Below are 56,235 nucleotides of genomic sequence, written 5' to 3'. Positions count from 1 at the left end.
GCCAGGCCGATGATCGACACCAGCGCCGTGGCCTTGAGCATCACCATCCAGTTGTTGCCGATGCCCGGCAGGGCAAAGCGCATCATCTGCGGGAAGGTCACGAAGCGAAACCGCTGCCCGCGCGTGAGCCCGTAGGCGGTCGCCGCTTCCAGCTGGCCCCGCGGCACGGCGAGGATCGCACCGCGAAAGGTCTCGGTGAAGTAGGCACCGTAGATGAAGCCCAGGGTGATAACCCCAGCGCTGAATGGGTCGATCTCGATGTAGTCCCATTCCATGAAGTCGGTAAAACCGGTCAGCCAGATTTGCAGGCTGTAGAAAATCAGCAGCATCAGCACCAGGTCGGGCACGCCGCGAATCAAGGTGGTGTAGAGCTGGGCGGGGACGCGGATCAGGCTGACGCTGGACAGTTTCGCGCTGGCGCCGAGCAAGCCGAGCAGGACGCTGACGGCCAGGGAGGCGACCGACAGTTTCACGGTCATCCACGTACCTTGCAGCAACAGCGGGCCGAACCCCTTCAAACTGAAGGCGCTCAGCCCCAGGGTTTGCAAAAGATCTTCAAACATGAATTCAGGACCTATGGCGATAAAAAAGCGCCCACCTCAAACAGGTGGGCGCCAGGGTGTTATTTACCGCTGTACAGGTTCAGATCGCCGAAGTGTTTCTTCTGGATGGTGGCGTAGGTGCCATCATCGTGTAACGCTTTGATACCTTTATCGAGCAAGGCCTTGAGGTCTTTGTTACCTTTTTTGATACCGACCGCCGTTTTGGATGGCAGCAATGGGTCGTCGATGGCCTTGCTGACTTCGTAGTCAGCGCCTGCCGGCGACTTCAAAAAGCCCAGTTCGGCTTGCAGCATGTCTTGCACCGAAGCGTCGAGACGACCGGACGTCAGGTCGGCATACACCTGGTCCTGGTTGGCATAGGCCTTGGTGGTCACACCGGCTTTGTCCAGCACCGCCTTGGCGTAGGCTTCCTGGATGGTGCCTTGCTCGTAGCCCACGGTTTTGCCCTTGAGGGACTCAGGCGTGGAGAAGTTCGCGCCTTTTTTGAACACCAGGGACGTCGGGCCGGAGAACAGCTCGTTGGAGAAGTCGATCGCCTTTTCACGGGCTTCGGTCACGGTCATCGAGGAAATCACGCCGTCGAACTTGTTGGCGTTCAGGCCTGGAATCATGCCGTCGAAGTCACTTTCAACCCACTTGCACTTGACCTTCAGCTCGGCGCAGATCGCATTGCCCAGGTCGATATCGAAGCCTACCAGGCTGCCGTCAGCGGCCTTGGATTCGAACGGCGCGTAGGAAGGATCGACACCAAAACGCAATTCCTTGTATTCCTTGGCTGTGGCAACACCAGCAGCCATGCACAGAGCCAGTGCAGAAAGGGTCAGCAATGCTTTTTTCATTATGTAATCCCTGGAAACCAAGATAAGCGCTTGTGGCGCGTTTAGGACTGTTACTGAACGGTGTCAGACGGATCACAAGTAGCAATTTCTGCACCATAGTTCCGAATGACTGTTTTAAAAGGTGGGATAAGGGAGTTGAGAGTGTAGGAGATGCCCGAAAATGGGCATTGATTTTTCAGTGCACCATTTTGGATCTTGACGCGAATCAGACGTGGGAGCGGGCTTGCTCGCGAATGCGGCGGGTCAGTCAATTCATCTGTCACTGGCCCACCGTATTCGCGAGCAAGCCCGCTCCCACATGAGGATTTATTTCAGGTCAGGAGGTCCTGCAGCGTGGCCAAATTGTCCGCCTCGTCCACCGCCTTATCCTGGCGCCACCGCAGCATTCTGGGAAACCGCACCGCAATCCCGCTCTTGTGGCGCTTGGACAGGGCAATGCCCTCAAAGCCCAGCTCAAACACCATGCTCGGCGTCACACTGCTCACCGGCCCGAATTTCTCCACGGTGGTTTTGCGCACAATCGCGTCGACCTTGCGCATTTCCTCGTCGGTCAGGCCTGAATAGGCCTTCGCGAACGGCACCAGCGTGCGTTCGGTGCCGGGCGGGCCATCCCACACCGCAAAGGTGTAGTCGCTATACAGGCTGGCGCGGCGCCCATGGCCACGTTGGGCGTAAATCAACACCGCGTCGACGCTGAACGGGTCGACTTTCCATTTCCACCACACGCCCATGTCCTTGGTGCGGCCCACGCCGTACAGGCCGTCCTTGGCTTTGAGCATCATGCCTTCCACGCCCAACTGGCGAGAGGCCTCGCGTTGCTGCGCGAGGTCTGCCCAAGAGGTCCCCGTCAGCGAAGGAGATGGCAGCAGCACAGGCTGGTTGCACTGGGCAATCACCTGCTCGAGCTGGGTGCGGCGTTCGGCCTGGGTGTGGTTGCGCCAATCGTCGCCCTCGAACTCCAGCAGGTCGTAGGCGAGGACGGCGACCGGTGCATCTTCAAGCACCTTTTTGCTCAAGGTCTTGCGGCCGATACGCTGTTGCAGCAGCGCGAAGGGTTGCACCGCGTCCTTCCACACCACGATTTCGCCGTCGATCACCGTGCCATCCGGCAGGCCGCTGACCAGGCTGTGCAGTTCGGGAAAACGCTCGGTGACCAGCTCTTCGCCCCGCGACCAGACCCACAGCCGGCCTTCACGCTTGACCAGCTGCGCGCGAATGCCGTCCCACTTCCATTCCACCTGCCAGTCTGCGGGAGAGCCGAGCAGGGCGTCGAATTGTTCCACCGGCTGCGACAACCCATGGGCCAGAAAAAACGGATACGGCTGCCCGCCGCGTTGCGCGTGTTCGTCGGACGATTCGGCAGCGATCAGCTTGAGGTAGCCTTCAGGCGTAGGGCGATTGGACAGGTCGGTGTAGCCCACCAGGCGTTGCGCCACGCGCTTGCTGTCGAGGTCGGCCATCGCGGCGAGGGCGCGGGTGACCAGCAGTTTGGACACGCCGACGCGAAAGCTGCCGGTGATCAATTTGATACAGACCATCAGGCTCGGCTGATCCAGCTGGGCCCACAGTGCGGGCAGGCGTTCGGCGAGTTCCAGATGCGGCAAACCCCGCAGGGGCAGCAGCTTTTCTTCGAGCCACACCGCCAGGCCATCCTCCGAGGTGTAGGTGGATTCGGGTAACAGCAGGGAAATGGTTTCGGCCAAATCGCCGACCGACTGGTAGCTCTCTTCAAATAACCACGGTTCGATACCTGAGGCTTCGGTGGCCATGTCGCGCAGCAGGCGCGTGGGCACCAGTTGCCGAGGCCGCCCGCCGGACAGGAAATACACCGCCCACGCTGCATCGTCGGGCGGGGCTTGGCGAAAGTACGCCTGCAACGCGGCGAGCTTGGCATTGCTGGACGTGGTGGCGTCGAGGTTGGCGTACAACTCGGCGAAGGCTTTCATGCGCTGACCTCCTCTTCGTCATCGCCGTATTCGGTGGTGAAGCCCTGGGCATCCAGGCCTTTTTCCCGCAGGTGACGCACCAGAACGCCGACAGAACCGTGGGTGACCATCACCCGTTCGGCGCCGGTTTGCTCGATGGCCCACAACAGCCCCGGCCAATCGGCGTGGTCCGAGAGCACAAAGCCACGGTCCACACCGCGGCGCCGCCGCGTGCCGCGCAGGCGCATCCAGCCGCTGGCGAACGCGTCGCTGTAGTCGCCGAAACGCTTGATCCAACTGCTTCCGCCTGCGGACGGCGGGGCGATGATCAGCGCCTGGCGCAGCAACGGGTCGGTCTTTTTGAAGTCGCCGGCATAAAGGGTTTCGGGGATGTAGATGCCGGCTTCGCGGTACACGCGGTTCAAGGGTTCGACCGCGCCATGGCTGAGGATCGGGCCAATGCTGGCGTCGATGCCATGCAGGATGCGCTGGGCCTTACCGAACGAATAACAGAACAACACGCTGGCCTTGCCGGCGGCGATGTTGGCCTGCCACCAGTCATTGATCCCGGCGAAAATCTGCGCCTGGGGCTGCCAGCGGTAGATCGGCAGGCCGAACGTGGATTCGGTAATAAAGGTGTGGCAGCGCACCGGTTCGAAGGGCGCGCAGGTGCCGTCGGGCTCGACTTTGTAGTCGCCGGAGGCGACCCAGACTTCGCCCTGGTATTCCAGCCGCACCTGGGCTGAACCCAGCACGTGCCCGGCAGGGTGAAAACTCAGGGTCACGCCGTGGTGCACGAGTTTTTCGCCATAGGCCAGGGTTTGCAGATTGATGTCCTGGCCCAGGCGCGAGCGCAAAATGCCTTCACCGGGCGCAGCGGCCAGGTAGTGCTCGTTGCCGGTGCGGGCGTGGTCGCCGTGGGCGTGGGTGATGACCGAGCGTTCCACCGGCCGCCATGGGTCGATGTAAAAATCTCCGGCGGGGCAGTAGAGGCCTTCGGGCCGGGCGATGACAAGGTCCATGGGCGTGCCGGGGGCGATGGGCTTATCAGGTATGAGGGGACGGTGGGGCGAGAAGTTCTATCGGAATGCATAAGGTCAATGTGGGAGCGGGCTTGCTCGCGAAGGCGGTGGTTCAGCCAACTATTCAGTGACTGATCGACCGCCTTCGCGAGCAAGCCCGCTCCCACATTTTTGATCCGGTTTCTTCAGTGAAAAAACGGGTTACTTGCCGGGTGTGAGGGTCAAGCGGGTTTTCCCATACACCTTGTCAAAGTTCTGCGGCTGCATCGGGAAGCTCAGGTATTGCGCCTTGAGCGACGGGTCGATGCCGTTCGCATAATTCGGGCTGGCCGGGTTGCCGGACTGACCAATGCCGCCCTGGCCCATCATCGGTTCAATCTGGCCGAAGTCGACAATCATGCGCAGCGCCGGCACCTGGGTGGTGGTGAAGTCCTGGCCCCAGCGGTAGGGCGCCGGGTTCAGGGTGTTGTGGTCGCCGCCGCTGGCGAACGGGCCGCGAATCACCTGGCCGTTGGTGTTTTTCCAGGTGATGGTGTGCAGCTTGCCCCACTGCCAGGCCTTGTGGTCGGCGCCCAATTGGCTGTCGCCGGCCGTGATCGCGGCGGCCAGGCTGCGGGCCAGGATCGCCGGTTTGTCTTCTTTTTGCGCCGTGCGCACGTCGTCCCAGAACGGGCTGTCTTCGCGGCCCAGCAGGTGGTCGGCGTTGGCGGAGTAGGACAGGTTGGCGTTGCTGATAAAGGCTTTCCAGCTGGCGCTGTTTTCCGGGCCGAGTTCGTCGAGGAAGATCTGCTTGGTGCTTTCCTGCAGGAACAGCTCGTAGATCGCCGCGTCGGCGGACGTTGGCGCCAGTCGGCCATCAAACGCCATCAGGCGATTCAGCGCCTCGCGGGCCTTGGTCGCATCAGCCGCCGGCAGCGCATCAATCGCCTGTTTCAACGGCTGGGCCATGCCCGGTGCCTGGAACATGGTCTTGAGCTTGGCGGCGAAGGGGGTGGTCTGGTCGTACTGCATGGCGATCATGCTGCGGCTGTCATGCTTGCCGGCATTGGCCAATTGCGCCAGGCGTTCGCTGCGCTCCGGTGCATCCCAGGAATTGGACAGCTGCATGCCATAACCGCGTGGCGCGGTGCGCTGGTTGGCGGTGCCGATCCAGCCTTGGGCCGGGTCCTGATCGTACGGGTGCAGCATCGCGTCGGCGTAGCCGTCCCAGTCAAAGCGCGCGTCCCAGCCCGGCGACGGCAGCAGGCCTTCGCCTTCGCGGCGGTTGGGGAAGCGGCCGGTGACTTGCCAGCCGATGTTGCTGGCGTCGGCGAAGATCATGTTCAGGGCGATGGCGCGGATTTCCCGGGTCGCGTCCGACGCCTTGCCGGCGTTTTGCGCACGGGACAGGTCGAAAAACGCGTCCAGGCTCTTGTCGTCCTTGAAGTCGGCGGTTTGCAGGGCCAGGCCGAAACCGCTGGTCAGCGCCTGGCTGCTGTTGAGCAGGGCGCCGTGGCGAGTTTCGTAGACCACTTCACGCAGTGGCCGCTGGCCTTTGGCGAAGTAGGTTTCGTTGCGCACGGTGGCCGGCAGCCATTTGCCGTTGTTCTCGTAGTACAACGCGTTGCCTTGGCGTTTGACCTTTTCCAGGAACAGGTCCTGGGTGTCGCCCTTGACCGCGCTCATGCTCCACGCGACTTTGCCGTTGAAGCCGGACAACAGGGTCGGCAGACCGGCAATCGAGGCGCCGACTGCCTGGTATTTGGGCGCACGGATCTGCACGTAATTCCACGGCGACGGCGCTTGCGGCTGGGCGGCAAGGTCGCTGGCCAGCAGGCTTTTGCCGCTGCGGCTGCGTTGCGGGCCGATGGCCCAGTTGTTGGAGGTGGTGACCGCCAGGGCGTTGAGGCTGTTCAACTGCTGGCCGACGCTTTCCAGGCCCGCAAGGCCGGTGATCTGGCCCAGGTTCACGCCCTTGAGCTTGTCGGCCTCGTCCGCCGGGATTGGCTCATCCGGCGCGCTTGGCGTGAGCCAGGCGAGCTTGTCGACGCCGACTTTCTGCGCCAGCACCAACGAGGAGAGTTCTTCTTGCAGGTTGCTCGATTCGCTGAAATTCAACAGGCAGAACAACAGCGCCGAATCTTCCGGTTTCCAGTACTCGGGCTTGTAGCCGGTCTGGGCCAGGTCCGGCGGCAGCTTGTCGCGGTAGCGGAACAGGTAGGCGTTGACGCCGCGGGCATACACTTCAAAGAAGCGCTTGAGGCGCGGCGACGACGCGTTGTACAGCTCGCCGGCGCTTTTTTTCAGGTTGACCGCGCGCATGAAGCGGTCGACATCCAGCACCTCCGGCCCGGACATTTCCGCCAGACGGCCTTGGGCCAGCAGGCGCAAAGTGACCATCTGGGTGATGCGGTCGCTGGCGTGCACATAACCGAGGCTGAACAGCGCGTCATGGAAGGTGTTGCTTTCGATCAGCGGCATGCCCTGGGCATTGCGGCGTACCGACACATTCTGTGCCAGACCTTTGATCGGCTGCACGCCGGCAACGGGCGGCAGGGTGTCCTGGGTGCTCTGGAGCTGGCAACCGGCCAGGCTTAATGCACTGGCCACTGCCGCGGCAACGCCGAACCGGGGAAGAAAATGTGAGAGGGCTGGCGAGGCCATGGCAAAGCTCCTGCGGGGGGTAGCGTCATTAAAGGCGCTACGTTAGTGAGCGCGGCGAAACGACGCAAGCAGGAGTTTGAGTCTTGCGCAAATCAACTGTGGGAGCGGGCTTGCTCGCGAATGCGGTGTGTCAGTCAACGAAGGTCTGACTGAACCACCACATTCGCGAGCAAGCCCGCTCCCACATTTTGACCGAGTAAGACTTCAGATCAGGCTTTGGGCGGATTCACTTTCTGCACCAGCTCATACGCCCGAACGGTCGCCGGGCGTTCCTTGATGCTGTTGAACCAACGCTGCACGTGGGGGAAATCTTCCAGGCGCTGGCTTTGCCACTTGTGGGAAACAATCCACGGGTAGATCGCCATGTCGGCAATGCTGTAGTCCTCGCCCGCCACGAAGGCGCGGTCCGCCAGGCGCCGGTCCAGCACGCCATACAGGCGCGCGGTTTCATCGACGTAACGCTTGATCGCGTAGGGGATTTTTTCCGGTGCGAACTGGCTGAAGTGATGATTCTGCCCGGCCATTGGCCCCAGCCCGCCCATTTGCCAGAACAGCCACTGCAATGCCTCCTGGCGACCGCGCAGGTCTTTGGGGATGAACTGGCCGGTTTTTTCCGCGAGGTACAGCAAGATGGCGCCGGATTCAAACAGTGAAATCGGCGCGCCGCCGTCGCTCGGGCTTTGGTCGACGATGGCCGGGATACGGTTGTTGGGAGCAATCTTCAGGAAGTCTGGTTTGAACTGGTCGCCCTGGCCGATGTTGATCGGGTGCACCTTGTAGGGCAGACCGGCTTCTTCCAGGAACAGTGAAACTTTGTGACCGTTGGGGGTAGTCCAGTAATACAGGTCGATCATGAAGCTCTCCAAATGAGCGAATGCCTGCAGGTATAGGTGATGATCCAAGGGCAATAATTCAATCAAACATTTTCGTCTAACCTTAGAAGCGTTTCACACAGCCCCATCGACCAGCACCTGTAACGACTGCTGCGAGCACCGTTCAATGCGCACCCGCACGCCGTAAACGTCGGCAAACAGCGTCGGGTCAAGCACCTCATCCGCCATGCCACTGGCGTACAAGCGGCCCTGGCGCAACACGGCAATGTGGTCGGCAAACCGCGCGGCGAGGTTGATGTCGTGCAGCACCACCACGGCGATCAGGTTGTGTTCGCGCACCAGCCCACGCACGCAGTCCATGACCTTCAACTGGTAATTGAGGTCGAGGGCGCTGGTGGGTTCGTCGAGCAACATCACCTGTGGGCGGCGCGCGATGAGTTGGGCGAGGCTGACCAGCTGGCGTTGGCCACCGGACAAGGTGCTTAACAGTTGATCGGCCAGGTGTGCGATGCCGATGCGTTGTAACGCCTCAAACGCTTCACGCAGACAGGCCTCGTTGGACAAGGGAATGCCTTCGACATGGGCCACGCGCAATGCGGCGATCACGCTTTCCATCACGCTGAGGCTCAGGCCCGGCGGCAGGTTTTGCGGCATGTACGTGACGCGGCGCGCCCGCTCGGCCACGGACATGGCCGAAAGGTCCAGCTCACCCAGCCTTACCACGCCTTGCATCTTTTCCAGCCCGGCCACGGCGCGCAGCAAGGTCGACTTACCGGCGCCATTGGGGCCGATCAGCGCGGTCAGGCTGCCGTGGGGCAGGGTAGGCAAGCTCAGGTCATGCACGATTTGCCGCCGGCCATAACTGACGTTGGCGTTGTGCACCGATAAGCCCTGGTTCATAGCTGCCTCCCGCGCTTGAACACCAGCACCACGAAAATCGGCACGCCCACCAACGCGGTGACGATGCCGACCGGCACGATCACGCCCGGCATGATCAGCTTGCTGGCAATCGACGACAGCGCCAGCAGCAACGCGCCGGTCAAGGCGCTGGCGGGCAGCAGGAAGCGTTGGTCTTCACCCACCAGAATCCGCGCGATATGCGGACCGACCAGACCGATAAAACCGATCGTGCCTACAAACGCCACGGCGGTGGCCGACAACAAGCTGATGCGCAGCAACGAGAAAAAACGCAGGCGCTTCACGTCCACGCCAAAGCTTTGTGCGCGGTCTTCGCCCATGCGCAGCAGGGTCAGGCGCGGTGCGGCGGCGATAGAAAACGGCATCACCACCGCCACGACCAACGCGAGGATGCCGAGTTTGTCCCAGTTGGCGCGGGTCACGCTGCCCAAGGTCCAGAACACCAGTTGCTGCAAGACATCTTCAGTGGCAACCAGTTGCAGCAGGGCCACGACGGCATTGCAACTGAACACCAGCGCGATGCCGAACAACACCAGGCTTTCCACGCCCGCGCCGCGCAGGCGCGACATGGCTTGCAGCAAAAATACCGAGGCCGCCGCGAAGATAAAGGCCGAGATGGAAATCGCCGTGTTGGCCGACACCCACAACGTGGTCACCGGAAACACGATGACCAGCGACGCGCCCAATGCGGCGGCCGACGACACGCCGAGGGTAAACGGGCTGGCCAGTGGGTTATTCAGGATCGCCTGCATCTCAGCCCCGGCCAGCGACAACGCGCAGCCCACCAGCACGGCCATCAGCGCGTAGGGCAAGCGCACATTCCAGATGATGACGTGGTCGGTGGCGCTGAGGTGCGAGGGGTGCAGGATGCCGTCGAGCAAAGCCGGCAGGCCCATGCCCGACGGGCCACTGGCCAGGTCCACCAGCATCGCGCAGACCAGCGCCGTGCCCAGCAGTGCCAGCAGCCAGGCGCGGCGTGCCAGCAAGCGGCGGTAGCCGTGAGTGGCACTGGCGAGGTCGAGGGTTTGAGTGGTCATTTGGCTCACACACATTTAACAAACGATGAACATCCAGATGTGGGAGCTGGCTTGCCGGCGATAGCGGTGTATCAGTCGACTGATTCAGTGGCTGACACTCTGCTAACGCAGGCAAGCCAGCTCCCGCACTGACTGCATTCCAACAGGGCGATAAGCGTTACTGGGCTTTTGCGTCAATCCAGTAAGCACCCTGCAACGGCATGCCCAGGAACTGCTGGTTGATTTGCGCCATGGTCGCCTGCGGGTCAAGCGTGGCGAACAGCCGCGGGTGCACCCATTTGGCCAGCGCTTCGATCGCCAGCAGGTTGTACGGCGAGTTGTAGAAGTCATGCCACAGGCCGTGGGCATTGCCCTCGCGGATGGCCCGAAGATTGGCGAATTCCGGCCGCGCCAACACCCGATCAAACGCCTCACGTGCTTCATCAGGGCTTACGCCAGCGCCCAGGATCAGCCCAGGCTTGTGATTGCCGGTGGCCACGTACACGTCCGGATCGGCTTTCAGCGCGTACTCGACGCTGATATCGCCCAGCGCACCCGGCACCACATCGGCGGCGATATTGCGCCCGCCGACCAGCTTGATCACTTCACCCATGCCGCTTTTGCCGGTGGTGTGCCCAGGTGCCTGCCAGGCACCGGCCAGCAGTTCCAGAAACACGCTCGGGCGCGGCCCCGCCGGCAGCGTGGCGACGGCGTCGGTGATGACTTTGATGTGCTGGTCATAGAAGGCCAGGAAGGCGTTGGCCTGGGCTTCACGCCCCAGCGCCTGGCCCAGCGCGATCATGCTGGTGTGGGTGCCTTGCACCGGGTTGATACGGAAATCGACGAACAACACCGGGATGCCGGCCTTGGCCAGCACGTCAGCCACCGCACTGTGTTCGGTCGGCCCGTGGCCGGAAATGCTGAACACCGCCAGGTCAGGTTTGAGCGAGAGAATTTCCTCGGCGCTGACGCTTTGCTCGGAGGCTTGCCCTATCAACGGGATGTCTTTGACCGTCGCAAACTTCGCCACATAGGCGTTGTAGGTGTGCGGGTCCAGCAGCTTCAAGTCGTTCTGCCAGCCAACGATGCGCTGGAACGGCGCGTCCTTGTCGAGCAAGGCAAATGCCGAAATCAAGCGACCTTCGCCGAGCACCACGCGTTTGACGTCATCCTTTACCTCGACCTTGCGGCCCAGCACGTCGGTGACTTCATGGGCGGCGGCGGTTTCGGCATGGCCGAGCACCAGCGCGGCGAACAGCACGCCGAGCTTGAGCACGTTACGGGGTTTGAACATGGCGGAGGCTCCTGATGCGGGAAAGTTAGAACTCATAATCGACACTGGCGGTGAGGGTGCGGCCGGCGCCCGGGATGCCGTAGAGCTGGAAGCCGTCGAGGGATGCGCCGACCTGGCTGTACGGTCAGGCTTTGCTCGGACGAAAAGCCGCGAATCGAAAACAGGTCGCCCCAGCCCAGGTTGCCTTCACCGGACATGAAGGTGATGCCCGGCACGTTGCGCAACACTTCCTGCAGGGTTTGCGCGTTCCGCTCTTTAAGCACTTGCTGCGGCACGATGGTCCCGCTTTGCGGCGCGTCTAGCAGCGGCTGGCTGATTTTCGCCGAGGTCACCCGGTCGACTTTGAAGGCGGAGGTGGTTTCTTCGCCGTCGACCTTGATTTGCGGCAGGCTCACCACCGAATCGTCAGGCGTGGCGGTGCGCGCATCGGCCCAGGCAGTCGGTGCGACAATGCCGGCAGCGAGAAAGCCGAACATCGGTGCCAGGGTGGTGTGCAGCGTGTGACGGTGCGGGGTGGGCAGTGACATGGGCAGTGATCCGAGTCTAAATTACAATTACTCTCATTTAGCTTCGGTAGTCTAAAGAGCGATTCGGCCCGCCATACTCCGGGTTTGTATCGCTGATGCGTGATTATGGTTTCCCACAACATTCCATTACATTTGCGCTTACCACTGGCTGAGCTTTCGGCTATCTCCTGCGTTTTGAGTTTTCGGATTGACTGCCCATGGCAAAGCTTGACCACCTGTTGATCGTTGATGACGACCCGCAAATCCGCCAACTGCTCTGCGACTATTTGAGTGACGCGGGCTTTCAGGTGTCCACCGCCGCTGACGGCAAGGAAATGCGCCGCCGCCTGGCGCTGAATGTGATCGACCTGATCGTGCTCGACCTGATGCTGCCCGGCGAAGACGGCCTGAGCCTGTGCCGCGAGCTGCGGGTCAGCTCCAACACGCCGGTGGTGATGCTCACGGCCAAGGGCTCGTTGATCGACCGCATCGTCGGCCTGGAAATCGGCGCCGACGACTACCTGCCCAAACCCTTCGACCCGCGTGAATTGCTGGTGCGCATCAAGGTGGTGTTGCGCCGGGTACAGAGTTTTCCGGACCGTGCGCGCCTGGATGAGGCGCCGAGCATTCGGTTCGCGGGCTGGCAACTCGACACCCGGGCGCGGCAACTGCTCAGCCCCGAAGGCGTGGTGGTCAGCCTGGGCAATTCGGATTACCGCGTGTTGCGCCTGTTGTTGCAGCATCCGAATCGCCCATTGAGCCGCGACTTTCTGCTCAACCATGTGTTCGACAAGGACAGCACGCCGTTCGACCGCTCCATCGACGTGTGCGTCAGCCGCCTGCGCTCGCAGCTGCCGGCGTGGCTGATCAAGACCGTGCGCAACGAGGGTTACATGCTCACCGCCGATGACGTGGTGCTGGGCGCGTGAGGCTGCTGCCGCGTTCGCTGTTCGGGCGCCTGGTGCTGATTCTGGTCAGCGGCATGCTCGCGGCCCAGGCGTTGACCAGCAGCATCTGGTACGACCGGCGTCATGGCCAGGTGCTGGAAATCCCCGCACGGCTGATCGCCACGCGTTTGGCGGACGTGGTGCGCCTGATGCACAGCGATCCGCAGCAGGCCGACCAGTTGATCCAGCTGCTTGATGCGCCGCACTTTCGGCTGACCTTGAGCGACCAGGCCAGCAACACGCCCAGCACGCTCAACGACAGCGACCGGCCCACCGAACGCCTGATCAACCATGTGTTGGCGCAGAAAACCGGCTACGCGCAAACCTTGAGCCTTTTACGCCTGTCGTTGGTCGACGGCCAAGGGCGGACCGCCGGGCTCTCAACCTTACTCAGCTCCAAACCGGTGGTCGGGCAGTTTCTGATCGACCTGCGCCTGCCCGATGGGCGCTGGTTGCACGTGGACGCCAGTGAAGAGCAGGGCTGGACCAGTACCTCACCGCTGGACCTGTGGTTCGATTACGTGATGCGCATCTATTTGCTGCGGGTGCTGGTGCTGGTGGTCATCGCCCTGGTGGCGGTGCGCCTGGCCATCCGCCCGCTGAATGCCCTGGCCAAGGCCGCCGAGGCGCTGGGTCGGGACATCCAGCGCCCACCGTTACCGGTGGATGGCCCGACTGAAGTGCGCCGCGCCGCCCAGGCGTTTAATGCGATGCAGCAACGGCTGATCGCCAATATCGCCGAGCGCACGCGCTTTCTTGCGGCCATTTCCCACGACCTGCGCTCGCCGATCACACGCCTGCGTTTGCGCACGGAAATGCTCGAAGACACGCGCACCCAGGAGCGTTTTCGCAGCGACCTGGAAGAAATGGAACACATGGTGGCCAGCACCCTGGACTTTGTCAGCAGCGGTGAGATCAACGAGACGCGACAGAACATCGACATCAATGCCTTGCTGCAAAGCCTGCAGGCGGACCTGGAGGACGTGGGCGAAAGCGTGACCATCATTGGCCGCGCGAAGCAGCCGCTGCCGGGGTATGCGCGCAGTCTCAAGCGCTGTGTGCAGAACTTGCTGGAAAACGCGGTGCGCTATGGTAGCGAGGTGGTGGTGCAGGTTGAGGATCAGGCGGACAGTTTGAGGATCGTTATCAGTGACCGTGGCCCGGGGATTCCCCAGGAGCAGTTGGAGCAGGTGATGGAACCGTTTTACCGGGTGGAAGGCTCACGCAATGCCGAGACGGGCGGGTATGGGTTGGGGTTGAGCATTGCGCATACGATTGCGCGGGCGCATGAGGGGCGGTTGAGTTTGAGTAATCGGGAAGGCGGCGGCTTGGAGGTGGTGCTGCTGTTGTGGCGAGCGGGCTCGCCCCGCGTTGGGGTGCGAAGCAGCCCCAAAACCTGAGATTGCGTTCTGTTTGAGGAAACGCGTTGATCTTATTGGGGCTGCTGCGCAGCCCAACGCGGGGCAAGCCCGCTCGCCACAATAAGCCGGCTTGCCATAGCAAGCCGGCTTCTGCGGGCGCAGGGCATCAGGCCCCGTGGCACTTCTTGAATTTTTTCTCGCTGCCGCATGGGCAAGGATCGTTGCGGCCGACGTCTTTCAGGGCGTTGCGCACCGGCTCCTGGTGAGCGTGGCCGCAGTTCGGGCCGTGGACATGGCCGTGGTCATGATCATGGTGGTCGTGATCGTGGTTGCAGTCAGGACCATGGACATGGGGTTGCTGAGTCATCGATGTCGCTCCGGAATAAAATCGCCGGGGATTATCTCGCCATTGTGGTTCACCTGCACGTCATTACCGATGAATAATCCGGTTTTCAGCTCGCCTTCCAGGCGATAGGGCACGGGTTTGCTCGGGTTTTTAAGCATCTGTACCACATCGCGTATCTGCGGCCAGAGGTTGGTCCGCACCTTCACCCGGAAAAAAGCGTGGCCGCGCGGTGGTACGGTCAGCCATTCGTTGGACTCGCCCTCGGTCAGCACAAAATCGCCCAGGCTGACTTTATAGATCAGGCCGCGCACCGTGAGGTCGGCGTCGTCGCGGTTATCCACGCGAAAGTACAGCTTGAAGCGCTGCTCGAGCAATTTGGCGCGCACCACTTCAACCTTCACCAGCGAGACATGAGGCGGGGGCGCGCTGTCCTCGAACCAGGACGCGCACCCGGTGAGGCCCAAGGTCAACGCCAGCATCAAGCTGTACATCCGGAGCATGGCGTTTTCCCTGTCAGTTGATTAGAGGTAGCTGGAGCAACACTTCTTGAATTTCTGCCCACTGCCGCACAAACATACATCATTGCGCCCGGCCTTCACCTCCACTGTCGGGTCGATGAAGTACCAGCGCCCCTCATTCTGTACGAAAGAGGACTGCTCGCGGTGGCTGTGTTCCCCGGTGCTGTCATGCCAGCGAGCGGTGAACGTCACGAACGCATGCTCCGGCTGGCCGCCAAACACTTCGGAGCTTTCCACTTCAAGGCCGAGCCAGGTGCTCTGCGCACTCCAGGCGCCGATGGCGGCGCGGTCCAGTCCGGCTTGTTGCGCGGGCAAAGTAGTGGCTACCAGGTAGTCCACCAAACCCAGCACGTAGGCGCTATAGCGCGAGCGCATCAACGCGGTGGCGCAGGGCGCCGGGTGGCCGGCGTGATAATGGCCGCAGCACGCATCCAGCAGATTGCCGCTGCCACACGGGCAAATGGATGTACTCATGGTTACCACCAATACTTTCCGAAGTTTTCCGGGTTGGCCCAGAAGCGGGCGTTGAGCCAGTCCGGCACTTGTTTATAGTCAAGCAGATCATAGGTAAACAGCGTCAGAACCTGATCATCACGCTGGAAACGCTCACCGGCTTGCAGCGCCAGAGAGAAAAAATCGGTTTCCTTCCAGCCGCAGGCGTTCAGGTCTGCCAGCACCGCAATGCGACTGGCATTGAGGTTGCGAATGCCGCCGAGCAGCGTCAGGCCTTGCGGTTTTGACAGGTGCTCCAGGCAATCGACCACCAGCGCCAGGTCAAAACGCTGCGCCGCAAGTTCTGCCGGTAACGGCCCGGGCGCGGCAATCGCTACCTGGGTGTCCGGGTGCTCGGCCTCAAAGGCCTCCAGCGCCGGGAACTGGCTGGCACCCAACAACAACAGGCGTTTGGGCTGGTGCAAATCCAGCAAGGCGGCCAGCGCTTGCTGTGGCGTACGGGAAGAAATACCAGCGGTCATCAGAGATCCTCACATCAGGACCCTAGAGACTAGCGCGGCTGAGCGTGCGGGCCTAGAGCGGGCGGCGTGCAAAAGTCCTGCACACAGGGCGATCTCCAATAAATACGGGGGTGCGGCGCAGTGGCGCAGATGAAAAGAGCGGTCTTTACTCCACCCGTCGGCCCCCGCCGATCCCCTCAGGAGAAATCAGATGAGCATCATGCGGACAGCTCTACCCTTGGTTCTGCTAACCGGAGTATTGACAGGTTGCGCAGGTTTGCAAAAAACCGATTGGCCCACCTGTGCAGCCGTCGGTGGTGTGACCGGCGCAGCGATTGGCGCCACTCAAAGTTCGGCATACGCGGGTTATGGCGCGCTGCTGGTCGGCGGCATGGCGGGCGCCTATTGCTGGGTGCACGGTGATGGCGACGAAGATGGCGATGGCGTGCCGGACAGCCGCGACAAGTGCCCGGGCACGCCTAAGGGCGTGCAGGTTGATGTCAACGGCTGCCCACCTGTGCCAGTGGCGGCCGTGGTGGAAGAGGTGGTCGTGGTCAAGGAAGAAACCATCGTGATCCGCGATGTGCACTTTGAGTTCGACTCGGCCAGGCTGACGGCGGCGGACAAAACCAAGCTCGACACCATCGCCACGCGCCTCAAACGTGAAGCTCCGAGCGCGCAGCTGCGGGTCAGCGGGCATACCGACAGCGTCGGCAAAGACGCCTACAACCAGAAACTCTCGGAAAAACGCGCGCACTCGGTCACCGATTACCTGGTGAGCGCGGGCGTGCCGCGCAGCAACTTTGTATCGGTGGTGGGCGCGGGTGAAAGTCAGCCGGTGGCCGATAACAAAACCGCTGACGGTCGAGCCTTGAACCGTCGTGTGGAAATCAAAATCAACCGCTGACGGCCTTTGCCCCTGTGGGAGCCACAGGGGCATTGCTGGCGATCCTCGCCGAAACCGCAAGCAAACCGTGCCTTTATCAAGTTTTTTCATCCTTCACTGGCAAATCGCCTGCAGAAGTCGGTACTGTGCGCCCAAAGAATAATAGGCAGGGGCATGCAGGATGAAGGTGTTTTGGGGGCTGGGAAAGTTTTTGACGTTGCTGTTCTGGGTTGTGGTGGTGGTCAATTTATTGCGGCCGCTCGCCAATCCGTTTCACCTGTTGGTCAGTCTGGCCGGCAGTCTGCTGTTGCTTACTCATCTGTTGGAATTGCTGTTGTTCAACAGCAGCCTGAAACACCGTGCCCACCCCTGGCGTGACCGCCTGCAGATTCTGCTGGTGGGGATGTTCCATGTGCGGGGCCTGTCGGCGCCTGCCGTTATTGATGAAGCAAACAAGGAGGCCAATCATGCGTAAGGTTTTTCTGTTGGCCCTGTTGGTCAGCCCCATTGCCCTGGCGCAGAGCGTCAGTGTTGAAACCAACTCGCTGATGCGCCTGCCCAGCAGCACCAACGTTTTGCAGCTCGAACGCCTGGATGTGGCGGATTACGGCACGTTGCTGGTTCCGGCGACCATCAGCCAAGTGACGGTGGATGAGCTGCATTTGGGCCGTGAAGCGCGGATCGCCATCGCCCCCGGCAATACCGCGCTGCAGTTGCAGGTGCGTAATGCGCAACTGGAACATGGCAGCCAGATCACTTCGCGCGGTGCTCCCGGCACCCACGAAAGGCCCGCCAAGGCGGGGCGTGACTTGGTCCTGCGCATCAACGCGCTGACCGCCGATGAACTGTCGGTGGACGCCCGTGGCGGCGCCGGCGCCCAAGGCTATGCCGGCCTGGATGGCGCCAATGGCGTGGACCCGGGCTGCACCTGGGGTTCAGCCGGGCGCGGCGCCAATGGCGACAATGGCGGTGATGGCCTGCCAGGCGCAGCGGGCGCGACCGTACGCGTCGAGCTGCCGCAGAGCTTCCCGGCCGAGCAGATCAAGGTCTGGGTGGATGGCGGTGCGGGCGGTTTGGCCGGCACGGCCGGTAAACCGGGCAAAGGTGGGCAATCCAAGGGCTGCCTGGTGTACCGCGCCGATGGTGGCCAGAAGGGCCGGCCAGGGCTGGAAGGGCAACCGGGGCCGGCTGGGCCTGCGGGTGCTGTGACGATCCAAAGGCTCTAACGCATCACTGTGGCGAGCGGGCTTGCCCCGCGTTGGGCTGCGAAGCAGCCCCAATAAGGCCACCGCGTCTTTACAGATGTTACGCGCCGTCTGGTTTCAGGGCTGCTTCGCAGCCCAACGCGGGGCAAGCCCGCTCGCCACTGTAGTCGGCAGCTTCAGAACATCGGCCGAGCCGAAGCAATCGCCACCACCACCAGGCCGATAATCAGATTAATCCCCACCAGCTTGCGATGGTGACCAGAAGGGCATGGGACTATCCAAAGGCTCTAACGCCTCATTGTGGCGAGCGGGCTTGCCCCGCGTTGGGCTGCAAAGCAGCCCCAATAAGGCCACAGCGTCTTTACAGATGTTACGCGCCGTCTGGTTTCAGGGCTGCTTCGCAGCCCAACGCGGGGCAAGCCCGCTCGCCACAGTAATCGGCAGTTTCAGAACATCGGCCGAGCCGAAGCAATCGCCACCACCACCAGGCCGATAATCAGGTTAATCCCCACCAGCTTGCGAATCTGCCCCAGCGCAGCCGCACCCGCCGGCCAGTCCTCGGCCGCTACCGCTGTGCGCAGTTCCGGAAATTTCAACGCCTGGATACGGATAAACAGCGCAGTCATCACCAGATACAAGCCCATCATCACCTGCACATAGCGCGGTGCGGTCTCAAAACCACTGAAGCGCAGTTGGAGCAGGCCGATGCCGCTGATCGGCAAAACCAGCACCGCCACCCAGACCCACACGAAAAAACGTTGAAACACATTCGCCCACAGCTTGAGCCGGGCAGGGCCCTCAAGTGCCGCCATGGCGGCGGGGCGCAGGATCATCCAGGCGAAAAACATACCGCCGACCCATACCAGGGCGGCCAATACATGCAGGGTGTAAGCGAGGCTAAACGCGGTCATTGTGGTACTCCGTTCTGCGCGGGATTAATTAGCGGGGTATGATAGCGGCCGATCCGAACCACTGAAAATTTATCCAGCGTTTTTTGCGCCCGACTATCCATGATCAGCACTGAACTCAAAACCACGATCCAGGGCGCCTATTCGCGTTTTCTCGAAGCCAAGAGCTTGAAACCGCGCTACGGCCAACGCCTGATGATCGCCGAAGTGGCCAAAGTCCTCGGGGATATCGACACCGATGACGAAGGTCGGCGCAGTGGCGACCCCGCGGTCGTGGCCGTCGAGGCCGGCACCGGTACCGGCAAGACCGTGGCCTACAGCCTGGCCGCGATTCCTACCGCCAAGGCCGCCGGCAAGCGCCTGGTGATCGCCACCGCCACCGTCGCCCTGCAGGAGCAGATCGTCTACAAAGACCTGCCCGACCTGATGCGCAACAGCGGCCTGAACTTCACCTTCGCCCTGGCCAAGGGCCGTGGGCGCTACATGTGCCTGTCCAAGCTCGACGTATTGCTGCAGGAAGGTCACGCCCAGACCGCCACGGCATCGCTGTTCGAAGAGGAAGGCTTCAAGATCGAGGTTGATGAAGTCAGCCAGAAGCTGTTTACCAGCATGATCGAGAAACTTGCCGGCAACAAATGGGATGGCGACCGCGACAGCTGGCCCACCGCCCTGGAAGACGCCGACTGGGCGCGCCTGACCACCGACCACAGCCAGTGCACCAACCGGCATTGCCCCAACTTCGGCCAGTGCGCCTTCTACAAGGCCCGCGAGGGCATGGGCAAGGTCGATGTGATTGTCACCAACCACGACATGGTCCTGGCTGACCTGGCCCTGGGCGGCGGCGCTGTGTTGCCGGACCCGCGCGACACCCTTTACGTATTCGACGAAGGGCACCACTTGCCCGATAAGGCCATCGGCCATTTCGCCCACTACACCCGTTTGCGTTCCACCGCCGACTGGCTTGAAACCACCGCCAAGAACCTGACCAAATTGCTCGCCCAGCACCCGTTGCCCGGCGATCTGGGCAAGCTGATCGAGCAGGTGCCGGAGCTGGCGCGCGAGATCAAGACCCAGCAGCAATTCATGTTCAGCGCCTGCGAGCAGGTCGCCGACTTCAAGCCCGGCGAAGACGTCGAAGGCCGCGAACGGCCGCGTCATCGCTTCGTCGGCGGCTTGATCCCCGAGCACATGCGTGAAATGGGTATCGAGCTGAAGAAAGGCTTCTCACGGCTGACCGACCTGTTCACCCGCCTGACCGACCTGCTCAAGGAAGGCATGGACGGCGAGGTCAACATCGGTATCGCCAGCAACCAGGCCGAGGAATGGTACCCCCTGTTCGGCAGCCTGCTGTCGCGCGCCCAGGGCAATTGGGAGCTGTGGACCGCCTTTACCGTCGAAGACCCCGAAGACAACCCGCCCATGGCGCGCTGGCTGACCTTGTCCGAAAGCGGTGCGCTGTTTGATATCGAGGTCAACGCCAGCCCGATCCTCGCCGCCGAAATGCTGCGCCGCAACCTGTGGAACGTGGCCTACGGCTGCCTGGTGACCTCGGCCACGCTGACCGCGCTGGGCACTTTCGACCGCTTCCGCATGCGTGCCGGCCTGCCGAAAAAGGCCGTCACCGCCGTGGTGCCGAGCCCGTTTCACCATGCCGATGCCGGTGTGCTGCGAGTGCCGGACCTCAAGGCCGACCCTCGCGACGCGGCCGCGCACACCGCCGCGATCATCCGCGACTTGCCGGACCTGGTGGAAGGTTCACGCGGCACCCTGGTGCTGTTCTCCTCGCGTAAACAGATGCAGGACGTGTTCGACGGCCTTGACCGTGACTGGCGCAAGCAGGTGTTCATCCAGGGCAACCTGTCCAAGCAGGAAACCCTGAACAAGCACAAAGCGCGTGTTGATGGCGGTGATTCCAGCGTGTTGTTCGGCCTGGCCAGTTTCGCCGAAGGCGTGGACTTGCCCGGTGCCTACTGTGAACACGTGGTGATCGCCAAGATCCCGTTCTCGGTACCGGATGACCCGGTCGAGGCGGCCTTGGCCGAATGGATCGAAGCCCGTGGCGGTAACCCGTTCATGGAAATCTCGGTGCCGGATGCTTCCTTGAAGCTGGTCCAGGCCTGCGGGCGCTTGCTGCGTACCGAGGAAGACCGGGGCACCATCACCTTGCTCGACCGCCGTTTGGTCACGCAACGCTATGGCAAGGCTATCCTCAATGCTTTGCCGCCTTTCAGGCGCGAAATTTCTTAAACCACTGTGGGCGAATTCGCCCACTTCGTGGTCTATCTCACTGCCAACGCTTTACGTCATCAGGCCATTCACCGGCCGTTTGGGAGAACCTTGTTCGTATGATTCGCACGCTGCCCGCTCTGTTTGCCTTGTTGTTCGCCGCGCCCTTGATGGCCGCGCCTGCCGGGCAACAAACGCTGTTCAATTTCGTCCGGCCTGCCGATGTGGTCAAGGTCGCGACCCAGGACGCGAGCCTGCCGCAATACAACGCCGAACAAACCGCTGAGGGCGAGGTGCTGCGCCGCATCACCTTCAACCCGGCGGCCGAACCGAGCCTGGTGCTCAGCCCGCAGACCGGCGTGTGGGACTGGTCGCAGTCCGGCGCCATGAGCCTGCGTATCCAAAGCGCCATGGACTGGGCGCTGACCCTCTACGTCAAGGTGCAGAGCACAGACGGCCAGACGCTGGTCAGCCGCATCGACCTGCCGGCCGGCCCCGCCCAAACCCTGCTGATTCCGCTGCAGGCCAACTCGCCGCTGAGCCAGGGCATGAAGGCCGGGCCGCCGATGCCGATTACCGTGGAGGGCCAGCGTGTGCTGTTGGCCAGCAGCGCCGGGGCAATCGATCGTAGCCAGGTGGCGTCGGTCACCCTGTCGATGATCAAGCCCAACGCAGCCCAAAGCATCCTGCTGGAACGCTTCGGCGTGCAGGACAGCGAGCCGGTGCTAAAGGCTGCTTACAGCGCGCTGGTGGATGCGTATGGTCAGTCCACGCGCGCGCGTTGGCCGGAAAAAGTCAGCAGCGACGAACAACTCAAAGCCGCAGCGGCCAAGGAGCAGCAACAGCTCAAGGGCTGGCTGGCTGAGCGCGACAAGTCTGCCCTGGACCAATATGGCGGCTGGAACAAAGGCCCGGCGTTCGAAGCAAGCGGCTTTTTCCGCACCGAGAAGCGCGACGGGCGCTGGTACCTGGTGACGCCGGAAGGCCATCCGTTCTACTCCCTGGGCGTCAATACGGTTGCCCCGGACGATAACCAAACCTACGTGGCCGGCCGCGAATGGATGTTTGCCGCGCTGCCCAAGTCCGGTGAGCCGTTCGACAAGTATTACGGCAGTGCGGATAACCGTGGCGGCAACGGCGCTGACCAGGGCCGGGGCTTTAATGTGGGGCGTTGGTACGACTTCTATGGCGCCAACCTGCAGCGCACCTATGACACGCAGGGTTTTGACCACAAGCGCTGGGTCACGCACACGCTGGACCGCCTGCAAGCCTGGGGTTTCAACACCGTGGGCAACTGGAGCGACGAGGATTTGGCCAGCGCCGACCGCGTGCCGTACACCTTGCCGCTGTCGATTGTCGGTGACTACGCCAGCATCAGCACCGGCACTGACTGGTGGGGCGGCATGCCTGACCCGTTCGACCCGCGTTTCGCCATGGCCACCGAGCGCGCGGTGGCGATCGCGGCCCGCGATCACCGCGATGACCCGTGGCTGATCGGCTTTTTTGCCGACAACGAGCTGGCCTGGGCCGGCCCTGGCGACGATCCAAAATCGCGTTACGCCCTGGCCTACGGGACCTTGCGCATGACCACCGACGTGCCGGCCAAACGTGCGTTCCTCAAACAACTGCGTGACAAATACCGCAACGAAGAAGGCCTCTCCAAAGCCTGGGGCATTCACCTGTCGGGCTGGGAGCTGATGGAAGACCCCGGCTTCGAGCCGCCGATGCCGAGCCCTGAGCACCCGGAAATCGAAGCGGACTTCAAATACTTCCAGAAGACCTTCGCCGATGCCTATTTCAAGACCATCTCCGATTCCTTGAAGTGGCACGCGCCCAACCAGTTGCTGCTGGGTGGCCGCTACGCCGTCAGCACCCCGGAAGCCGTAGCGTCCTGCGCCCAGTATTGCGATGTGCTGAGCTTCAACATGTACACCCTCAAGCCTCAGGACGGTTACGACTTCGCCGCCCTGCGCGCGTTGGATAAGCCGGTACTGATCACCGAGTTCAACTTCGGCTCGGCGGATCGCGGTCCGTTCTGGGGCGGCGTGACTCAGTTGGCCAAGGAAGAAGACCGTGGCGTGGCGTACAGCAACTTCCTCAAGCAAGCCATGGCCGAGCCGTCGATCGTCGGCGTGCATTGGTTCCAATACCTGGATCAACCGGTGACGGGGCGTCTGCTGGACGGTGAAAACGGCCACTTTGGCCTTGTAGGCATCACGGATGTGCCGTTCCAGGGCTTTGTCGACAGCGTGCGCAAGAGCAACCTGGCGGCCGTCGACCAACTGGGCAAGGAAGCCGAAAAAGCCAAGGCCGCCAGCGGGGTGCGTGAGAGCGAAGCCGGCAAGTCGGGGCACGACGGCAGAGGCGCGGGGCAGGGCGCCGGGCATGCTGGCGGTCACTCTGGAAATGGCCATTGATTCATATTTGACGGGTTCACAAAACCGCCAATGACTGGAACAATGTCGGCCACTTATTACGGTGTTTTCCGAGGCGGCTTAGGTGCAGATTCAGGGTCATTACGAGCTCCAGTTCGAAGCGGTACGTGAGGCATTCGCCGCGTTGTTCGATGACCCGCAGGAGCGTGGTGCCGGGCTGTGTATTCAGATCGGCGGCGAAACCGTCGTCGACCTGTGGGCCGGCACCGCCGACAAGGACGGTGCTGAGGCCTGGCACAGCGACACCATCGTCAACCTGTTTTCCTGCACCAAGACCTTCACCGCCGTGACGGCCCTGCAATTGGTGGCCGAGGGCAAGTTGCAACTCGACGCCCCTGTCGCCAACTACTGGCCCGAGTTTGCCGCAGCCGGTAAAGAAGCCATCAGCCTGCGCCAGCTGCTCTGCCACCAGGCCGGGTTGCCGGCGATTCGCGACATGCTCCCCGCCGAAGCCCTCTATGACTGGCAACTGATGGTCGACACCCTGGCGGCCGAAGCCCCATGGTGGACGCCCGGCCAAGGCCACGGCTACGAGGCCATTACGTATGGGTGGCTGGTCGGTGAATTGTTGCGTCGCGCCGACGGGCGCGGGCCCGGTGAATCAATTGTTGCGCGGGTTGCGCGGCCATTGGGGCTGGACTTTCATGTTGGCCTGGCGGACGAAGAGTTTTATCGCGTTGCGCATATAGCGCGCAGCAAAGGCAATATGGGCGATGAAGCCGCTCAACGATTATTGCAAGTTATGATGCGCGAACCTGCGGCCATGACAACGCATGCATTTGCCAACCCACCGTCTATTCTGACAAGCACTAATAAGCCCGAATGGCGGCGCATGCAGCAGCCGGCGGCAAATGGTCACGGTAATGCGCGTAGCCTGGCGGGGTTTTATAGCGGATTGTTGGACGGTAGTTTGCTCGAAGCGGACATGCTCGAACAATTGACCCGCGAACACAGTATCGGACCGGATAAAACTTTATTGACACAAACCCGTTTCGGCTTGGGCTGCATGTTGGATCAACCGCACTTGCCCAATGCGACGTTCGGCCTTGGCCCACGTGCGTTTGGGCATCCGGGCGCGGGTGGTTCGGTCGGTTTTGCCGATCCGGAACATGATGTAGCATTTGGTTTCGTGACTAATACACTGGGGCCTTATGTACTTATGGACCAGCGTGCACAGAAGTTGGTCGGAATATTGGCCGGTTGTCTGTAAAGAGCTTGCTGTTTCACGTTTTTTTGTTACAAAGGCAACTATAAGAAGGCGCTGAACGAAATTTTGTAACTTTAATGTTCTGTAAGCGTCTGTTTAACGGGTCAACCAGACCCTCCGGTTTTTTCTCATTTTGTGGATATCTCATGTTATCGAACAAGTCCTTGGCACTGGCGCTGTGCCTCACAATTACGGGTTGCGCACAAACTCCACAAAATGATGCCGAAGGTGGGCATTGGTGGTCATTTGGATCAGACAAGGCTGCTACCAAGGACGCAGTAACCAAAACCGACGCCATGCCGGATGCAAAACCAGCCGCTGGCGCCAAGCCTGCAGCCCCGGTTGCCGCCGCCGCTGCTCCAGCGCCTGCCGCTGCTGCCGCCCCTGCGCCCGTAGCCAAGGCCGAGACCGGCTCCAGCTGGTGGCCGTTCGCCTCTAAAAGCGCCGATGAAAAAGCGGCTGATGCCAAGGCCGATCTGAAAGCCGACCTCAAGGCTGCAGACCCGACGACTCCGGCAGTCGCCAAGACCGACACCGACACCAAGTGGTGGTGGCCTTTCGAAAGCAAGCCAAAACCATTGGCCAAGGTCGACGTGACCAACGTGCCGATGCCTGACCCGAAAATCACTCAAGCCTGGCTGGACGACTATGAGCCGCGCCTGCGTGCGGCCATCAAGGACAGCAACCTGCAATTGGAGCGTCGCGAGAACGTATTGGTCGTGATCGCCCCGGTTGATGGCTCTTACAACCCGAAACGCCCGGCGATGCTGCTGCCGGTTACGTTGGGCCCGTTCACTCGCGTGGCCAAGGCGGTTGAAGGCGATCCGAAGACCGCTGTGTTGGTCTTAGGCCACGTCGACACCAATGGTGCCGAGCCCGCGAGCCAGGCGTTGACCCGCGAGCGCGCGCAGTCCATCGCTTCGATTTTCAGTCTCAGCGGCTTGAAGCAGGATCGCCTGATGATGCGTGGCATGGGCGACCTTATGCCGCGGGCTGCCAACGATAGCAATCAGGGGCGTGCGCTGAACCGTCGCATGGAAATCATGTTCACTCAGCGTACAACGATGTTGGCATTGTTGAGCAAGTACAACTCGGGCAAGCCACCGGTTGCGGAAATGGTTGCCGTGCAGACTGCACCCGCTCCCGTACCGGCGCCTGCTGCGAAAAAAGCCGCTCCGGCGAAAAAGGCTCCGGTCAAGAAAGCCGCTGCCAAGCCCGTTGCGAAAAAAGCGGCCGCCAAGCCGGCCGCGAAAAAAGCCGCACCCAAGGCCGACGCTCCAGCGACAAACGACCAGGCGAAAAACTGATCTGCTGAACCAGAAGGATAAAGCCGCATGACCCAGGCACTGGCCGATATGCGCCGTGACTACACACGGGACGGTTTGAGCGAGGCCCAGGCCCCGGGCGAGCCGTTTGCATTGTTCCACCAGTGGTTTGCCGATGCGGTGAAAACCGAGCAGCCACCGGTGGAAGCCAATGCCATGACTCTGGCCACGGTCGACCAGGACGGTCGTCCGCACTGTCGTATCCTGCTGCTCAAGGGCCTGGATACACAGGGTTTTACCTTCTTCACCAATTATCAGAGTGCCAAAGGCGAACAGCTTGCGGCACAGCCGTTTGCAGCCATGACCTTCTTCTGGCCCACCCTTGAGCGCCAGGTGCGCATCGAAGGGCGGGTGGTCAAGGTCACGCCCGAAGAGTCGGATGCTTATTTTCAGGTCCGCCCTTTGGGCAGCCGTCTTGGGGCTTGGGCGTCACCGCAGAGCCGGGTCATCCGTGATCGCGAAGAGCTGCAAGACTTGCTCAAGGCCACCGAGCAGCGTTTCAGCGACATCCAACCCGATTGCCCCGAGCATTGGGGCGGGTATCGCCTGCTGCCCGAGCGCATCGAGTTCTGGCAGGGTCGCGCCAGTCGCTTGCATGATCGCCTCAATTACCGCCTGCAAGCCGGCGAGTGGACTCGTGAGCGCCTCGCGCCCTGAGTTTCACCTTTCGTCACCTCGTTCGAATGTTGCCCGCCACGGCGAAGTCTTTATCCATAAGTCTTCGGCGTGTGCTGCTGCGCGACTACAATAATGATGAGCGCGTCCATGACATTCTTCGGAACAGTTGAGTGCAACCGTTCGTCTATTTTTCTGGTGCTGGCAGTCTGTACTAAGGCTGAATGAAAGCAATTTTCTGCGGTGCTCGCCGTGACAGGCGCCAAGCCGCAGCGTCTAATGAATACCTGTCCTTTGGAGTTGATGCTATGCGTAAGTCCGTTTTACTAGTTGCCTGCTTTACCACCCTGTCGTTGCTGTTGGGTGGCTGCGCCTCGAGTCTGACCGGCGACTCGTACTCCCGTGACGAGGCGCGTCGTGTACAGACCGTTCGCATGGGCACCATTGAATCCCTGCGTCCAGTGAAAATCGAAGGCACCAAGACCCCAATCGGCGGCGCTGCTGGCGCAGTCATCGGCGGCGTTGGCGGCAGCGCTATCGGCGGCGGCCGTGGCAGCATTGTTACCGCCGTGATCGGCGCCGTAGCCGGCGGCCTGCTGGGCTCGGCCACCGAAGAAGGCCTGACCCGCACCCAAGGTGTGGAAATCACCGTTCGCGAAGACGACGGCAGCATGCGTGCCTACGTACAAGCCGTGCAGGAAAATGAAATCTTCCGCATCGGCGACCGTGTACGCATCATGACTGTCGACGGTACCAGCCGCGTTACTCGCTAAACGCCGGCCCTGAAATACAAAACCCCAACCGAGTGATCGGTTGGGGTTTTTTATTGCAAGCGCGGTGTGCCGCGCACGCTGCGTGACGTCAAACCTGGAAGTGCTTGACCATCGTGTTCAACTCATGCGCCAGGCTGGCGAGGGATTGCGAGGCTGCAGTCGTTTGAGTCGAGCCCTCCGCCGACTGAATCGACAGCTGCTGAATGTTCAGCAAGTTGCGATCGACTGCTCGAGCAACGTCGGCTTGTTCCGCCGCCGCCGTGGTAATCACCAGGTTGCGGTCATTGATCTCATCGTTGGCAGCCAGAATGTCAGCCAGCGCTTGTTGCGCCAGCTCCGCCAGCCCCAAGGTTTGCTGAGTCATGGCGCTGCTGTCGAGCATGGTGTTGACGGTGCTGGCCGTGTTGGCCTGAATGCTGCCGATCATCTGCTCGATTTCCTGGGTCGATTGGGCGGTGCGATGGGCCAGTGCACGAACCTCGTCGGCGACCACGGCGAAACCACGTCCGGCCTCACCGGCACGCGCAGCTTCGATGGCGGCGTTAAGCGCCAGCAGGTTGGTTTGCTCGGCAATGGTGCGGATCACATCGAGTACTTTGCCGATGCCTTTAGCCTGTTCGGCGAGGCCGCCAACTTGCCCTGAGCTGACCTCGACCCCACGGGTCAGCGCCTGGATCGAATTCAATGCCTCGCCCATGCGCTGTTGGCCCTTCAACGCAATGCTGCGCGATTCCTGGGACAGGTCGGAGGTCGATGCTGCGTTTCGCGCAACCTCCTCAATCGCAGTGGTCATCTGAGTGACGGCCGTGGCTGCCTGCTCGATTTCGCCATGTTGCTGTTGCAGGTCGCGGCTACCCTCGGCGGTGACGGCATTCAACTCTTCGGCCGCAGCGGCTAGCTGGCTGGATGAGCCGGTGATTTGCCGCAGGGTCTGCACCAGGTTGTTTCGCATGGTTTCTTGCGCCCGCAGCAAGCGGGTGGCTTCGTCGTTGCCCGTAGGGTTTATGGGATGGGTGAGGTCGCCCTTGGCGATGGTTTCGGCCACCTGCACCGCTTCAATGATGGGGCCGGTAATGCTGCGGGTCAGTAACCAGGCCACCAGCACTGTGCCGGCACTGACCAGCAAAATGACGATGGTGATGCCGCTCACCGCATGTTGGTAAGCGCCTACGGAGGTTTGGCCGGCCTGTTCGGCGCCTTTGTTGGCGAGGTCGATCAACTGGTCGAAGTTCTTGGTCATCTGCTCGTAGCTTTCTCGAATGCTGTTGAGAAAGTCGCGGGCGCCGGCTTTGTCGCCCGAGCGCGAGCGCTTGAGCATTTCGGTATGGTTCTTTGCGTAGGCATCCAGGCTTTGGTTGAACACATCCAGACGCGATTTTTCCTCGGATGTGCGTAGCAGCGCGGCATATTGGGTCAGCTGTTCCTTGACGCTTTTCAGGCGGCCAGCGGATTTGTCTTCATAGGTCTGCATCTCCGCATCGCTTGCCGACAGGATGTGCGCCATTTCGCCCAAGCGAAAACGGTCGAGCGACGCGTTGGCCAGGGCCAGAATCCTGACACGCTGCATCCAGTTGTTCTGAATGTCGGCAGCCTGGGACTGGACTTCGCCAATCTGCTTGAGGGCGAACAGACCGAGAAACACACTCAGCGACGCAATAGCTGCGAAGCCAATGAAGGCTCTGGCAGCGATTCTTATATTTCTCAGGAACATGGGATTTTCGCTCGGGCTGGATACGCGTTGGAGAGCTGTGTCGGGCGGGTGTCCCTGGCAGGAACAGTGCTAGCGACACAATCACTAGTCGGCGGCGCGCGCAAAGTCTTTAGGCGTTTGAGGCAAGTGTCCTCTTCAGAAAGAGAAAAACCCCAATCGGGTTCACCGATTGGGGTTTTTGGGTGCCTTCAGAATCCTCAGGCTTTCTTGCGACTCGCCATCGCGGTCACGGCATAACCCATACACGCGGCCAGGATCGACCCGGTGAGAATGCCCATTCGATCCTCCCCGGCGAATTCGCTGGCACCCGGCACGAACGCCAGTGAGCCGACAAACAGGCTCATGGTAAAGCCGATACCGCACAGGATCGCCACCCCGAACACCTGGCCCCAGTTCGCGCCGCTGGGCAGCGCGGCCAAGCCGGTCTTGATAGCGAGCCAGGTGAGGCCGAACACGCCGATGGTCTTGCCGATCAACAGGCCGGCGGCGATGCCCATGGGCACATGGTGAGTGAAGCTTTCCAGGCTCACGCCGGCCAGGGAAACGCCCGCGTTGGCGAAGGCAAACAGCGGCAGGATGGCGTAGGCCACCCACGGGTGCAGGGCGTGTTCCAGTGTCTTCAGGGGCGAGGGCTCGGCATTTTTGGTGCGCAGCGGGATGCAGAAGGCCAGGGTCACGCCGGCCAGCGTGGCGTGCACGCCACTTTTGAGCACACACACCCACAGGATCAGACCGATGATCAGGTAGGGCCCGAGTTTGATCACGCCCAGGCGGTTCATTGCGATCAAGGCAATCAGGCACGCGCCTGCACCCGCCAGAGCAGCACCGGACAGGTCCGCAGAGTAGAACACGGCGATGACGATGATTGCGCCGAGGTCATCAATGATGGCCAGGGTCATCAGGAACAGTTTCAGCGACACCGGCACGCGCTTGCCCAGCAGGGCCAGCACGCCCAGTGCAAAAGCGATGTCGGTGGCCATGGGGATCGCCCAGCCGGAGAGTGCGGCAGGGTAGTCCTTGTTGATCGCCCAGTAGATCAGCGCCGGCACCACCATGCCGCCGATGGCTGCGGCGCCCGGCAGTACCACTTGCGAGGGTTTGGACAGGTGGCCATCGAGCAGCTCGCGCTTTACCTCCAGGCCGATCAGCAGGAAGAACAAGGCCATCAGGCCGTCGTTGATCCACAGCAGGGCAGGCTTGGCGATTTTCAGCGCGCCAATCTGTGCCACCACTGGTACGTCGAGAAAGGCGTTGTAGAGGTGCGACAACGGTGAATTGTTGATGATCAGCGCCAAGGCCGCAGCGGCGATCAACAACAGACCGCTGGCGGCTTCCAGCTGGAAGAAACGGGTGAAAGTGCTACGCAGAGGCAAGGGATGCTCTCCAATCCAGGTTCAATAGGTGGGTACCCTAACCCGTACCGTTAGTTGTTAAAACAAAAGTTATATTCTTATTTGTTATAAGGGGCGGGCAGAGTCGGCGTTGCGCCAGAGCCTAGCAATTGTGTGTCTATTTGAGTCGCCACTGTATCTGTGTGCAGTGTAGGAAACTCCCTAAGATTGGCGCTGAAATCTTTAGAGACGCACCTTATGAGCGACCACCGTACCTGGGCCCGCGAAGCCATTCGCATCATTGAAGCGGACTTCCAGCGCAGCGCCGACACGCACCTGATCCCTTTGCCGTTGCCGGGGTTGCCGGGTATCGAGTTGTACTTCAAGGACGAATCCAGCCACCCCACCGGCAGCTTGAAGCATCGGCTGGCCCGTTCACTGTTTCTGTACGCGCTGTGTAATGGCTGGCTCAAGCCGGGCGCGCCGGTGATTGAGGCCTCCAGTGGATCGACGGCCATTTCGGAAGCGTATTTCGCGCGCCTGCTTGGCCTGCCGTTCATTGCGGTGATGCCGGCCACCACGTCTCAGGAGAAGATTGCCCAGATCGCCTTCTATGGCGGCAAGAGCCATCTGGTGAAGGATCCGACGCAGATTTACGCCGAGTCCGAGCGGTTGGCGCAGGAAAGTGGCGGTCACTTCATGGACCAATTCACCTATGCCGAGCGCGCGACGGACTGGCGGGCGAACAACAATATCGCCGAGTCGATCTTTCAACAGATGCGCTTTGAGCATTACCCCGAGCCGAGCTGGTTGATTTCCAGCCCTGGCACCGGCGGCACCACCGCGACCCTGGGGCGTTACGTGCGCTATCGCCAGCATTGCACCCGCGTGCTGTGCGCCGACGCCGAACGCTCAGTGTTCTTTGACTATTACCAGACGGGCGACGCCAGCTTGCGCCTGGATTGCGGTTCGCGGATCGAAGGGATCGGCCGGCCACGCGTCGAGGCGTCGTTTTTGCCCAAGGTGATTGATGCGATGGTCAAGGTGCCGGATGCGCTGTCACTGGCAGCCATGCATTACCTGGCCGAGCGTCTGGGGCGGCGGGTCGGTGGTTCCAGCGGGACTAACCTGATCGGTGCCTTGGTGGCGGCCCAGCAGATGCAAGCGGCGGGGGAGTCTGGGTCGATCGTGGCGATTTTGTGTGACGGGGGAGAGCGGTACGCCACTACTTACTACGATCAGGCGTGGCTCGCCGGGCAAGGGTATGCGTTGAGCGGGCTGATTGCGGCTGTTGCGGCCAGTGTTGAACGCGGTGAGCCGTTGCCGGAGACAATCCTGCGCGCAAACATCTGAACACCGGCAAAAACCAATGTGGGAGCTGGCTTGCCTGCGATGGCAGAGTCTCAGTCGCCGAACTTATCGACTGAACCACCGCCATCGCAGGCAAGCCAGCTCCCACCTTTGATCGGTGTTGGCTGTAACAGAGTGCTTAGGCCTCGATGCCCAACATATCCCGCGCCAGCGCCTCGGCAATCCGAATTCCGTCAACGCCCGCCGACAGAATCCCACCGGCATAACCCGCACCTTCACCGGCCGGGAACAGACCTTTCACGTTCAAGCTCTGCATCGACTCGTTACGGGTAATCCGTAGCGGCGAGGACGTGCGCGTCTCGATCCCGGTCAGCACCGCATCGTGCAACGAGTAGCCTTTGATCTGCTTCTCGAACGCCGGCAAGGCTTCACGAATTGCTTCGATGGCAAAGTCCGGCAAGGCCAGGGCCAAGTCACCCAGCGACACGCCGGGCTTGTAGGACGGTTCCACGCTGCCGATGGCCGTGGACGGCTTGCCCGCGATGAAATCCCCCACCAGTTGCGCCGGGGCCTCGTAGTTGCTGCCGCCGAGGATGTAGGCGTGGGACTCCAGGCGCTCCTGCAACTCGATACCCGCCAGCGGGCCACCCGGGTAATCCACCTCCGGCGTGATGCCGACGACGATGCCGGAGTTGGCATTGCGTTCGTTACGCGAGTATTGGCTCATGCCGTTGGTTACCACGCGGTTCGGCTCGGACGTGGCCGCCACCACCGTGCCGCCCGGGCACATGCAGAAGCTGTAGACCGAGCGGCCGTTCTTGGCGTGGTGCACCAGCTTGTAGTCGGCCGCGCCGAGTTTCGGATGCCCGGCGTATTTGCCCAGGCGCGCCGCGTCGATCAGCGATTGCGGATGTTCAATCCTGAAGCCCACCGAGAACGGCTTGGCCTCCATGTACACGCCACGCCCGTGCAGCATGCGGAAGGTGTCGCGGGCGCTGTGGCCCAGGGCCAGGATCACGTGCTTGGAGAGCAGTTGCTCGCCACCGTCGATAACCACGCCGTTCAGCTGGCCGTCTTCGATCAGCACATCGGTAACGCGCTGTTCGAAACGCACTTCACCGCCCAGGGCGATGATCTGCTGGCGCATGTTTTCGACCACGCCGGTCAGGCGGAACGTGCCGATGTGCGGCTTGCTGACGTAGAGGATCTCTTCCGGCGCACCGGCCTTGACGAACTCGTGCAGGACCTTGCGACCGTGGAATTTCGGGTCCTTGATCTGGCTGTAGAGTTTGCCGTCGGAGAAGGTCCCGGCGCCGCCTTCACCAAACTGCACGTTGGACTCGGGGTTGAGCACGTTTTTGCGCCACAGGCCCCAGGTGTCTTTGGTGCGCTGGCGCACTTCTTTGCCGCGCTCGAGGATGATCGGCTTGAAGCCCATCTGCGCGAGCAGCAGCCCGGCGAAGATCCCGCACGGACCAAACCCCACCACGATTGGCCGTTCGACCAGGCCTTCCGGCGCCTGACCCACCACCTTGTAGCTGACATCCGGCGCCGGGTTGACGTTGCGGTCATCGGCGAACTTGAGCAGCAGGGCGGCTTCGCCTTTCACGTTCAGGTCGATGGTGTAGATGAAGCACAGCTCCGACGACTTTTTGCGGGCGTCATAGCTGCGTTTGAACAGGGTGAAATCGAGCAGGTCATCACTGGCGATGCCCAGGCGCTGCACGATGGCAGGCCGCAGGTCTTCTTCGGGATGGTCGATGGGCAGCTTGAGTTCGGTGATTCGTAACATGACGGGATCCGGTAGGCGGCAGACAAAAAGGCCGGCTGTTTTGCAAACCGGCGATTATAAGCCCCAAAGGCGGTTTTCCGACACGTTAAAACAGCGTTGGGCCGAATCAGTCGTCGCGAGAACCGCCGAATGCCGCGCAACCACGCTGCACTTGGCCGTTGACGCGCAACTCGGCGGTCATGTGTTGCAGGCTGCCGCTGACGCTGTCGATGCAACGCTGCGGCGCGACCCAGAGTTCGATGTGCTGGTTATTGGCTTCGGTCATCAGGTTGAAACGGCCGTCGCCCAGTTGCTCTTCCACAAAAGGCACCGCCAGTGGTGGCTGGCCTTCGCGCTCCAGCACCATGCCCTTGGCGGTCACATTCATCGCCCAGGCGGGTTTATGGCCATTGGCGCGCAGCACCATGCGCTTGAAGTCCGGGTCGTTGCACGCCGAGGTCGAACGCTCCATGCGATAAAGCTGTTGCAGCTCTACCGACCCCTGGGTGCCAGTGGCAACCCCGGAGAACTTGCCGCGCAAGTCGGCAAACAGTGCGCCCTGTTGGCCAGCCAGTGAGGCGGCTTCCTGCAGGATGCTAGTGCCGCCGGCATCGTTGACCACGTAGTTGCGTTTGTCACCGCAAGGCTGGAACAACAGCTTGCCGTCAACGGCCGTCAATTCACCCTGCATGCGGGTCAACCCGGCGGTAGACGGCTTTGCCGGCTCGCTCTCGAACATCTGGCAAGCGGTGAACAGAGGCAGCAGGGCAAACAGAACTAGGGTACGGGCGGCGCGCATTTATCGGGTCTCCAAACAAGTGCCGCCACGTTACGCAGGCTGACGCCGCACCACAACCCCAGCGCCCTGCTTCAGGCAAATCTGACAGACGCCGGATTCAGCCGACGATAAACGTCTGACCGGTCTGCAAGCCTTCTACGCTTTTGGCGTAGGCCAGTGCCACGTCGGCACCCGGAGCCGGTTTGTAACCGCGGAAATACGGGGCATAGCTGCCCATGGCTTCCAGCAGAACGGTCGGGCTCACGGCGTTGACGCGCAGGCCGCGTGGCAATTCGATCGCCGCGGCTTTGACGAAGGCGTCAATTGCGCCATTGACCAATGCGGCCGAGGCGCCGGTACGGATCGGGTCACGGTTGAGGATGCCGCTGGTGAAAGTGAACGAGGCGCCATCGTTGGCATATTCGCGGCCGATCAGCAGCAGGTTGACCTGGCCCATCAGCTTGTCGCGCAGGCCCAGTTCAAAATCGCTTTCGCTCATTTCACCCAGCGCCACGAAATTCACGCTACCGGCCGCGCAGATCAGGGCATCGAACTTGCCGGTCTGTTCAAACAGCTTGCGGATCGACGCGCTGTCACTGATATCCACCTGAAAGTCGCCGCGTGTGCGACCGATGCTGATCACGTCGTGACGCTGAGCCAGTTCTGCCTTGACTGCCGAGCCGACCGTGCCGCTGGCGCCAATCAATAGAATTTTCATCGTGCTGTTCCTCCACGGGTAAGTGAAGGTTCAGTCTAGTGTGGCTTTTCAGGTGGATAAACGTGCTAATAGGCAACCTTTGGTTTTCAAATGGAAACAATCCATGAGCGAGATGGATGACCTGGCGGCCTTTGCCGTTCTGATCGAAGCCGGCAGTTTCACCCTGGCGGCCGAGCAACTGGGGTGCAGCAAGGGCCAGTTGTCCAAGCGTATCAGCCAGTTGGAGGCGCAGTTTTGCGTGGTGTTGCTGCACCGCACCACCCGCAAGCTCAGCCTGACCGCAGCCGGTGCAGCGCTGTTGCCCCAGGCTCAGGCGTTGGTGGTCCAAGTGGAACGCGCCCGTCAGGCATTGGCGCGGCTCAAGGACGATTTGGCCGGGCCTGTGCGTATGACGGTTCCGGTGTCGTTGGGAGAAACCTTCTTCGATGGCTTGCTGCTGGAGTTCTCCAAACAGTACCCCCAGGTGCAGATCGAACTGGAATTGAACAACCGGTATCGAGACCTGGCGCGGGATGGGTTTGACTTGGGCGTGCGTTCCGGCGCCATCGAAAACGAGCGCCTGGTGGCCAAACCGCTGCTGGCCTGGCATGAAATGACCTGCGCCAGCCCGGCCTACCTGGAGCAACACGGCGAGCCGCTGACCCCGGCAGACCTGGCAACGCACACCTGCCTGCTCAACAGCCACTACAGCGGGCGTGAAGAATGGCTGTATCACCAGCAGCACGAACTGCTGCGAGTAAGGGTCAGTGGCACCTTTGCCTCCAACCATTACAACCTGTTGAAAAAGGCCGCACTGGTGGGCGCCGGGATCGCCCGCCTGCCGTCCTACGTGTTACCCGCGGAACTGGCTGACGGGAGATTGCGCTGGCTCCTGCGCGATTATCAGACGCGGAGCATGCCGATGTACCTGGTTCACCCGTATCAGGGTGGTTTGCCGCGTCGCACCCAGGTGCTGGCCGATTACCTGGTGGATTGGTTCAAGCGCGGCGGCGAGGCCCTGGACCGTCTTCAGCGGTAGCGGCGTGCAATCAAATGGTCGATGGACAGGCAGCCCGGGCCCTTGGCGACCAACAGCAGCAGCACGGTGATCCAAGTGCCGTGGGTCGGGTAGGCGTCCGGGTAAACGAAGAGTTGAATGGTCAACGTCATGCCGATCAGGGCCAGCGCTGAAAACCGCGTGGCAAAGCCCACCAGGATCAGCACCGGGAAGAAATGCTCGGCAAACGCCGCCATGTGCGCGGCAACTTCCGGTGACAGCAAGGGCACGTGGTATTCACTGCGAAACAGCGGCAGTGTGGACGCCGCAAGACGCGGCTCGCCGAATTGGAACGTGCCGCTGATCAAGTCGATGGCAAAGCCCTCGACCTTGGTCTGCCCGGATTTCCAGAACACCGCCGCAATGGAAAATCGTGCGAGAAAGGCGATCAGGCTGTAGGGGATTTTCTCGAACAGTGCGATGACCCGATTGACCAGACTCGAAGGGAATGTGTTCATGGCAATACCTTTTGTTCGAGGTGCAAATGAGTGATGGCGTCGTGGCTGATCAACAGGGCCAGGCATTGGTTCAGGTCGAACTGCGCCGACGCTTCAAGCGCGTGCTGCACCGCCGTCTCCAGTGCCGCGCCGTGATTCAGGCTGTCGATGAACGCCACCGAGCCGCTGTCGATGGCGAATACCTTGACCGCCAAGCCTTGGCGTAACACCAGCGCGCTTTGGGCGTGCCAGGGATTCAGGGTGGCCAGGCCACCTTCGGTCTGGTGCGCAGCCCATACCGCCACTACCGCGTAGGCGCTATTCAAGGTGGCCAGGGATGGATGCAGATGCAGGCGCAGGTTGCCCAGGTCTGTCTGGCCTTGCAGCGTTTGGAGAATGGCTTGCTGGTCCAGCGGCTGGGTGTCTGCCGCGTGATAGGCGCGAACCCGCAAGCGCTCGAGCCTTGCGACGTCAGCCAGGTAGGGCACGCTGGCCGCCGGCTCAAAGGCCTGAATAAACCCTGCGAACGCGCTGCCGTATTCGCTCATCAGCGGGCTGGTGGGCGGGCATGCCTGTACAAACAGGCCGGCCATGGCGCGAAAAAACTCATCGCCGACCAACTGCAAGGTCACCGGGTAAGCGGTCGCCAACGCGTGGATCAACGCGCTGTGGACATTGTTGCGATACACCGCAAAACGGCTGGCCGGGTCGGCGCCATTGCGGCTGAACAGGCCGTCGGGGCACGCCAGGTCGGGATCGATCAAGGCGTCGGCAAACGCAGCGTGATGGCTCATACGTTCACCTGCGACAGATGCCAGTCGGCGTGTTGAGCTTCGGCATGCAGCACACTGAACGCAGGCACCTGGTTATCCCGCTCGATCAGCGTGGCCATTGGGCCCGTGCGCGTGAGTACCTGTTCGTATAACTGCCATACCGCGTTATCGATGGGCGCGCCATGGTCGTCGATCAACAGGCGATCGCCCAGGCTGTCAGTGTCTTCGGCAAAACCCGCCAGATGTATCTCCCCAACGGCGTGTAATGGCAGCGCGTCGATGTAGGAAAGCGGCTCGCGCTGGTGATTGATGCACGACACATAAACGTTGTTGACGTCCAGCAGCAGGCCGCAGCCCGTGCGGCGGATAACCTCGCTGATGAAGTCCGTTTCGTCCAGGGTGGAGCGCTCGAATTGCAGATAGGTCGATGGATTTTCCAGCAGCATCGGCCGCTTGAGCGTGCTTTGCACCTGATCGATGTGCTCGCACACCCGGTTCAGTGTGGCGGCGTCGTAGGCCAGGGGCAGCAAGTCATTGAGAAACACCGGGCCGTGGCTCGACCAGGCCAGGTGTTCGGAAAACGAGTGGGGTTGATAGCGTTCGATCAGCAAGGCCAACCGTGCCAGGTGCTCACGGTTGAGCGGGCCTTCGCCGCCGATGGACAGGCCCACGCCGTGCAGTGACAGCGGGTACTGCTCGCGGATCAACCCCAGGTAATGATGGAACGGCCCGCCGGCCACCATGTAGTTTTCGGCGTGCACTTCAAAAAAACCGATATCGGGCGAGGTATCGAGCACTTCAATAAAGTGCTCGTTCTTCAGCCCCAGCCCGGCCCGATAGGGGAGGCCGGGCACCTGAGCCGGTGAGACCGTGTGTTGGGGTAAAAGCGTCATCATCAGTACTCAGGCTGCGGGCTGTTTCAGGACTTGGCGGTGAAGGCGGCTGCCTGGCCGAAACCGGTCGGCGAGGTGGAGCTTGGGGTTTTAGCGCAAGTGCCGGCCGGGACCAGTTTCCAGGCATTGGCCTGGTCTTTGACTTTCGAGGTGCCGGCGCAGGAAGTGCCGGCGCCCGCAGCGCAATCGTTCTTGCCGGCTTCAGCGACGCCGAAGCATTTGTCCATCTTGGCGTCGTCGGCGTGGGCCATGTTGGACATTGCGGACAGGCTCAGAGCAGAGCCGAGGGCCAGGATCAGGGTAGCGGCGGACAGTTTAGTGGTCATGGTGTAACTCCTGCGGTGGGTTGAGGTAGCGAGCTTGATTGCCTGCTTACTCCACTAGAGGCGGCAGGGCGAATTTCGTTACAAGTCCGACGACAATAATTTCAAGAAACGCAAAATTTAAGCGTCACACAAAGCAAATGTGGGAGCGGGCTTGCTCGCGAATGCAGGGCGTCAGTCGATAGAAACTTAACTGAGACACCGCATTCGCGAGCAAGCCCGCTCCCACATTTAGATCCAGTTCATACAGCAACCGGATGGTATTAGCCCCCGAGGTAAGCCTCCCGTACCTTCGGATCCGTGAGCAACTGCTCACCTGTGCCCTGCATCACCACCCGGCCGTTTTCCAGCACGTAGGCGCGGTCGGCGATTTTCAGCGCCTGGTTGGCGTTTTGCTCGACCAGGAACACCGTTACACCGTCCTTGCGCAGCTGTTCGATGATGTCGAAGATCTGCTGGATGATGATCGGGGCCAGGCCCAGGGACGGTTCGTCCAACAGCAACAGCTTGGGCTTGCTCATCAGCGCACGGCCAATGGCGAGCATTTGCTGCTCGCCGCCGGACATGGTGCCGCCGCGCTGGCTGAAGCGTTCCTTGAGCCTGGGGAACAGGTGCAACACCTTGTCCATCTGCTCCTGGTAGTCGCCCTTGTCGGTGAAGAACCCGCCCATGGCCAGGTTCTCCTCGACGGTCAGGCGCGAGAACACGCGGCGGCCTTCGGGCACCACTGCAATGCTCTTGCGCATGATCTGCGAGGACTGTTGCCCCACCAGCTCTTCACCCATGTAGCGGATGCTGCCGCTGTGGGCCTGCGGCGAACCGCACAAAGTCATCAACAAGGTGGATTTGCCGGCGCCGTTGGCACCGATCAGCGTGACGATTTCACCTTGGCGCACTTCCACGTTGACGCTGTGCAGGGCCTGGATCTTGCCGTAAAAAGTGGAAACGTTTTCGAATTGCAGCATTTTACGCTTCCCCCAAATAGGCTTTGATCACTTCAGGATTGTCGCGGATCTGTTCCGGTGTCCCGTCGGCCAGCGGCGTGCCCTGGTTGATCACCACGATGTGGTCGGAAATGCTCATGACCAGTTTCATGTCGTGTTCGATCAACAGCACAGTGGCGTTGTTTTCCTCACGCAACACGCTGATCAGCGCCTTGAGGTCCTCGGTTTCCTTGGGGTTCAGGCCGGCAGCCGGTTCGTCGAGCATGAGGATCCGCGGGCGGGTCATCATGCAGCGGGCGATTTCCAGGCGACGTTGCTGACCGTAGGCCAGGGTGCCGGCAGGGCGGTTGGCAAACTCGGTGAGGTTGACCTTGTCCAGCCAGTATTCGGCGTATTCCATGGCCTCGCGCTCGCTCTTGCGGAACGCCGGGGTCTTGAACAGGCCAGCAAAGAAGTTGGTGTTCAGGTGGCGATGCTGGGCAATCAACAGGTTCTCGACCGCCGTCATGTCCTTGAACAACCGCACGTTCTGGAAGGTGCGTACCACGCCCTTGCGGGCGATCTCGTGGCCGGCCAGGCCCTGGATCGGCTGGCCGTCCAGCAGGATGCTGCCACCGCTCGGCTTGTAGAAGCCGGTAAGGCAGTTGAACACCGTGGTTTTGCCGGCGCCGTTGGGGCCGATCAGCGCCACCACCTGTTTTTCTTTCACGGTCAGGGCCACGCCGTTGACCGCCAGCAAACCGCCGAAGCGCATGCTCAAGTTTTCGACTTTCAGGATCTCGCGGCTCATTTGCGCAGCTCCATGTGTGGGCGTTGCATCGGCAGCAGACCTTGGGGACGCCAAATCATCATCAGCACCATCATGGCGCCGAACATCAACATGCGGTATTCGCTGAACTCTCGCATCATCTCCGGCAGCAGGATCATTACGATGGCCGCCAGGATCACGCCCAGCTGCGAGCCCATGCCACCCAGTACGACGATGGCGAGGATGATCGCCGACTCGATAAAGGTGAACGACTCCGGGGTCACCAGGCCTTGGCGCGCCGCAAAGAAGCTGCCGGCGAAACCGGCGAATGTTGCCCCGAGGGTGAAGGCCGAAAGTTTGATGACGGTCGGGTTCATGCCTAACGCTCGGCAGGCGATCTCATCTTCGCGCAACGCTTCCCACGCCCGCCCGATCGGCATGCGCAGCAGACGGTTGATCACGAACAGTGCCGCCAGCGCCAGCAACAGGGCCACCAGGTACAGGAACACCACTTTGCTCACCGGGTTGTAGTCGATCCCGAAGTACTCGTGGAAAGTCTGCATGCCCTCGGCGGCGGTGCGGTCGAACGACAGCCCGAAGAACGTCGGCTTGGGGATGCTGCTGATGCCGTTGGGGCCGCCGGTGATATCGGTGAGGTTACGCAGGAACAGTCGGATGATTTCACCGAAGCCCAGGGTCACGATTGCCAGGTAGTCACCACGCAGGCGCAGCACCGGGAAGCCCAGCAGGAAGCCGAACGTGGCCGCCGCCATACCCGCCAGCGGCAGGCAGATCCAGAAGCCCCAGCCCAGGTAATGCGAAAGCAACGCGTAGGTGTAGGCACCCACGGCGTAGAAGCCCACATACCCCAGGTCGAGCAGGCCGGCCAGGCCCACCACGATGTTCAGGCCCAGGCCCAGCAGCACGTAGATCAGGATCAGCGTCGCGATATCCACCGCGCCGCGTGAGCCGAAGAACGGCCAGATCAGCGCGGCCACGATCAGGCCGATGATGATGTAGCGCTGGGTGCGCGGCAGGGTCAGGAACTGGCTGACCTTGGGCGATACCAATGGCCCACGGTTGCCCTTGAACAACGCACCGACCTGCTGGGTGAACAGCACGCGCAGGAACATCAGCACCGAGCACAGGGCGATGATGGTCAGGGTGACGGGACCGGTGCCATGCACTTCCAGGTTGATGCCGACAATGCTCAGCTTGAGGCCGAGTACCGGAAAGGCCACGGCCCATACCAGCAAGGCGCTGAAAAACGCCGATTTAAGATATCTGCTCATACTTTCTCAACCTCCGGACGGCCCAGAATGCCGGTCGGACGGAACAACAGCACCAGAACCAACAGGCCGAACGCCACCACATCCTTGTATTGGTCGCCGAAAATATCGGCGCCAAAGGCTTCAGCCACGCCCAGCACCAGCCCGCCGAGCATGGCGCCCGGAATACTGCCGATGCCGCCCAGAACCGCCGCGGTAAAGGCCTTGAGGCCTACCAGGAAACCGGCGTTGGGGTTGATCACGCCGTACTGCATGCTCAGCAGCACCGCCGCGACGGCCGCCAGCGCAGCACCGATGACGAAGGTCAGGGCAATGATGTTGTTGGTGTTGATGCCCAGCAGGTTGGCCATCTTGATGTCTTCGGCGCAGGCCCGGCAGGCGCGCCCCAGACGGGAGCGGGAAATGAACAGCGTCAGGCCCAGCATCGCCACCAGCGTGACGACGAACACCAGGATCTGCATGTAGGAAATCAGCACTTCTTGTGCGCCACCTGGGCCGAAGGAGATGCTCCCCGGGATCAGGTTGGGAATGGACTTGTCCTTGGAGTCCTGGGACAGCAATACAGTGTTCTGCAGGAATATCGACATGCCGATGGCGGAAATCAGCGGGATCAAACGGTTGCTGCCACGCAAGGGACGATAGGCAACCCGCTCGATGCTGTAGCCGTAGGCACTGGTTACAACAATCGACGCGATAAACGCGGCGGTCATCAACAGCGGCAGGGAGTGGATACCCATCATGGCCAGCCCGGCAAGGGCGATGAAGGCCACGTAGGAACCAATCATGTACACCTCGCCATGGGCGAAGTTGATCATTCCAATGATGCCGTAAACCATTGTGTAGCCAATGGCTATCAAGGCATAGGTGCTGCCAATGGTCAGGCCATTAACCAGCTGTTGGAAAAAATGATAGATCTCAGGCATTACAGCGCTCCTAAAAACCCGATACGCATTTCACTGGTGGAGTCATGTTCCGGCCCTGCGCTGTGTTCTATGAGCACATTTGCACAAAGCGTTTGCCAGCGAACCGCTGGTGACGGTTTTAAGATTTTCAGGTGAGCCAGCGCCCGGATCGCGGGTGACAGGCCCATAAACCTCGTAAAACAAAGCCCACTGCTCTCACAGTGGGCTTGTTGACCAGTAACGCCTGGCTTACTGAGGGGAAACTTCGGTTTTTGGTTTACCGAAGTGCCATTGGTAGACCACGAACTTGAAGTCCTTCAGGTCGCCCTTGGCGTCAAAGCTCAGGTCGCCAGTAGGGGTCTTGAAAGTGCCTGCGTGGATGGCAGCTGCCACCTTGGCGGTGTCTTCGCTCTTCGCGGCAGCGATACCGCCGGCGATGACTTCAACCGCAGAGTAAGCCGGGAACACGAACGGACCGGTTGGGTCCTGTTTGTTCTTGGCGAACTCTTCAACAATGGCTTTGTTGGCAGGGTCGGTGTCGAAGGATTTAGGCAGGGTTACCAGCAGGCCTTCGGAAGCGTCCTGGGCAATTTGCGAGATGGAGTCGTTGCCGACGCCTTCCGGGCCCATGAACTTGGCGTTCAGGCCTTTTTCCTTGGCTTGGCGCAGGATCAGGCCCAGCTCTGGGTGGTAGCCGCCGTAATAGACGAAGTCGACGTTGGCTTGCTTGAGCTTCTGGATGATCGAGGAGAAGTCTTTATCGCCGGCGTTCAGGCCTTCGAAGACAGCGACTTTCACGCCTTTCTTCTCAAGGGTCTGTTTAACGGCAGTCGCGATGCCTTCACCGTATTGCTGTTTGTCGTGCAGTACGGCAACTACCTTAGGCTTCACGAAGTCGGCGATGTAGTTGCCGGCTGCCGGGCCCTGGGCGCTGTCCAGGCCGATGGTACGGAATACCAGTTTATAACCACGGGCGGTGATTTCCGGGCTGGTAGCCGCCGGAGTGATCATGATCACGCCTTCGTCTTCGTAGATGTCGGTTGCTGGCTGAGTGGAGCTGGAGCAAAGGTGACCGACCACGAACTTGACGCCGTCGTTGACCACTTTGTTGGCTACGGCAACGGCTTGTTTCGGATCGCAAGCGTCGTCGTATTCTTTGGCTTCAAGCATTTTGCCGTCGACGCCGCCCTTGGCGTTGATGTCGGCGATTGCCTGCTTGGCACCCATGAATTGCATGTCGCCGTATTGCGTCACAGGGCCGGTTTTTGGACCTGCGATACCGATCTTGATGGTGTCGGCTGCGAACGAATGGCCGGCAACCCCAGCCAGGACCATAGCGGCAAACAGTTTGGAAATCTGCTTAGTAGCCTTATTCATAGTGCTCCACTCTTACTGTTGTATTTTTTATAGTTCTAGCGGCCTTGTGAGCTGCAGAACCGGATCAGATATCTCGGATATCCCCCCGGCATTGCCCTGGCAACTGTACCGGTACAGTGTAGAGCGCCGGTTGATCGCTTGAAAAGCTGGCTGCTGGGGGCAAACGCCGGGGGTGTCGCTTTAATGAAAGAAAAAGACAGAATTGCGGCGGGGTGATGCCAGAGTTTCAGGCAATCCTTGGCTTTCCTGACACTTTCGTTCGGTGCCTCATTTGCAACTGGGTTTTTCTGCCTGACGCCTGACGCTATGATTGTGCCGATTTTTTATTCAGGTGAATTCCCATGACGCAAGAACCTAGCACCCTCTATGCCAAGCTGCTCGGTGAAACCGCCGAAATTTCCTGGAAGGAGCTCGAGCCGTTCTTTGCCAAGGGTGCCCTATTGTGGGTCGACGCCGGCCTGGATTTGATCGAAGCCGCCGAGGGGATGGCCGAGGATAACCGTGACAAAGTCGCTGCATGGCTGGCTGCAGGGAGCCTTGGCGAGGTGTCTGCGACGCGGGCATTGGACCTGGTCGAGAGGGATCCAAGCCTGTGGGCGGTGGTGGTTTCGCCGTGGATTCTGATCCAGGAAAGGGCGGCGTAAGAAACGGATGCGCTAAAAAGGTGCACTGCTCGGTCCCCTGCAAGTGTGTAGCGGAGTAACCGCCGGCGCCGTGATGGCACCTTGCCGTAGAGAAAGGTCACAGGTGAGGGTGACGTGCGCGTCACGGGAACAGTTGTGCGCGGGGCCGAAGGCTCAAGGAATTGTTTCTGGGTGTGGCAGGGATCAGGATTTTGCTTGTCTGGCAGACCGCTATTGCGGGCAAGCCAGCTCCCATATTTGACATGCATTCCAAGTGGGGGAGCAGGCTTGCCTGCGATGGCCGCGACTCGGTCTATGCAGTCTTGCCAGTATGGTGATTCAACGAAATAACCTTGGTCTTCCCCATCCGATGAGCAACGCCACGTGGACGTTGATGAACCGCTCGTTCGTCGGCCTTCTTCAGGCAAATGATGGCTAAATGCCAAATATTCGGCGTTAACGAATTGGCCTGACGATCGAAGGTGGGCCGATACGGCCTGTGACAAGGTCTTTTGGCGGCGTGGTGTCTTTGCTGCCTTCCACGCTGAAAGGGTAGAGCGGGTTACGCATCTGGATGCCCTGGATCACGCCAACCACATCGCTCAAAGGCACCGCTGGGCTCAGCAGGTAGCCCTGAATGAAGTCACAGCCATGGTTGAGCAGCAGTTCGAATTGCGCCTGGGTTTCCACGCCTTCGGTGACAACGTGCAGGTGCAGCGTGTGAGCCATGCCGATAATCGCCTGGACGATCTCGATATCGGCAGTCGATTTGGGAATGTCCTGGATAAAGGAACGGTCGATCTTCAGCGTGTTGAGCGGCAGGCGCTTGAGATAAGCCAGTGACGAGTAGCCAGTGCCGAAGTCATCAATCGCCAGCGACACGCCCAGTGCCCGGATTTGCCGCAACAGCGCGAGCGTGCTGCTGATGTTGCCCATCAGGGCGTTTTCGGTGACTTCCAACTCCAGGCGTCCGGCGGCGATGCCGGCGAAGCGCAGGGCGTCTTCGATTTCATCCGCCAGTTCGTCACGCGCCAGGTTGAGGGCCGAGCAGTTCACGGCCATGGTCAGCTCGGTATAGCCGCGGTCAGACAGCAGGCTCAAATCGTGGCATGCCTGGCGTAATACCCAGTGGTCCAGTTCGGCAATCAGCCCGTTGCTTTCGGCAATGGCGATAAACCGGTCCGGCGCCAGCAGCCCGTGTTGCGGGTGTTGCCAGCGCACCAGGGCTTCCAGGCGGGTAACCTTGCCGAGTTTCATGTCGAAGATCGGCTGATAAAACAGGACCAGCTGGTTGCGCGTGCGCAGGGCGGCGCGCAGCTCTTCTTCCAGTTGCAGTTCGAGAAACGCGCGGGTTTTGAGGTTGGAACTGAAAAAGTTCAGGCTGTTGCGCCCGGTGTCTTTGGATTGGTAAAGCGCCAGGTCGGCGGTTTTCAGCAGCTCCTCACAGGTCAGGCCGTCATCGGGAAACAGGCTGATGCCGATGCTGGTGGTCATCACCATGCGCCGGCCGGCCAGCTCAATCGGCTCTTTCATCTTCTGCATGATGCGCTGCGCCATATGCCGCGCTTCGTCGCGATGGTGAATGCTGATCAGGATGCAGAATTCATCGCCGCCAAAGCGCGCGACCACATCGTCATGGCTGCGCACCGACCCTTTGATATGCCCGGCCAACACAGTGAGTAACTGGTCGCCGGCATCATGCCCAAGGCTGTCGTTGATGCGCTTGAAGTGGTCGATATCGAGGAAGATCACCGCCATCATGCCGTGGCTTGCAGTTTTTTCGGCGACTTTCTCCGCGAAAATCTGATTGAAACCGCGACGGTTGAGCAGGGTGGTCAGCGCATCAAAATGCGCGACCTGTTGCAGCGAGGCGCGGGCCTGGTCCAGTTCGCTGAGCAGCGCATTGACCCGGCGCAGGTCGCGTTCCTTGTGCTGCAGTTTTTTGTCGGCCAGTGCTGCACTGACGCTGCTGCCAATCACCAACAGGGTGATCACGGCCACGGATAAGCCAAGCTGAATGGGGTTGTTGTCCAGCGGCAATGCGAGGTCCGCGCCGCTGGGCACCAGCATTTGCATGGCAGCCATGCCGGTGAAGTGCATGCTCAGGATGCCGGCGCCCAGCACCAGGCTGGCGGCGTATTTGAGCAATTGATGGAACACCCCGGTGCCGTTGCGCAGGTAGCACGACAGCAGCAACGCGGCCAGGCTGGCGCCAATGGCGATGCCCACCGACGCCAAAAACAGCCCCGAGTCGAAGTACACCTGGGCCTGGGAGCGCATGGCCGACATGCCGACGTAGTGCATCAAGGCAATGCCCAGCCCCATCCATACCGATGCCAGCAGGTATTGATGAAAGCGCAAATGAGCGTGACTGAGGGTTTGCATGGCAAACAACGAGGCAATCAGGGCGATCACCAGCGAGGCGAACGTCATGAGCAGTTCGTAATGGATGGCAATAGGTGCCTGAAAGGCCAGCATGCTGATGAAGTGAGTCGACCAGATGCCGCCTGCCAGGCATCCCGCCCCCAGCCAGCGCCAGTGGCGGCGGGCAGTAGGGTCTTCCACGTGGCCGACGCGCTCGGCCATGTCCAAGGTTCCGAACCCTGCTGCACAAGCGACCAGATACGCCAGCAGCACCAGAAAGGGGTTATGACTGCAATTGAGTAATAAATGCCCGTTATCTGGAAGCTCGGTAAAAAAATACATACCTCGCCATTCCATAGCATGTCCCGTCAAAGTCAGTACGTCATTGCCTACAGCAATGGCTTATGACCTCGAGTATAGAAGCCTTGCGGGATTTGCCAGGAATAATGGCACTTTGCTCTGAATGATTTTGGCATGCTCGCCATAGCGTTTGCTGCTAAGCGCTGATCGGCAGGTCGAACTCGAAAGGCGCCTCGAGGGGCGGCAAGCCAAAGGCGGCGCGTGCCGTGTCGCAATCGACGTTGTGTTCGCCCTGGCTCCACGACGCGTCGAACTCGCGACACGGGCTCGAACGCTGCTCATAGATCGTGCAACGGGTGCCTTTGCCGACTTCCCCCTCAAGGCTGCAGCAACGCGCGGGTTTCTGGTCGGTGCCGATCATCGCCACGCGCGTGGGATTGATCTGCACCACCAGGTCATCGGGCACGGTGCCCCCCGATGAGGCGCACTCACCCCAGAAGAAAGACACACGAAAGTGTGAACAGCAGGCACCGCAACTCAGACACGGACTGGCTTCGGACATGGGCGTCATCGATAAGAAAAGTAGGATGTGGGTGTTACGGAAGGCTCGCCATTCTATCCTTGGCGTTGCCGTTGGGAAGGGGGGCGTGAACTTATATTTTTGTAGGCGAAGTCCCGTGATACCGGGCGAAATCATGCCCTATCAGCGTTACGAATCATTACAGACAACCGGCACCTGCCTGACTATGTTGCAGGTACCGGGCAGGATGCATCGGGCATCGCAGCTCTCATAACAATAAAAGAGACGGACCCATGCAGAACTCGACCCAAGCGGCGAATGCCTGGCGCATTCTGTTCCTGCTGTTCCTGGCCAATTTGTTCAATTTCTTCGACCGCACCATCCCCGCGATCATCATCGAACCCATTCGTATGGAATGGCACCTGAGCGACTTTCAGCTCGGCATCATCGGCACCGCCTTCACCATCGTCTACGCCATTGCCGGTTTGCCGCTGGGGCGTATGGCCGACACCGGTTCGCGCAGCAAACTGATGGGCTGGGGCTTGTTTGCCTGGAGCGGGCTGACCGCACTCAACGGCATGGTCGGCAGTTTCTGGACCTTCCTGTTGGTGCGCATGGGCATCGGCATTGGCGAAGCCAGCTATGCGCCGGCGGCCAACTCACTGATCGGCGACCTGTTTCCCGCCCACCGCCGCGCCCGCGCCATGGGTATTTTCATGCTCGGCCTGCCGTTGGGCCTGCTGCTGGCGTTCTTCACCATCGGCGCGATGGTCAAGGCGTTCGACAGCTGGCGCGCGCCGTTCTTTATCGCCGCCGTGCCGGGGCTGATCCTCGCCGTGTTCATGTTCTATATCAAGGAACCCAAGCGCGGCGCGGCCGAAACCGTGCAGGTCTCGCAGGAGCGCGTCGATCGCCCGATCCGCCGCGTGCTGGCGGTGCCGACCTTCCTGTGGCTGGTGCTGGCCGGGCTGTGCTTCAACTTTGCCACCTATGCGTGCAACTCGTTTCTGGTGCCGATGTTGCAGCGCTATTTCCTGATGCCGTTGCAGGAGGCGGCGGTTGCCACTGGCGTAATCGTGGGCATCACCGGCCTGGTGGGCCTGACATTGGGCGGCTGGATTGCCGACAAGATCCATCAGCGAATCGCCAATGGCCGACTGTTGTTCGCTGCCTGCAGCTTGATCATCTCCACCGTCACCACCGCGTGGGCGTTGCACGCCGGACGCATCGAGATTGGTGTGTTTGTGGCGCTGTTCAGTGTGGGCTGGCTGTTTGCCTACAACTTCTATACCTGCGTGTACACCGCCATTCAGGACGTGGTTGAGCCGCGCCTGCGGGCCACGGCGATGGCGCTGTTCTTCGCCGGGTTGTACCTGTTGGGCGGCGGCATGGGACCGATTGTGGTGGGCGGGCTGTCTGATCACTTTGCCCATTCGGCGATGTATGCCGATGGAGCGGCGCAGATGACCGAGGCTTATAAGGCGGTGGGGCTGCACGACGCCATGTACCTGATTCCAGTGGCGCTGTTTTTGACCTTGCTGTTTCTGTTTCAGGCGTCGCGCAGTTTTGTGCGTGATGCCAAGCGCATGAAGGATGGGTTGGGGGCGGTGGAGGTGCCGGCTGCGGCGGCTACCGCTTGATACCGAGTTGACCCTATCGCAGGCAAGCCAGCTCCCACATTTGAAGGTATTCACACATCAAAATGTGGGAGCGGGCTTGCCCGCGATGAGGCCCTCAAGTCAAACAAAAAAAGGCCCGCATTGCGCGGGCCTTCTTCTTAACAGGGCAGGGCGGTAATCAACCCGCCACCAGCACCCGAATCGCTTCCAGTCGCAGCGCCGCTTTGTCGAGCATGGCCAAACCTTGCTCGCGTTGCTGACGCAGGGCCACCAGCTCGCTGTCACGCACGGTCGGGTTGACCGCTTGCAACGCGGTCAGGCGCGCCAGCTCTTCGTCGGTGTCCGCTGCCAGGCGGCGCTTGGCCTCGGCCACTCGCTCGGCGTGGCGCGGGGTGATCTTCTCTTCACCGGCATTGATGCGCGGCGTGAGTTGGTCACGCTGAGCCTGCACGAACTTGTTGGCGCTGGCGCGTGGCACGCTTTCGAGCTGGTCGTTCAGGGTTTCAAACGACACGCGGCCGGACAGGTCATTGCCATTGGCGTCCAGCAGGCAGCGCAAGGCCGCCGGTGGCAAGTAGCGGCCCAGTTGCAAGGAGCGCGGCGCAACCACTTCACTCACGTACAGCAATTCGAGCAACACGGTGCCCGGCTTGAGCGCCTTGTTCTTGATCAGCGCCACGGCGGTGTTGCCCATCGAGCCGGACAGCACCAGGTCCATGCCGCCCTGCACCATCGGGTGTTCCCAGGTGATGAACTGCATGTCTTCGCGCGACAGCGCCTGGTTACGGTCGTAGGTGATGGTCACACCTTCGTCGTCGCCCAGCGGGAAGCTGGCGTCGAGCATTTTTTCGCTGGGCTTCAAGATCAGCGCGTTTTCCGAATGGTCTTCGCTGTCGATGCCAAAGGCGTCGAACAGGGTTTCCATGTAGATCGGCAGGGCGAACTGGTCGTCTTGCTCCAGGATGTCCTCGACCAGCGCATCACCTTCACCCGCGCCGCCGGAGTTGAGTTCCAGCAGGCGGTCGCGACCAGTGTGCAGCTCTTGCTCCAGACGCTCGCGCTCGGCGCGGGCCTCGTCGATCAGGGCTTGCCACTCGCCATCGTCGGCGTTTTCCAGCAACGGCAGCAGGCGCGGGCCGAACTGATGTTGCAGGGCGTTGCCGGTCGGGCAGGTGTTGAGGAACGCGTTCAGCGCTTCGTGGTACCACTGGAACAGACGCTCTTGCGGGCTGGTTTCCAGGTACGGCACGTGCAATTCGATCACGTGCTTCTGACCGATCCGGTCCAGACGCCCGATCCGCTGTTCCAGCAGGTCAGGGTGGGACGGCAGGTCGAACAGCACCAAGTGGTGGGAGAACTGGAAGTTGCGGCCTTCACTGCCGATTTCCGAGCAGATCAGCACCTGGGCGCCGAACTCTTCGTCGGCGAAGTAAGCGGCGGCGCGGTCACGCTCGAGGATGTTCATGCCCTCGTGGAACACCGTGGCCGGAATGCCGGAACGCACGCGCAGGGCGTCTTCCAGGTCCATGGCGGTTTCGGCGTGGGCGCAGATCACCAGCACTTTGGTGCGCTTGAGCATTTTCAGCTGGTCGATCAGCCACTCCACGCGTGGGTCGAAGCGCCACCAGCGGTTTTCTTCATCCACGTCCGGCTGCGACTGGAAGCTGACTTCCGGGTACAGCTCGGCGTGTTCGCCCAGCGGCAACTCGAGGTATTCGTCCGGGTTCGGCAGCGGGTAGGCGTGCAGTTTGCGCTCCGGGAAACCTTGCACGGCAGCCCGGGTGTTACGGAACAGCACGCGGCCAGTGCCGTGGCGGTCAAGCAGCTCACGCACCAGGCGCGCACTGGCTTCGGTGTCGCCATCGTTGACGGCGGTGAGCAGCGCTTCACCTTCGTCGCCGAGGAAACCCTGGATGGTCTTGTGTGCGGTCGGCGACAGGCGGCCTTTGTCCAGCAGCTCCTGCACGGCTTCGGCCACCGGGCGATAGTTTTCGCTTTCGGCGCGGAAGGCGTGCAGGTCGTGGAAGCGGTTCGGGTCCAGCAGGCGCAGGCGCGCAAAGTGGCTGTCCTGGCCCAGTTGTTCCGGGGTGGCGGTCAGCAGCAGCACGCCAGGAATCACCTCGGCAAGTTGCTCGACCAGCGAATACTCCGGGCTGGCCTTGTCTTCATGCCAGACCAGGTGGTGGGCTTCGTCGACCACCAGCAAGTCCCAGCCGGCCGCGAACAGTGCGTCCTGGGCCTTCTCGTCGTCCACCAGCCATTCCAGGGCCACCAGCGCGAGCTGGGTGTCTTCGAATGGGTTGGTGGCATCGCTTTCGATGAAGCGTTCTTCGTCGAACAGCGCAACCTGCAGGTTGAAGCGGCGGCGCATTTCCACCAGCCACTGGTGCTGCAGGTTTTCCGGTACCAGGATCAGCACCCGGCTGGCGCGGCCGGAAAGCAGCTGGCGATGGATCACCAGGCCGGCTTCGATGGTCTTGCCCAGGCCCACTTCGTCAGCCAGCAATACCCGCGGCGCGATACGGTCAGCGACTTCACGGGCGATGTGCAGTTGGTGAGCAATAGGTTGCGCACGCACGCCACCCAAGCCCCACAGTGAGGACTGCAGTTGGCGGCTGGTGTGTTCCAGGGTGTGGTAACGCAGCGAGAACCAGGCCAGCGGATCGATCTGGCCGGCGAACAGACGGTCGCTGGCCAGGCGGAACTGGATGAAGTTGGACAGTTGGGTTTCCGGCAGGGTGACCTGCTCGTTCTGCCCATTGAGGCCGTGGTAAACCAGCAGGCCATCGACGTCGTCGACTTCCTGTACGGTCATTTTCCAGCCTTCGAAATGGGTGATGGAATCACCCGGCGAAAACCTCACGCGAGTGAGGGGCGCATTCCGTAGCGCATACTGACGAGTGTCGCCAGTGGCCGGATAGAGCACGGTCAACAAGCGGCCGTCCTGTGCCAGAACGGTGCCTAACCCCAGCTCTGCTTCGCTGTCACTAATCCAGCGTTGCCCCGGTTGATACTGCTGCGCCATGCTGCCTGACTCCCGCCGTGAAAAAGCCGACTATCTTAACGGAACAAGGCCCTCAGCCAAAGGACTCTGACAAAAACTACTCCGTTAACGCGCGGGTTCGAAAGCTGGATCGACGGGTGGCGGGCACTTGCGAGTGTCGACTGGGTCACAGCTTGGCGAGCTTGAGCTCAAGTCGCCCTGCAACCCGCCGACAGCCTGTTGATCAGGAGAATAATTATTATGCTGCCACCCATGCTGCCCGTCAGCGTTGTGCCGGTTACGTCGCAACTTGACCCGGTGCGTCAGAAGCCGGATATCCCGCCCGTGGTGCCAGTGCAAGCGGGCTCTAACGAAAGCACGATCGACCTGAAAAAGGGCGATGCCGAGCAGTCAACCTTGCTGCTGCGCGAGGAACAACGCCGCCAGCAGGAACAGCAGAAGCGCCGGCGAGAAGCCGACGAAGACCCCGAAGCACACCTGGCGATCCCCGGCGATGTGCTCAACGCCGACAACACCGTGCCAGTGGTGCCGCTGATCGAAGATGCGCCGCGCCAGGGCCTGTGGGTGGACGTCGAGGTTTAGTCACGCAATTCGCGTAGCGCGGTGATCAGCCGTTCAATGTCATGTTCGGTGTTGAGCGGGCTGACCGACACCCGCGCAACGCTCGTCAGCCCTCGCGCCTGCATGTCCAGCGGCGTGTAGGCCACACCATTTGCGCCGATGTTGATTCGTTTCAACCCCAGGCGTCGTTTGAGCTCGAAGGCGTCCCAGCCTGCGAGGTTGAAGGCGATCAGTCCTGAGTGCGCCGTGCCCAGGTCGTGCAGGGAAACCCCCGGCAACTGACGCAATGCGTCACGTGATCGCTCACTGAGTTGTAAGACCCTTTCCCACGTGTGCTCCACGCCCAGTCGATTCACCTCCTGCAACGCATTGCCCAAGCCAGCCAACAAGGCAAAAGACACCTCGCTGGTTTCAAAGCGCCGGGCGTCATCGCGCAGGTCGAAGCCTTCGGCGGTCCAGGGTGCGGAAAACACATCGCGCTGGGCGGGATTGAGCTGCGAGAGAAAATCCGGTCGCACATACAGTAACGCCGTGCCGCGGGGCCCACGCAGGTGTTTACGGCCGGCCGACTTGAGCACATCGCAGTGCAGCGCCTGCACATCCACCGGCAGTTGGCCGACCGCTTGGCCGGCGTCGATGAAATAGGGAATGGCGTGACGCCTGGCCACTGCGCCGATCGCCTGGGCAGGGTTGATCAGGCCGCCGTTGGCCGGCAACCAGGTCAAGTCGATCAGCTTGACTCTGGCATCAATCATCGACTCCAGCGCCACCGGGCAGACTGCGCCGGTTTCATCGCAGGGAATGACTTCTATCCGTGCGCCGGCTTGCACCGCCTGTTGCATGCTCGCCAGGTTGCCGCCCCATTCGTGGCGGCCGACCAGAATGCGCTCGCCAGGTTGCCATGGGCCCAAGGCCTGGAAGGCCATGCTCCAGGCGCTTGAGCCGCTGCTGGCAAACGCGATAGACGAGGTCGGCGCATTGAGCAATTGCGCGGCTGCGCGCCGGGCTTTTTCTACCAGCACTTCACCCTGCTCGCCGGCCTCCATCGGGCCGTCGCGGGCTTCGCGTTGCAACTGGTCGATGATTGCGTCCAGCGTGGCCTGGCTGGGCAGCGAGGCACCCGCGTGGTTAAAGTGCACGATGCCCGACTGGCAGCCGGGTGTTGCGTCGCGCAGCTGCTGAACTTCGAGCGGGCTCACGGCTGCAACTCGAAAATCGCATCAACCTCCACCGCCACGCCGGCCGGCAGGCTGGACACCCCGACGGCAGTCCGCACATGCCGGCCTTTGTCACCCAGGGCGTTGACCACCAGGTTCGATGCGCCGTTGGCGACCACGCTTTGGCGCTGGAAGTCGCCGCTGCTGGCAATGAACACACCCAGGCGCAGAATGCGCACCACGCGCGACAGGTCATCACCGACGGCATCGCTCAATTGCCCCAATAGACCCAGCGCCGCCAACTCTGCCGCCTGGGCGCCTTCTTCATCGCTGAGGGTTTCGCCTAACCGGCCGATGTAGGCGGGTTTGCCATCGATCATGGGAATTTGCCCAGAGATAAACAGCTGGTTCTGGCTGATCACATGGCTGATGTAGTTGGCCGCCGGCTGGCTGGGCGTTGGCAGCGTCAGGCCAAGGGCTTGCACGCGTTGGCGAAGGGAGTCGTGCATGTTGAATCCTCTAGGGGCAAGAAGGTTTCAGCATGTTGGCTGGGCCGTCGGGCGACAAACGGATAGATCTCACCTGACGTATCGAAAAAACTCACGCGTCGCGGCAGGCGTCCTTCAACCACTGGCTGAAGCATTCGGCCGCGTCGCTGGCGGGGCCTTGGGGCGCGATCAGCCAGTAGCCGATTTCGCTGTGATAGGGCGGCCAGTCGAAGGCTTCCACCAGGCTGCCGTCCTGCAGCTTGCGCTCGATCAAACGGTGCCGGCCCATGGCGATGCCCTGGCCGGCCACAGCCGCTTCGACCACGATGTTGTAGTCGTGCAGCATCACGCGGGGGTGGTGCTCGAGGTCGACGTGATAATGCGCGGACCAATCTGTCCATTCGAAGGGCCGGTGCGAGGTTGCCATCAATAACGCGCCGTTGTGCAGTGGGCCGGCCTTGAAGGCCGGGCTGCACACCGGCGAGATCACTTCGGGCATCAGGCGGGTGGCTTGTACATCCGGCCAATCGCCTTTGCCATAGCGGATGGCCAGATCCACCTCGGCCGCGGCGACGTTGGCCAATTGAATCGCCGGCAGCAACTCGACCTGGATATGCGGGTAACGGTTGAGAAAGCCGGCCAGGCGTGGGGCCAGCCACAGGGTGGCGAAGGATGCCAGCAGGCCGACGCGTAGCACGGTGGTAGTGGGCGCTGTTTTTTGCGCGCGCGTGGCGGCGGCGATGGCGTCGAGGGCGGGGCGGATTTCGGCGTAGTAACGTTGGCCGTCGGCGGTCAGGTCAATCGCGCGGGTGCGTCGGATAAACAGCGGTTTGCCCAAATGCTGTTCGAGTTTGTGCACCTGGTGGCTCAAGGCACTTTGGGTGACCGACAGCTCGTTCGCCGCCTTGATGAAACTCAAGTGCCGCGCGACGGCTTCGAAGGCGCGCAGGGCCAGCAGCGGCGGAAGGTCCTTGTGCAGTGCCACCTGAGTGCGCCTCCGGGGTCGAGTGGAAAGGGCCGATTTTGGGCGATGCCCTGCATTTTGTCGCCCGCTGATTTGCCGTTGAGCGGGGGAGACCGCATTATTGAGCCATTCCCGCCACGACGTAAGCCAAGCCATGAGTGATGACGACAAGCTGATTGACCTGAATGCCGAACGCGCCAAACGCGTGCATGACCTTAATGACAAGCGCCTGAATGAAGTGCGCCAGGCGTTTGAGCAAGCGATGCCACTTGGCAACGTTAAGAAAAAGTCGAAGAACAAGCCGAAAAAACGTTGAAACAACCTGCATCTGTTGATGCAGGTCAGTTATTGCCTTTCTTTACGCCCCGTTGCGGGCGACATTGATCCCCGTCAATTTTCCCATCCGCCTTCTCCATTAACTTAGCCCTATCGCAACAGGGCACGTGCAGGAGGCCGGTCATGTTTTTCGATAATGTGGTGTTTGCCGGAGTGTTGACTGTCAGCCTAATGGTGTTGTTTTTTGTAGGATTTGGAATTTTTATCTGGAAGGACGCTAATAAGCGTAAAGAACCGTAAGTTCTTCTGGGTTATATGAGCACGCAAGGCATTTTGGGCGACTTCGGTCGCCCTTTTTTTTGGCTGCGGTTTTAGGGTGTATATCCGTTGCTGCGGTCACTGCTTCGTATGGTTCCGCTCTTACAGTGGGTCACTTTTGGCAAACGCCCGGAATGCCGGCCCAGCTAAAAGTAACCAAAAGGTCTTTGCCCCCACCACTCGGTGCCTCGCTTCGGCCAGCGTAGTTAACGGGGCCTGTCAGATCACAAGCAAGAGCAAAAGCAAAAGCAAGGCGGCCTGGTAGCTCACCTGAGTGGTAGAAGCAAAAGCGGATCAAAAGCATAGCAACACACCTCTATCTGATGCACTGAGCTCCAAATGTGGGAGCGGGGGGGGGGGGGGGGGGGGGGGGGGGGGGGGGGGGGGGGGGGGGGGGGGGGGCCCCCCCCCCCCCCCCCCCCCCCCCCCCCCACC

General features: G+C 61.2%; 53 protein-coding genes (1 of these 53 only partly in view). 18 read left to right on the top strand and 35 right to left on the bottom strand.

Annotated elements, in window-relative coordinates:
- The 10 genes from ACP7B3_RS26170 to ACP7B3_RS26125 form a co-directional block, all read right to left on the bottom strand.
- Positions 1-563, bottom strand: the 5' portion of a protein-coding gene (locus tag ACP7B3_RS26170; RefSeq protein WP_106577140.1) for an ABC transporter permease. It extends 166 nt beyond the left edge of the window; the window shows 563 of its 729 coding nt (coding positions 1-563); the start codon lies at positions 561-563; its stop codon lies off the left edge, out of view.
- 59 nt (positions 564-622) lie between these two features.
- Entirely contained in the window at positions 623-1,402 is a 780-nt protein-coding gene (locus ACP7B3_RS26165) for a transporter substrate-binding domain-containing protein (RefSeq protein ID WP_106577139.1), read from the bottom strand.
- Between the two features lie 311 nt (positions 1,403-1,713).
- Positions 1,714-3,348 (bottom strand): ATP-dependent DNA ligase, encoded by a 1,635-nt coding sequence (locus ACP7B3_RS26160; RefSeq protein ID WP_426181945.1) that lies wholly within the window; start codon positions 3,346-3,348, stop codon positions 1,714-1,716.
- Positions 3,345-4,349 (bottom strand): ligase-associated DNA damage response exonuclease, encoded by a 1,005-nt coding sequence (locus ACP7B3_RS26155; RefSeq protein WP_426181942.1) that lies wholly within the window; start codon positions 4,347-4,349, stop codon positions 3,345-3,347. Before ACP7B3_RS26155 ends, ACP7B3_RS26160 begins: the two co-directional genes overlap by 4 nt.
- Before the next feature lie 201 nt (positions 4,350-4,550).
- On the bottom strand, positions 4,551-6,992 hold the full coding sequence (locus tag ACP7B3_RS26150; RefSeq protein ID WP_426181939.1) for a penicillin acylase family protein: 2,442 nt from the start codon (positions 6,990-6,992) through the stop codon (positions 4,551-4,553).
- 209 nt (positions 6,993-7,201) lie between these two features.
- Positions 7,202-7,846, bottom strand: a complete 645-nt coding sequence (locus ACP7B3_RS26145) for a glutathione S-transferase N-terminal domain-containing protein (RefSeq protein WP_426181936.1) — start codon at positions 7,844-7,846, stop codon at positions 7,202-7,204.
- A 93-nt stretch (positions 7,847-7,939) separates the two neighbouring features.
- Positions 7,940-8,725: an ABC transporter ATP-binding protein gene (locus ACP7B3_RS26140; protein ID WP_426181933.1), complete on the bottom strand. Its 786-nt coding sequence runs from the start codon at positions 8,723-8,725 to the stop codon at positions 7,940-7,942.
- The gene (locus tag ACP7B3_RS26135; RefSeq protein WP_426181930.1) at positions 8,722-9,780 is read right to left on the bottom strand and encodes a FecCD family ABC transporter permease; all 1,059 of its coding nucleotides are present in this window, start codon (positions 9,778-9,780) and stop codon (positions 8,722-8,724) included. The genes ACP7B3_RS26140 and ACP7B3_RS26135 overlap by 4 nt, the downstream gene beginning before the upstream one ends.
- 157 nt (positions 9,781-9,937) lie before the next feature.
- Complete coding sequence (locus ACP7B3_RS26130; RefSeq protein ID WP_426181927.1) at positions 9,938-11,053, bottom strand: ABC transporter substrate-binding protein; 1,116 nt, start codon at positions 11,051-11,053, stop codon at positions 9,938-9,940.
- A gap of 32 nt (positions 11,054-11,085) precedes the next feature.
- Positions 11,086-11,580, bottom strand: a complete 495-nt coding sequence (locus ACP7B3_RS26125; protein WP_426181924.1) for a TonB-dependent receptor plug domain-containing protein — start codon at positions 11,578-11,580, stop codon at positions 11,086-11,088.
- 197 nt (positions 11,581-11,777) lie between these two features.
- Here ACP7B3_RS26125 and ACP7B3_RS26120 point away from each other — a divergent pair, with 197 nt between their 5' ends.
- Both ACP7B3_RS26120 and ACP7B3_RS26115 read left to right on the top strand, forming a co-directional pair.
- The gene (locus ACP7B3_RS26120; protein WP_426181921.1) at positions 11,778-12,488 is read left to right on the top strand and encodes a response regulator; all 711 of its coding nucleotides are present in this window, start codon (positions 11,778-11,780) and stop codon (positions 12,486-12,488) included.
- Positions 12,485-13,906, top strand: a complete 1,422-nt coding sequence (locus ACP7B3_RS26115; protein WP_426181918.1) for an ATP-binding protein — start codon at positions 12,485-12,487, stop codon at positions 13,904-13,906. Before ACP7B3_RS26120 ends, ACP7B3_RS26115 begins: the two co-directional genes overlap by 4 nt.
- A gap of 127 nt (positions 13,907-14,033) precedes the next feature.
- On the opposite strand, the gene ACP7B3_RS26110 is transcribed toward ACP7B3_RS26115, so the two are convergent.
- Genes ACP7B3_RS26110 through ACP7B3_RS26095 form a run of 4 tightly spaced genes read right to left on the bottom strand, consistent with a single transcriptional unit; the run spans position 14,034 to position 15,705 of the window.
- Complete coding sequence (locus ACP7B3_RS26110) at positions 14,034-14,234, bottom strand: SEC-C metal-binding domain-containing protein (protein WP_003189235.1); 201 nt, start codon at positions 14,232-14,234, stop codon at positions 14,034-14,036.
- A complete protein-coding gene (locus ACP7B3_RS26105) occupies positions 14,231-14,713 on the bottom strand; it encodes an LEA type 2 family protein (protein WP_145161943.1) in 483 nt (160 codons plus the stop codon). Before ACP7B3_RS26105 ends, ACP7B3_RS26110 begins: the two co-directional genes overlap by 4 nt.
- A gap of 21 nt (positions 14,714-14,734) precedes the next feature.
- Positions 14,735-15,205, bottom strand: coding sequence for a YchJ family protein (locus tag ACP7B3_RS26100; protein ID WP_016970360.1), 471 nt, complete (start codon positions 15,203-15,205; stop codon positions 14,735-14,737).
- Positions 15,206-15,207: 2 nt separating this feature from the next.
- On the bottom strand, positions 15,208-15,705 hold the full coding sequence (locus ACP7B3_RS26095; RefSeq protein ID WP_145161948.1) for a DUF6231 family protein: 498 nt from the start codon (positions 15,703-15,705) through the stop codon (positions 15,208-15,210).
- Positions 15,706-15,895: 190 nt separating this feature from the next.
- On the opposite strand from ACP7B3_RS26095, the gene ACP7B3_RS26090 reads away from it, so the two are divergent.
- The 3 genes from ACP7B3_RS26090 to ACP7B3_RS26080 all read left to right on the top strand — a co-directional run bounded on the left by ACP7B3_RS26090 (position 15,896) and on the right by ACP7B3_RS26080 (position 17,796).
- Positions 15,896-16,591 carry an OmpA family protein gene (locus ACP7B3_RS26090; protein WP_369300778.1) on the top strand — a complete coding sequence of 232 codons (696 nt, stop codon included), beginning with the start codon at positions 15,896-15,898 and terminating at the stop codon, positions 16,589-16,591.
- 160 nt (positions 16,592-16,751) lie between these two features.
- Complete coding sequence (locus ACP7B3_RS26085; protein ID WP_404487245.1) at positions 16,752-17,045, top strand: DUF1145 domain-containing protein; 294 nt, start codon at positions 16,752-16,754, stop codon at positions 17,043-17,045.
- Complete coding sequence (locus tag ACP7B3_RS26080; protein WP_145161956.1) at positions 17,038-17,796, top strand: collagen-like protein; 759 nt, start codon at positions 17,038-17,040, stop codon at positions 17,794-17,796. Before ACP7B3_RS26085 ends, ACP7B3_RS26080 begins: the two co-directional genes overlap by 8 nt.
- 425 nt (positions 17,797-18,221) lie before the next feature.
- Here ACP7B3_RS26080 and ACP7B3_RS26075 read toward each other — a convergent pair whose 3' ends face one another.
- Positions 18,222-18,686: a CopD family protein gene (locus tag ACP7B3_RS26075; RefSeq protein ID WP_119738805.1), complete on the bottom strand. Its 465-nt coding sequence runs from the start codon at positions 18,684-18,686 to the stop codon at positions 18,222-18,224.
- A gap of 99 nt (positions 18,687-18,785) precedes the next feature.
- Here ACP7B3_RS26075 and dinG point away from each other — a divergent pair, with 99 nt between their 5' ends.
- The 6 genes from dinG (at position 18,786) to ACP7B3_RS26045 (ending at position 27,264) form a co-directional block, all read left to right on the top strand.
- Positions 18,786-20,930: an ATP-dependent DNA helicase DinG gene (gene dinG / locus ACP7B3_RS26070; RefSeq protein WP_119738807.1), complete on the top strand. Its 2,145-nt coding sequence runs from the start codon at positions 18,786-18,788 to the stop codon at positions 20,928-20,930.
- Between the two features lie 98 nt (positions 20,931-21,028).
- Positions 21,029-23,326, top strand: a complete 2,298-nt coding sequence (locus ACP7B3_RS26065; RefSeq protein WP_426181910.1) for a beta-galactosidase — start codon at positions 21,029-21,031, stop codon at positions 23,324-23,326.
- An 82-nt stretch (positions 23,327-23,408) separates the two neighbouring features.
- Positions 23,409-24,554 (top strand): serine hydrolase domain-containing protein, encoded by a 1,146-nt coding sequence (locus ACP7B3_RS26060; protein WP_426181907.1) that lies wholly within the window; start codon positions 23,409-23,411, stop codon positions 24,552-24,554.
- 143 nt (positions 24,555-24,697) lie between these two features.
- A complete protein-coding gene (locus tag ACP7B3_RS26055) occupies positions 24,698-25,858 on the top strand; it encodes an OmpA family protein (RefSeq protein WP_242194247.1) in 1,161 nt (386 codons plus the stop codon).
- A gap of 27 nt (positions 25,859-25,885) precedes the next feature.
- On the top strand, positions 25,886-26,533 hold the full coding sequence (gene pdxH, locus ACP7B3_RS26050) for a pyridoxamine 5'-phosphate oxidase (protein ID WP_106577117.1): 648 nt from the start codon (positions 25,886-25,888) through the stop codon (positions 26,531-26,533).
- A 266-nt stretch (positions 26,534-26,799) separates the two neighbouring features.
- Positions 26,800-27,264 carry a glycine zipper 2TM domain-containing protein gene (locus tag ACP7B3_RS26045; RefSeq protein ID WP_003189251.1) on the top strand — a complete coding sequence of 155 codons (465 nt, stop codon included), beginning with the start codon at positions 26,800-26,802 and terminating at the stop codon, positions 27,262-27,264.
- 88 nt (positions 27,265-27,352) lie between these two features.
- Here ACP7B3_RS26045 and ACP7B3_RS26040 read toward each other — a convergent pair whose 3' ends face one another.
- Together ACP7B3_RS26040 and nhaA are read right to left on the bottom strand one after the other, a co-directional pair.
- Positions 27,353-28,975 (bottom strand): methyl-accepting chemotaxis protein, encoded by a 1,623-nt coding sequence (locus tag ACP7B3_RS26040; protein WP_242194245.1) that lies wholly within the window; start codon positions 28,973-28,975, stop codon positions 27,353-27,355.
- Positions 28,976-29,172: 197 nt separating this feature from the next.
- The gene (gene nhaA, locus ACP7B3_RS26035; protein WP_145161981.1) at positions 29,173-30,348 is read right to left on the bottom strand and encodes a Na+/H+ antiporter NhaA; all 1,176 of its coding nucleotides are present in this window, start codon (positions 30,346-30,348) and stop codon (positions 29,173-29,175) included.
- Positions 30,349-30,564: 216 nt separating this feature from the next.
- Here nhaA and ACP7B3_RS26030 point away from each other — a divergent pair, with 216 nt between their 5' ends.
- Complete coding sequence (locus ACP7B3_RS26030; protein ID WP_242194240.1) at positions 30,565-31,659, top strand: PLP-dependent cysteine synthase family protein; 1,095 nt, start codon at positions 30,565-30,567, stop codon at positions 31,657-31,659.
- Positions 31,660-31,795: 136 nt separating this feature from the next.
- Here ACP7B3_RS26030 and ACP7B3_RS26025 read toward each other — a convergent pair whose 3' ends face one another.
- The 3 genes from ACP7B3_RS26025 to ACP7B3_RS26015 all read right to left on the bottom strand — a co-directional run bounded on the left by ACP7B3_RS26025 (position 31,796) and on the right by ACP7B3_RS26015 (position 34,884).
- On the bottom strand, positions 31,796-33,409 hold the full coding sequence (locus tag ACP7B3_RS26025; RefSeq protein ID WP_179606714.1) for an NAD(P)/FAD-dependent oxidoreductase: 1,614 nt from the start codon (positions 33,407-33,409) through the stop codon (positions 31,796-31,798).
- Positions 33,410-33,515: 106 nt separating this feature from the next.
- Positions 33,516-34,187: a COG3650 family protein gene (locus tag ACP7B3_RS26020; protein WP_106577112.1), complete on the bottom strand. Its 672-nt coding sequence runs from the start codon at positions 34,185-34,187 to the stop codon at positions 33,516-33,518.
- A gap of 97 nt (positions 34,188-34,284) precedes the next feature.
- Positions 34,285-34,884 carry a short chain dehydrogenase gene (locus tag ACP7B3_RS26015; protein ID WP_262209249.1) on the bottom strand — a complete coding sequence of 200 codons (600 nt, stop codon included), beginning with the start codon at positions 34,882-34,884 and terminating at the stop codon, positions 34,285-34,287.
- Positions 34,885-34,987: 103 nt separating this feature from the next.
- On the opposite strand from ACP7B3_RS26015, the gene ACP7B3_RS26010 reads away from it, so the two are divergent.
- Positions 34,988-35,902 carry a LysR family transcriptional regulator gene (locus tag ACP7B3_RS26010; protein WP_426181900.1) on the top strand — a complete coding sequence of 305 codons (915 nt, stop codon included), beginning with the start codon at positions 34,988-34,990 and terminating at the stop codon, positions 35,900-35,902.
- Here ACP7B3_RS26010 and ACP7B3_RS26005 read toward each other — a convergent pair.
- The 9 genes from ACP7B3_RS26005 to ACP7B3_RS25965 all read right to left on the bottom strand — a co-directional run bounded on the left by ACP7B3_RS26005 (position 35,893) and on the right by ACP7B3_RS25965 (position 43,606).
- On the bottom strand, positions 35,893-36,378 hold the full coding sequence (locus ACP7B3_RS26005) for a DoxX family protein (RefSeq protein WP_145161998.1): 486 nt from the start codon (positions 36,376-36,378) through the stop codon (positions 35,893-35,895). The genes ACP7B3_RS26010 and ACP7B3_RS26005 overlap by 10 nt on opposite strands.
- Positions 36,375-37,151, bottom strand: coding sequence for a putative DNA-binding domain-containing protein (locus tag ACP7B3_RS26000; RefSeq protein WP_426181895.1), 777 nt, complete (start codon positions 37,149-37,151; stop codon positions 36,375-36,377). Before ACP7B3_RS26000 ends, ACP7B3_RS26005 begins: the two co-directional genes overlap by 4 nt.
- On the bottom strand, positions 37,148-38,026 hold the full coding sequence (locus ACP7B3_RS25995; RefSeq protein ID WP_242194227.1) for a DUF692 domain-containing protein: 879 nt from the start codon (positions 38,024-38,026) through the stop codon (positions 37,148-37,150). The genes ACP7B3_RS26000 and ACP7B3_RS25995 overlap by 4 nt, the downstream gene beginning before the upstream one ends.
- A 23-nt stretch (positions 38,027-38,049) precedes the next feature.
- Positions 38,050-38,349, bottom strand: a complete 300-nt coding sequence (locus ACP7B3_RS25990) for a BufA1 family periplasmic bufferin-type metallophore (RefSeq protein ID WP_145162006.1) — start codon at positions 38,347-38,349, stop codon at positions 38,050-38,052.
- A 260-nt stretch (positions 38,350-38,609) separates the two neighbouring features.
- A complete protein-coding gene (locus ACP7B3_RS25985; RefSeq protein ID WP_010212366.1) occupies positions 38,610-39,311 on the bottom strand; it encodes an ABC transporter ATP-binding protein in 702 nt (233 codons plus the stop codon).
- Between the two features lies 1 nt (position 39,312).
- Complete coding sequence (gene livG, locus ACP7B3_RS25980; protein WP_016975067.1) at positions 39,313-40,080, bottom strand: high-affinity branched-chain amino acid ABC transporter ATP-binding protein LivG; 768 nt, start codon at positions 40,078-40,080, stop codon at positions 39,313-39,315.
- A complete protein-coding gene (locus ACP7B3_RS25975) occupies positions 40,077-41,330 on the bottom strand; it encodes a high-affinity branched-chain amino acid ABC transporter permease LivM (protein WP_064451210.1) in 1,254 nt (417 codons plus the stop codon). Before ACP7B3_RS25975 ends, livG begins: the two co-directional genes overlap by 4 nt.
- Positions 41,327-42,250, bottom strand: coding sequence for a high-affinity branched-chain amino acid ABC transporter permease LivH (gene livH / locus ACP7B3_RS25970; RefSeq protein ID WP_106577104.1), 924 nt, complete (start codon positions 42,248-42,250; stop codon positions 41,327-41,329). Before livH ends, ACP7B3_RS25975 begins: the two co-directional genes overlap by 4 nt.
- Positions 42,251-42,478: 228 nt before the next feature.
- Positions 42,479-43,606 (bottom strand): branched-chain amino acid ABC transporter substrate-binding protein, encoded by a 1,128-nt coding sequence (locus tag ACP7B3_RS25965; RefSeq protein ID WP_145162009.1) that lies wholly within the window; start codon positions 43,604-43,606, stop codon positions 42,479-42,481.
- Between the two features lie 341 nt (positions 43,607-43,947).
- On the opposite strand from ACP7B3_RS25965, the gene ACP7B3_RS25960 reads away from it, so the two are divergent.
- Positions 43,948-44,250, top strand: coding sequence for a DUF2288 domain-containing protein (locus ACP7B3_RS25960; RefSeq protein WP_017530446.1), 303 nt, complete (start codon positions 43,948-43,950; stop codon positions 44,248-44,250).
- A 435-nt stretch (positions 44,251-44,685) separates the two neighbouring features.
- Here the strand turns inward: ACP7B3_RS25960 and ACP7B3_RS25955 are convergent, their stop codons facing one another.
- Both ACP7B3_RS25955 and ACP7B3_RS25950 read right to left on the bottom strand, forming a co-directional pair.
- Complete coding sequence (locus ACP7B3_RS25955) at positions 44,686-46,950, bottom strand: putative bifunctional diguanylate cyclase/phosphodiesterase (RefSeq protein ID WP_426181889.1); 2,265 nt, start codon at positions 46,948-46,950, stop codon at positions 44,686-44,688.
- A 139-nt stretch (positions 46,951-47,089) separates the two neighbouring features.
- The gene (locus ACP7B3_RS25950) at positions 47,090-47,455 is read right to left on the bottom strand and encodes a YkgJ family cysteine cluster protein (RefSeq protein ID WP_426181886.1); all 366 of its coding nucleotides are present in this window, start codon (positions 47,453-47,455) and stop codon (positions 47,090-47,092) included.
- Between the two features lie 251 nt (positions 47,456-47,706).
- On the opposite strand from ACP7B3_RS25950, the gene ACP7B3_RS25945 reads away from it, so the two are divergent.
- Positions 47,707-49,053, top strand: coding sequence for a spinster family MFS transporter (locus ACP7B3_RS25945; RefSeq protein ID WP_426181883.1), 1,347 nt, complete (start codon positions 47,707-47,709; stop codon positions 49,051-49,053).
- Between the two features lie 157 nt (positions 49,054-49,210).
- Here the strand turns inward: ACP7B3_RS25945 and rapA are convergent, their stop codons facing one another.
- On the bottom strand, positions 49,211-52,057 hold the full coding sequence (gene rapA, locus ACP7B3_RS25940; RefSeq protein WP_145162022.1) for an RNA polymerase-associated protein RapA: 2,847 nt from the start codon (positions 52,055-52,057) through the stop codon (positions 49,211-49,213).
- A 219-nt stretch (positions 52,058-52,276) separates the two neighbouring features.
- On the opposite strand from rapA, the gene ACP7B3_RS25935 reads away from it, so the two are divergent.
- On the top strand, positions 52,277-52,618 hold the full coding sequence (locus ACP7B3_RS25935; RefSeq protein WP_145162025.1) for an aspartate-semialdehyde dehydrogenase: 342 nt from the start codon (positions 52,277-52,279) through the stop codon (positions 52,616-52,618).
- Here ACP7B3_RS25935 and ACP7B3_RS25930 read toward each other — a convergent pair.
- From ACP7B3_RS25930 to ACP7B3_RS25920, 3 genes are all read right to left on the bottom strand, one after another.
- Positions 52,615-53,796, bottom strand: coding sequence for an aminotransferase class V-fold PLP-dependent enzyme (locus ACP7B3_RS25930; protein ID WP_426181879.1), 1,182 nt, complete (start codon positions 53,794-53,796; stop codon positions 52,615-52,617). The genes ACP7B3_RS25935 and ACP7B3_RS25930 overlap by 4 nt on opposite strands.
- On the bottom strand, positions 53,793-54,263 hold the full coding sequence (locus tag ACP7B3_RS25925; RefSeq protein ID WP_426181876.1) for a RidA family protein: 471 nt from the start codon (positions 54,261-54,263) through the stop codon (positions 53,793-53,795). The genes ACP7B3_RS25930 and ACP7B3_RS25925 overlap by 4 nt, the downstream gene beginning before the upstream one ends.
- A gap of 91 nt (positions 54,264-54,354) precedes the next feature.
- Positions 54,355-55,227: a LysR substrate-binding domain-containing protein gene (locus ACP7B3_RS25920; protein ID WP_426181873.1), complete on the bottom strand. Its 873-nt coding sequence runs from the start codon at positions 55,225-55,227 to the stop codon at positions 54,355-54,357.
- A gap of 100 nt (positions 55,228-55,327) precedes the next feature.
- Between ACP7B3_RS25920 and ACP7B3_RS25915 the strand changes: the two genes are divergently transcribed.
- Both ACP7B3_RS25915 and ccoM read left to right on the top strand, forming a co-directional pair.
- Positions 55,328-55,522, top strand: coding sequence for a hypothetical protein (locus ACP7B3_RS25915; RefSeq protein ID WP_426182121.1), 195 nt, complete (start codon positions 55,328-55,330; stop codon positions 55,520-55,522).
- A 143-nt stretch (positions 55,523-55,665) separates the two neighbouring features.
- Entirely contained in the window at positions 55,666-55,782 is a 117-nt protein-coding gene (ccoM, locus tag ACP7B3_RS25910; RefSeq protein WP_017137226.1) for a cytochrome c oxidase subunit CcoM, read from the top strand.
- Positions 55,783-56,235: the final 453 nt, after the last annotated feature.

It is taken from the genome of Pseudomonas sp. TWRC1-2 (assembly GCF_049896685.1).
Lineage (GTDB): Bacteria > Pseudomonadota > Gammaproteobacteria > Pseudomonadales > Pseudomonadaceae > Aquipseudomonas.
This window is presented reverse-complemented; position numbering and strand designations above follow the sequence as displayed.

Coding starts and splice junctions, on each gene's coding strand:
- ACP7B3_RS25955 (WP_426181889.1), bottom strand. CDS start 46,950: ATGGAATGGCGAGGTATGTATTTTTTTACCGAGCTTCCAGATAACGGG.
- ACP7B3_RS26065 (WP_426181910.1), top strand. CDS start 21,029: ATGATTCGCACGCTGCCCGCTCTGTTTGCCTTGTTGTTCGCCGCGCCC.
- ACP7B3_RS26145 (WP_426181936.1), bottom strand. CDS start 7,846: ATGATCGACCTGTATTACTGGACTACCCCCAACGGTCACAAAGTTTCA.
- ACP7B3_RS25965 (WP_145162009.1), bottom strand. CDS start 43,606: ATGAATAAGGCTACTAAGCAGATTTCCAAACTGTTTGCCGCTATGGTC.
- livG (WP_016975067.1), bottom strand. CDS start 40,080: ATGAGCCGCGAGATCCTGAAAGTCGAAAACTTGAGCATGCGCTTCGGC.
- ACP7B3_RS25990 (WP_145162006.1), bottom strand. CDS start 38,349: ATGACCACTAAACTGTCCGCCGCTACCCTGATCCTGGCCCTCGGCTCT.
- ccoM (WP_017137226.1), top strand. CDS start 55,666: ATGTTTTTCGATAATGTGGTGTTTGCCGGAGTGTTGACTGTCAGCCTA.
- ACP7B3_RS25950 (WP_426181886.1), bottom strand. CDS start 47,455: ATGTCCGAAGCCAGTCCGTGTCTGAGTTGCGGTGCCTGCTGTTCACAC.
- ACP7B3_RS26010 (WP_426181900.1), top strand. CDS start 34,988: ATGAGCGAGATGGATGACCTGGCGGCCTTTGCCGTTCTGATCGAAGCC.
- pdxH (WP_106577117.1), top strand. CDS start 25,886: ATGACCCAGGCACTGGCCGATATGCGCCGTGACTACACACGGGACGGT.
- ACP7B3_RS26015 (WP_262209249.1), bottom strand. CDS start 34,884: ATGAAAATTCTATTGATTGGCGCCAGCGGCACGGTCGGCTCGGCAGTC.
- ACP7B3_RS26040 (WP_242194245.1), bottom strand. CDS start 28,975: ATGTTCCTGAGAAATATAAGAATCGCTGCCAGAGCCTTCATTGGCTTC.
- ACP7B3_RS25960 (WP_017530446.1), top strand. CDS start 43,948: ATGACGCAAGAACCTAGCACCCTCTATGCCAAGCTGCTCGGTGAAACC.
- ACP7B3_RS26125 (WP_426181924.1), bottom strand. CDS start 11,580: ATGTCACTGCCCACCCCGCACCGTCACACGCTGCACACCACCCTGGCA.
- ACP7B3_RS25935 (WP_145162025.1), top strand. CDS start 52,277: ATGCTGCCACCCATGCTGCCCGTCAGCGTTGTGCCGGTTACGTCGCAA.
- ACP7B3_RS26090 (WP_369300778.1), top strand. CDS start 15,896: ATGAGCATCATGCGGACAGCTCTACCCTTGGTTCTGCTAACCGGAGTA.
- ACP7B3_RS26055 (WP_242194247.1), top strand. CDS start 24,698: ATGTTATCGAACAAGTCCTTGGCACTGGCGCTGTGCCTCACAATTACG.
- ACP7B3_RS26160 (WP_426181945.1), bottom strand. CDS start 3,348: ATGAAAGCCTTCGCCGAGTTGTACGCCAACCTCGACGCCACCACGTCC.
- ACP7B3_RS26150 (WP_426181939.1), bottom strand. CDS start 6,992: ATGGCCTCGCCAGCCCTCTCACATTTTCTTCCCCGGTTCGGCGTTGCC.
- ACP7B3_RS25975 (WP_064451210.1), bottom strand. CDS start 41,330: ATGAGCAGATATCTTAAATCGGCGTTTTTCAGCGCCTTGCTGGTATGG.
- ACP7B3_RS26075 (WP_119738805.1), bottom strand. CDS start 18,686: ATGACCGCGTTTAGCCTCGCTTACACCCTGCATGTATTGGCCGCCCTG.
- ACP7B3_RS26140 (WP_426181933.1), bottom strand. CDS start 8,725: ATGAACCAGGGCTTATCGGTGCACAACGCCAACGTCAGTTATGGCCGG.
- ACP7B3_RS26130 (WP_426181927.1), bottom strand. CDS start 11,053: ATGTTCAAACCCCGTAACGTGCTCAAGCTCGGCGTGCTGTTCGCCGCG.
- livH (WP_106577104.1), bottom strand. CDS start 42,250: ATGCCTGAGATCTATCATTTTTTCCAACAGCTGGTTAATGGCCTGACC.
- ACP7B3_RS26080 (WP_145161956.1), top strand. CDS start 17,038: ATGCGTAAGGTTTTTCTGTTGGCCCTGTTGGTCAGCCCCATTGCCCTG.
- ACP7B3_RS25945 (WP_426181883.1), top strand. CDS start 47,707: ATGCAGAACTCGACCCAAGCGGCGAATGCCTGGCGCATTCTGTTCCTG.
- ACP7B3_RS25995 (WP_242194227.1), bottom strand. CDS start 38,026: ATGATGACGCTTTTACCCCAACACACGGTCTCACCGGCTCAGGTGCCC.
- ACP7B3_RS25985 (WP_010212366.1), bottom strand. CDS start 39,311: ATGCTGCAATTCGAAAACGTTTCCACTTTTTACGGCAAGATCCAGGCC.
- ACP7B3_RS25925 (WP_426181876.1), bottom strand. CDS start 54,263: ATGCACGACTCCCTTCGCCAACGCGTGCAAGCCCTTGGCCTGACGCTG.
- ACP7B3_RS26020 (WP_106577112.1), bottom strand. CDS start 34,187: ATGCGCGCCGCCCGTACCCTAGTTCTGTTTGCCCTGCTGCCTCTGTTC.
- ACP7B3_RS26100 (WP_016970360.1), bottom strand. CDS start 15,205: ATGAGTACATCCATTTGCCCGTGTGGCAGCGGCAATCTGCTGGATGCG.
- ACP7B3_RS26120 (WP_426181921.1), top strand. CDS start 11,778: ATGGCAAAGCTTGACCACCTGTTGATCGTTGATGACGACCCGCAAATC.
- ACP7B3_RS26110 (WP_003189235.1), bottom strand. CDS start 14,234: ATGACTCAGCAACCCCATGTCCATGGTCCTGACTGCAACCACGATCAC.
- rapA (WP_145162022.1), bottom strand. CDS start 52,057: ATGGCGCAGCAGTATCAACCGGGGCAACGCTGGATTAGTGACAGCGAA.
- ACP7B3_RS26165 (WP_106577139.1), bottom strand. CDS start 1,402: ATGAAAAAAGCATTGCTGACCCTTTCTGCACTGGCTCTGTGCATGGCT.
- ACP7B3_RS26000 (WP_426181895.1), bottom strand. CDS start 37,151: ATGAGCCATCACGCTGCGTTTGCCGACGCCTTGATCGATCCCGACCTG.
- ACP7B3_RS26030 (WP_242194240.1), top strand. CDS start 30,565: ATGAGCGACCACCGTACCTGGGCCCGCGAAGCCATTCGCATCATTGAA.
- ACP7B3_RS26105 (WP_145161943.1), bottom strand. CDS start 14,713: ATGCTCCGGATGTACAGCTTGATGCTGGCGTTGACCTTGGGCCTCACC.
- ACP7B3_RS26025 (WP_179606714.1), bottom strand. CDS start 33,409: ATGTTACGAATCACCGAACTCAAGCTGCCCATCGACCATCCCGAAGAA.
- ACP7B3_RS26085 (WP_404487245.1), top strand. CDS start 16,752: ATGAAGGTGTTTTGGGGGCTGGGAAAGTTTTTGACGTTGCTGTTCTGG.
- ACP7B3_RS26155 (WP_426181942.1), bottom strand. CDS start 4,349: ATGGACCTTGTCATCGCCCGGCCCGAAGGCCTCTACTGCCCCGCCGGA.
- ACP7B3_RS26045 (WP_003189251.1), top strand. CDS start 26,800: ATGCGTAAGTCCGTTTTACTAGTTGCCTGCTTTACCACCCTGTCGTTG.
- ACP7B3_RS26005 (WP_145161998.1), bottom strand. CDS start 36,378: ATGAACACATTCCCTTCGAGTCTGGTCAATCGGGTCATCGCACTGTTC.
- dinG (WP_119738807.1), top strand. CDS start 18,786: ATGATCAGCACTGAACTCAAAACCACGATCCAGGGCGCCTATTCGCGT.
- ACP7B3_RS26135 (WP_426181930.1), bottom strand. CDS start 9,780: ATGACCACTCAAACCCTCGACCTCGCCAGTGCCACTCACGGCTACCGC.
- ACP7B3_RS26095 (WP_145161948.1), bottom strand. CDS start 15,705: ATGACCGCTGGTATTTCTTCCCGTACGCCACAGCAAGCGCTGGCCGCC.